The organism is Roseateles sp. P1_C1_2 (genome assembly GCF_056406535.1).
Map to the genome: position 1 here is coordinate 57672 of NZ_JBFUAB010000006.1, position 56287 is coordinate 113958.

Annotated in this window: 49 protein-coding genes and 3 pseudogenes (2 of these 52 only partly in view); 28 read left to right on the forward strand and 24 right to left on the reverse strand. The window is 69.1% G+C overall.

From position 1 onward, the window contains the following. Nucleotides 1-278 carry the 3' portion of a dihydroxy-acid dehydratase gene (ilvD, locus tag AC1D2H_RS07285; RefSeq protein WP_478010463.1) on the forward strand. The gene continues 1402 nt to the left of window position 1, outside the view, so 278 of the gene's 1680 nt are visible here — the last part of the coding sequence; the start codon falls outside the window, past its left edge; its stop codon occupies nucleotides 276-278. A gap of 116 nt (nucleotides 279-394) precedes the next feature. Here the strand turns inward: ilvD and AC1D2H_RS07290 are convergent, their stop codons facing one another. Then, the gene (locus tag AC1D2H_RS07290; RefSeq protein WP_477935041.1) at nucleotides 395-655 is read right to left on the reverse strand and encodes a TIGR04438 family Trp-rich protein; all 261 of its coding nucleotides are present in this window, start codon (nucleotides 653-655) and stop codon (nucleotides 395-397) included. A gap of 59 nt (nucleotides 656-714) precedes the next feature. On the opposite strand from AC1D2H_RS07290, the gene AC1D2H_RS07295 reads away from it, so the two are divergent. From AC1D2H_RS07295 to AC1D2H_RS07305, 3 genes and pseudogenes are all read left to right on the forward strand, one after another. Further along, nucleotides 715-1017, forward strand: coding sequence for a c-type cytochrome (locus tag AC1D2H_RS07295; RefSeq protein ID WP_478010464.1), 303 nt, complete (start codon nucleotides 715-717; stop codon nucleotides 1015-1017). 277 nt (nucleotides 1018-1294) lie between these two features. Beyond that, nucleotides 1295-2380, forward strand: a pseudogene (locus tag AC1D2H_RS07300) (esterase-like activity of phytase family protein); the annotation flags it as partial. Nucleotides 2381-2461: 81 nt separating this feature from the next. Further along, nucleotides 2462-2560, forward strand: a pseudogene (locus AC1D2H_RS07305) (PEPxxWA-CTERM sorting domain-containing protein); the annotation flags it as partial. A 30-nt stretch (nucleotides 2561-2590) separates the two neighbouring features. On the opposite strand, the gene AC1D2H_RS07310 reads toward AC1D2H_RS07305, so the two are convergent. From AC1D2H_RS07310 to AC1D2H_RS07325, 4 genes are all read right to left on the reverse strand, one after another. After that, nucleotides 2591-3439, reverse strand: coding sequence for a PEP-CTERM sorting domain-containing protein (locus AC1D2H_RS07310; protein ID WP_478010465.1), 849 nt, complete (start codon nucleotides 3437-3439; stop codon nucleotides 2591-2593). A gap of 124 nt (nucleotides 3440-3563) precedes the next feature. Further along, entirely contained in the window at nucleotides 3564-5525 is a 1962-nt protein-coding gene (acs, locus tag AC1D2H_RS07315; protein WP_477935051.1) for an acetate--CoA ligase, read from the reverse strand. A gap of 61 nt (nucleotides 5526-5586) precedes the next feature. Further along, nucleotides 5587-6225 (reverse strand): PEP-CTERM sorting domain-containing protein, encoded by a 639-nt coding sequence (locus AC1D2H_RS07320; protein WP_478010466.1) that lies wholly within the window; start codon nucleotides 6223-6225, stop codon nucleotides 5587-5589. 105 nt (nucleotides 6226-6330) lie between these two features. Next, nucleotides 6331-6891, reverse strand: coding sequence for an ECF-type sigma factor (locus tag AC1D2H_RS07325; RefSeq protein ID WP_477935055.1), 561 nt, complete (start codon nucleotides 6889-6891; stop codon nucleotides 6331-6333). Nucleotides 6892-7006: 115 nt separating this feature from the next. Between AC1D2H_RS07325 and AC1D2H_RS07330 the strand changes: the two genes are divergently transcribed. After that, a complete protein-coding gene (locus AC1D2H_RS07330; protein ID WP_478010467.1) occupies nucleotides 7007-9889 on the forward strand; it encodes a protein kinase domain-containing protein in 2883 nt (960 codons plus the stop codon). 52 nt (nucleotides 9890-9941) lie between these two features. Beyond that, nucleotides 9942-10565 (forward strand): TIGR00645 family protein, encoded by a 624-nt coding sequence (locus AC1D2H_RS07335; protein WP_477935059.1) that lies wholly within the window; start codon nucleotides 9942-9944, stop codon nucleotides 10563-10565. A gap of 1 nt (nucleotide 10566) precedes the next feature. On the opposite strand, the gene fumC is transcribed toward AC1D2H_RS07335, so the two are convergent. Next, nucleotides 10567-11952 carry a class II fumarate hydratase gene (gene fumC / locus AC1D2H_RS07340; RefSeq protein WP_478010468.1) on the reverse strand — a complete coding sequence of 462 codons (1386 nt, stop codon included), beginning with the start codon at nucleotides 11950-11952 and terminating at the stop codon, nucleotides 10567-10569. A 112-nt stretch (nucleotides 11953-12064) separates the two neighbouring features. Here fumC and AC1D2H_RS07345 point away from each other — a divergent pair, with 112 nt between their 5' ends. Beyond that, entirely contained in the window at nucleotides 12065-13606 is a 1542-nt protein-coding gene (locus AC1D2H_RS07345) for a fumarate hydratase (protein WP_477935063.1), read from the forward strand. A gap of 3 nt (nucleotides 13607-13609) precedes the next feature. On the opposite strand, the gene AC1D2H_RS07350 is transcribed toward AC1D2H_RS07345, so the two are convergent. Continuing rightward, nucleotides 13610-13891 (reverse strand): hypothetical protein, encoded by a 282-nt coding sequence (locus AC1D2H_RS07350; protein ID WP_478010469.1) that lies wholly within the window; start codon nucleotides 13889-13891, stop codon nucleotides 13610-13612. A gap of 85 nt (nucleotides 13892-13976) precedes the next feature. Here AC1D2H_RS07350 and AC1D2H_RS07355 point away from each other — a divergent pair, with 85 nt between their 5' ends. From AC1D2H_RS07355 to ahr, 4 genes are read left to right on the forward strand one after another with little or no spacing between them, the layout of a single operon-like run. Beyond that, entirely contained in the window at nucleotides 13977-14438 is a 462-nt protein-coding gene (locus AC1D2H_RS07355) for an N-acetyltransferase family protein (protein ID WP_478010470.1), read from the forward strand. Continuing rightward, entirely contained in the window at nucleotides 14425-15126 is a 702-nt protein-coding gene (locus AC1D2H_RS07360) for a putative signal transducing protein (protein ID WP_478010471.1), read from the forward strand. Before AC1D2H_RS07355 ends, AC1D2H_RS07360 begins: the two co-directional genes overlap by 14 nt. A 40-nt stretch (nucleotides 15127-15166) precedes the next feature. Next, nucleotides 15167-16018 (forward strand): CE1 family esterase, encoded by an 852-nt coding sequence (locus AC1D2H_RS07365; protein ID WP_478010472.1) that lies wholly within the window; start codon nucleotides 15167-15169, stop codon nucleotides 16016-16018. Between the two features lie 12 nt (nucleotides 16019-16030). Then, nucleotides 16031-17047 (forward strand): NADPH-dependent aldehyde reductase Ahr, encoded by a 1017-nt coding sequence (gene ahr, locus AC1D2H_RS07370; protein ID WP_477935073.1) that lies wholly within the window; start codon nucleotides 16031-16033, stop codon nucleotides 17045-17047. Here ahr and AC1D2H_RS07375 read toward each other — a convergent pair. The 3 genes from AC1D2H_RS07375 to AC1D2H_RS07385 form a co-directional block, all read right to left on the reverse strand. Further along, nucleotides 17014-18048, reverse strand: a complete 1035-nt coding sequence (locus tag AC1D2H_RS07375) for a PEP-CTERM sorting domain-containing protein (protein WP_478010473.1) — start codon at nucleotides 18046-18048, stop codon at nucleotides 17014-17016. The genes ahr and AC1D2H_RS07375 overlap by 34 nt on opposite strands. Nucleotides 18049-18134: 86 nt before the next feature. After that, nucleotides 18135-19418, reverse strand: a complete 1284-nt coding sequence (locus AC1D2H_RS07380; protein WP_477935077.1) for a mechanosensitive ion channel family protein — start codon at nucleotides 19416-19418, stop codon at nucleotides 18135-18137. Nucleotides 19419-19537: 119 nt separating this feature from the next. Then, nucleotides 19538-20473: a histone deacetylase family protein gene (locus AC1D2H_RS07385; RefSeq protein ID WP_478010474.1), complete on the reverse strand. Its 936-nt coding sequence runs from the start codon at nucleotides 20471-20473 to the stop codon at nucleotides 19538-19540. Between the two features lie 298 nt (nucleotides 20474-20771). Between AC1D2H_RS07385 and AC1D2H_RS07390 the strand changes: the two genes are divergently transcribed. Beyond that, nucleotides 20772-21710 carry an AAA family ATPase gene (locus AC1D2H_RS07390; protein WP_478010475.1) on the forward strand — a complete coding sequence of 313 codons (939 nt, stop codon included), beginning with the start codon at nucleotides 20772-20774 and terminating at the stop codon, nucleotides 21708-21710. An 8-nt stretch (nucleotides 21711-21718) separates the two neighbouring features. Here AC1D2H_RS07390 and AC1D2H_RS07395 read toward each other — a convergent pair whose 3' ends face one another. Continuing rightward, entirely contained in the window at nucleotides 21719-22420 is a 702-nt protein-coding gene (locus tag AC1D2H_RS07395) for a FadR/GntR family transcriptional regulator (RefSeq protein ID WP_478010476.1), read from the reverse strand. Nucleotides 22421-22520: 100 nt separating this feature from the next. On the opposite strand from AC1D2H_RS07395, the gene AC1D2H_RS07400 reads away from it, so the two are divergent. The 7 genes and pseudogenes from AC1D2H_RS07400 to AC1D2H_RS07430 form a co-directional block, all read left to right on the forward strand. Next, on the forward strand, nucleotides 22521-23309 hold the full coding sequence (locus AC1D2H_RS07400; protein WP_478010477.1) for an SDR family oxidoreductase: 789 nt from the start codon (nucleotides 22521-22523) through the stop codon (nucleotides 23307-23309). Then, nucleotides 23309-24835 (forward strand): sugar ABC transporter ATP-binding protein, encoded by a 1527-nt coding sequence (locus AC1D2H_RS07405; RefSeq protein WP_478010478.1) that lies wholly within the window; start codon nucleotides 23309-23311, stop codon nucleotides 24833-24835. The genes AC1D2H_RS07400 and AC1D2H_RS07405 overlap by 1 nt, the downstream gene beginning before the upstream one ends. Then, nucleotides 24832-25803 (forward strand): ABC transporter permease, encoded by a 972-nt coding sequence (locus AC1D2H_RS07410; protein ID WP_478010479.1) that lies wholly within the window; start codon nucleotides 24832-24834, stop codon nucleotides 25801-25803. The genes AC1D2H_RS07405 and AC1D2H_RS07410 overlap by 4 nt, the downstream gene beginning before the upstream one ends. A gap of 13 nt (nucleotides 25804-25816) precedes the next feature. Beyond that, on the forward strand, nucleotides 25817-26743 hold the full coding sequence (locus tag AC1D2H_RS07415; protein ID WP_478010481.1) for a substrate-binding domain-containing protein: 927 nt from the start codon (nucleotides 25817-25819) through the stop codon (nucleotides 26741-26743). A gap of 9 nt (nucleotides 26744-26752) precedes the next feature. After that, nucleotides 26753-27607 carry an ureidoglycolate lyase gene (locus AC1D2H_RS07420; RefSeq protein ID WP_478010482.1) on the forward strand — a complete coding sequence of 285 codons (855 nt, stop codon included), beginning with the start codon at nucleotides 26753-26755 and terminating at the stop codon, nucleotides 27605-27607. 2 nt (nucleotides 27608-27609) lie between these two features. Then, nucleotides 27610-28887 (forward strand): L-fuconate dehydratase, encoded by a 1278-nt coding sequence (locus AC1D2H_RS07425; RefSeq protein ID WP_478010483.1) that lies wholly within the window; start codon nucleotides 27610-27612, stop codon nucleotides 28885-28887. Between the two features lie 86 nt (nucleotides 28888-28973). Continuing rightward, nucleotides 28974-29066 (forward strand): annotated as a pseudogene (locus AC1D2H_RS07430) (SDR family oxidoreductase); the annotation flags it as partial. 2 nt (nucleotides 29067-29068) lie between these two features. On the opposite strand, the gene AC1D2H_RS07435 reads toward AC1D2H_RS07430, so the two are convergent. The 4 genes from AC1D2H_RS07435 to AC1D2H_RS07450 form a co-directional block, all read right to left on the reverse strand. Next, complete coding sequence (locus tag AC1D2H_RS07435; RefSeq protein ID WP_478010484.1) at nucleotides 29069-29758, reverse strand: glutathione S-transferase; 690 nt, start codon at nucleotides 29756-29758, stop codon at nucleotides 29069-29071. Nucleotides 29759-29787: 29 nt separating this feature from the next. Beyond that, nucleotides 29788-30270: a GreA/GreB family elongation factor gene (locus AC1D2H_RS07440; protein WP_478010485.1), complete on the reverse strand. Its 483-nt coding sequence runs from the start codon at nucleotides 30268-30270 to the stop codon at nucleotides 29788-29790. Between the two features lie 62 nt (nucleotides 30271-30332). Next, on the reverse strand, nucleotides 30333-30515 hold the full coding sequence (locus AC1D2H_RS07445; RefSeq protein ID WP_478010486.1) for a hypothetical protein: 183 nt from the start codon (nucleotides 30513-30515) through the stop codon (nucleotides 30333-30335). A gap of 32 nt (nucleotides 30516-30547) precedes the next feature. After that, on the reverse strand, nucleotides 30548-31147 hold the full coding sequence (locus AC1D2H_RS07450; protein ID WP_478010487.1) for a substrate-binding periplasmic protein: 600 nt from the start codon (nucleotides 31145-31147) through the stop codon (nucleotides 30548-30550). Between the two features lie 212 nt (nucleotides 31148-31359). Between AC1D2H_RS07450 and AC1D2H_RS07455 the strand changes: the two genes are divergently transcribed. The 7 genes from AC1D2H_RS07455 (at nucleotide 31360) to AC1D2H_RS07485 (ending at nucleotide 42415) form a co-directional block, all read left to right on the forward strand. Then, complete coding sequence (locus AC1D2H_RS07455; protein WP_478010488.1) at nucleotides 31360-32190, forward strand: ParB N-terminal domain-containing protein; 831 nt, start codon at nucleotides 31360-31362, stop codon at nucleotides 32188-32190. Between the two features lie 187 nt (nucleotides 32191-32377). Beyond that, nucleotides 32378-37192 carry an NAD-glutamate dehydrogenase gene (locus AC1D2H_RS07460; RefSeq protein ID WP_478010489.1) on the forward strand — a complete coding sequence of 1605 codons (4815 nt, stop codon included), beginning with the start codon at nucleotides 32378-32380 and terminating at the stop codon, nucleotides 37190-37192. A 61-nt stretch (nucleotides 37193-37253) separates the two neighbouring features. Beyond that, entirely contained in the window at nucleotides 37254-38237 is a 984-nt protein-coding gene (locus AC1D2H_RS07465) for a DUF58 domain-containing protein (protein WP_478010490.1), read from the forward strand. Next, the gene (locus AC1D2H_RS07470) at nucleotides 38234-40255 is read left to right on the forward strand and encodes a transglutaminase TgpA family protein (RefSeq protein ID WP_478010491.1); all 2022 of its coding nucleotides are present in this window, start codon (nucleotides 38234-38236) and stop codon (nucleotides 40253-40255) included. Before AC1D2H_RS07465 ends, AC1D2H_RS07470 begins: the two co-directional genes overlap by 4 nt. Beyond that, entirely contained in the window at nucleotides 40252-41310 is a 1059-nt protein-coding gene (mltB, locus tag AC1D2H_RS07475; RefSeq protein WP_478010492.1) for a lytic murein transglycosylase B, read from the forward strand. Before AC1D2H_RS07470 ends, mltB begins: the two co-directional genes overlap by 4 nt. Next, nucleotides 41307-41903, forward strand: coding sequence for a TetR/AcrR family transcriptional regulator (locus AC1D2H_RS07480; RefSeq protein ID WP_478010493.1), 597 nt, complete (start codon nucleotides 41307-41309; stop codon nucleotides 41901-41903). The genes mltB and AC1D2H_RS07480 overlap by 4 nt, the downstream gene beginning before the upstream one ends. A 131-nt stretch (nucleotides 41904-42034) precedes the next feature. After that, nucleotides 42035-42415 carry a VOC family protein gene (locus AC1D2H_RS07485; protein WP_478010580.1) on the forward strand — a complete coding sequence of 127 codons (381 nt, stop codon included), beginning with the start codon at nucleotides 42035-42037 and terminating at the stop codon, nucleotides 42413-42415. Here the strand turns inward: AC1D2H_RS07485 and AC1D2H_RS07490 are convergent. Then, nucleotides 42412-43482 (reverse strand): cyanophycinase, encoded by a 1071-nt coding sequence (locus tag AC1D2H_RS07490; RefSeq protein ID WP_478010494.1) that lies wholly within the window; start codon nucleotides 43480-43482, stop codon nucleotides 42412-42414. The genes AC1D2H_RS07485 and AC1D2H_RS07490 overlap by 4 nt on opposite strands. A 45-nt stretch (nucleotides 43483-43527) precedes the next feature. Further along, nucleotides 43528-45891: a DNA internalization-related competence protein ComEC/Rec2 gene (locus AC1D2H_RS07495; RefSeq protein ID WP_478010495.1), complete on the reverse strand. Its 2364-nt coding sequence runs from the start codon at nucleotides 45889-45891 to the stop codon at nucleotides 43528-43530. A 119-nt stretch (nucleotides 45892-46010) separates the two neighbouring features. Between AC1D2H_RS07495 and AC1D2H_RS07500 the strand changes: the two genes are divergently transcribed. After that, nucleotides 46011-46478 (forward strand): RidA family protein, encoded by a 468-nt coding sequence (locus tag AC1D2H_RS07500; RefSeq protein ID WP_310260450.1) that lies wholly within the window; start codon nucleotides 46011-46013, stop codon nucleotides 46476-46478. Further along, complete coding sequence (locus AC1D2H_RS07505; RefSeq protein ID WP_477928063.1) at nucleotides 46478-46972, forward strand: disulfide bond formation protein B; 495 nt, start codon at nucleotides 46478-46480, stop codon at nucleotides 46970-46972. The genes AC1D2H_RS07500 and AC1D2H_RS07505 overlap by 1 nt, the downstream gene beginning before the upstream one ends. Here AC1D2H_RS07505 and paoC read toward each other — a convergent pair. The 7 genes from paoC to AC1D2H_RS07540 form a co-directional block, all read right to left on the reverse strand. Beyond that, entirely contained in the window at nucleotides 46955-49150 is a 2196-nt protein-coding gene (gene paoC, locus AC1D2H_RS07510; protein WP_478010496.1) for an aldehyde oxidoreductase molybdenum-binding subunit PaoC, read from the reverse strand. The two genes, AC1D2H_RS07505 and paoC, sit on opposite strands and share 18 nt — an antisense overlap. Before the next feature lie 2 nt (nucleotides 49151-49152). Beyond that, nucleotides 49153-50103 carry an FAD binding domain-containing protein gene (locus AC1D2H_RS07515; protein ID WP_477928067.1) on the reverse strand — a complete coding sequence of 317 codons (951 nt, stop codon included), beginning with the start codon at nucleotides 50101-50103 and terminating at the stop codon, nucleotides 49153-49155. Beyond that, on the reverse strand, nucleotides 50100-50741 hold the full coding sequence (gene paoA, locus AC1D2H_RS07520) for an aldehyde dehydrogenase iron-sulfur subunit PaoA (RefSeq protein ID WP_478010497.1): 642 nt from the start codon (nucleotides 50739-50741) through the stop codon (nucleotides 50100-50102). Before paoA ends, AC1D2H_RS07515 begins: the two co-directional genes overlap by 4 nt. 81 nt (nucleotides 50742-50822) lie before the next feature. Beyond that, nucleotides 50823-52583 carry a gamma-glutamyltransferase family protein gene (locus AC1D2H_RS07525; RefSeq protein WP_478010498.1) on the reverse strand — a complete coding sequence of 587 codons (1761 nt, stop codon included), beginning with the start codon at nucleotides 52581-52583 and terminating at the stop codon, nucleotides 50823-50825. Nucleotides 52584-52610: 27 nt separating this feature from the next. Further along, a complete protein-coding gene (locus tag AC1D2H_RS07530) occupies nucleotides 52611-53987 on the reverse strand; it encodes a DUF1501 domain-containing protein (protein WP_478010499.1) in 1377 nt (458 codons plus the stop codon). A gap of 10 nt (nucleotides 53988-53997) precedes the next feature. Further along, a complete protein-coding gene (locus AC1D2H_RS07535; RefSeq protein WP_478010500.1) occupies nucleotides 53998-55722 on the reverse strand; it encodes a DUF1800 domain-containing protein in 1725 nt (574 codons plus the stop codon). 104 nt (nucleotides 55723-55826) lie between these two features. After that, nucleotides 55827-56287, reverse strand: partial view of a 3-oxoacid CoA-transferase subunit B gene (locus AC1D2H_RS07540; protein ID WP_477928076.1) — the 3' portion only. It continues 178 nt past the right edge of the window; 461 of the gene's 639 nt are visible here — the last part of the coding sequence; its start codon lies off the right edge, out of view; the stop codon is at nucleotides 55827-55829.

Below are 56287 nucleotides of genomic sequence, written 5' to 3' on the forward strand. Positions count from 1 at the left end.
ACGGCCGCTTCTCGGGCGGCACCTGGGGCATGGTCGTCGGGCACGTGGCGCCGGAGGCCTATGAAGGCGGCGTCATCGCGCTGGTGCAGGAGGGCGACTCCATCACCATCGATGCTCATCAGCTGGTGCTGAACCTGAACGTCGATGACGCCGAGCTGGCCAAGCGCCGCACGACCTGGGTCAAGCCGGCGCCGCGCTACACGCGGGGCGTGCTGGCGAAGTTTGCCAAGAATGCGTCGAGCGCCAGCTCAGGGGCGGTGCTGGACAAATTCGAGTGAGTTCGCTCGCGAACTCACAGCCAGCTTCGGCCACGAAGCTGGCCTGAAGCCGCCTGGCGGCTTCAGATCGAATTTGGGCGCTGGATCGAAGAGACAGCGTCAACTCTTCGAACGGATCAGCGTTTCTTCTTCGTCCCCGGCTTCACCTGCCCCAGCCCTTCCATCAGCTCCTCGCGCCGGGCCGCCTTCTTGGCGTCCAGCGCGTTCATGGCCTTCTTCTGCGTCAGGCCGCTGGAATCCGCCCAGGCCCACCAGACCGCGGCCAGCGCAAAAGGCGACAGCACGATGATCCAGGCCCAGAAGTCGTCCTTGTGGAACTGCACCCAGCCGCCCAGACGCAACACGATCAAGAGCACGCCGATCAACACGAAACCCATGCGGGCTCTCCTTCAGGTATCTTTGCAACCACTGTAGTCCAACGTCCCGAAAGGTTCGCATGAAGAATGTCTTGATTCTCAGCCTCGCCCTCGTCATCGCCCCTGCCGCCTTCGCCAACCAGGAGCTGGCGCAGAAGAAGAACTGCATGGCCTGCCATGCGCTGGACAAGAAGCTGGTCGGCCCGGCCTACAAGGACGTGGCGGCCAAGTACGCCAAGGACAAGGACGCCTACAAGAAGCTGGCCGACAAGATCGTCAAGGGCGGCTCCGGCGTCTGGGGCCCCGTGCCCATGCCGGCCAACACCCAGGTGAGCCCGGCAGAGGCCGAGACGCTGGCGAAGTGGATCCTGACGGTCAAATAAGGCCGTCGCCCCGCCAGAACAGGCCCCGCGGGGCCTGTTTGCCTTTCGAGGCGGTGAATCCCTGGAACGCCAGTGCGGCGCATGGGGCCGGCTTCACGGCCCGGTCATGGCAATTGCCAAGAATCCGCGGCGCGCAGGCCGTCTGCGCGCTCTGCTGGCGCCGCCCATGACCCACCACCGCATCCCCAAACTCGCAGCCATCGCAGCGACCGTCGCCGCCCTGTTCGCCGCGGGCGCCGCCCAGGCCGCCTCGGCCACGCTGGAAGGCTGGGCGCTGATGCCGGCCAACACCTTCGCCGAAGGCCCGACCACCGGCCAGTTCGCCAGCGGCGCGGGTGGCAACGCCCTGCCCCTGCTGGACAAGCAATCCGTGCAGGGCTTCTCCGCCGTGCTGGCCGGCCCGAAGGCAGGCACCTATCTCTTCATGCCGGACAACGGCTTCGGCGCCAAGGAAAACTCGGCCGACGCGCTGCTGCGCATGTATGCCGTCACGCCCGACTTCAAGACGGCCCTCGGCGGCAGCGGCACCATCTCGGCAGCCAACTTCACGAGCGGCGCGGCGATGCCCGGCTTCACGGCCGGCAGCTATATGGGCCTGTCCGACCCGAACAATCTGCTGTCCATCAAGATCCAGGCCGACTACAGCCGCTACTACAACAGCGCGGCCAACCCGCTGGTCGCCGCCAGCATCCGCTCCGGCCACCAACTGACCGGCGCCGACCTCGACATCGAATCGGTGCGCAAGGACAAGAACGGCAACCTGTGGTTCGGCGACGAATTCGGCCCCTATCTGATCAAGACCAATGCCCAGGGCGTGGTGCAGCGCCGCGAGATCGGCATGCTGGGTGTGCTGTCGCCGCAGAACGAGGCCGTCATCAACGGCAGCGCCAGCGCCACGCTGGGCCGCTCCAACGGCTTCGAAGGCATGGCCATCAACCCGAATGGCGACCGCCTCTACACGCTGCTGGAAGGCACGGTCACCGGCGACCCGACGAAGACGCTGCGCATCAACGCCTTCGACGTCAACACCGAGGCCTACACCGGCCAGCAATGGACCTACAAGCTCGACACCGCCGGCACCAACATCGGTGACATGACGGCCATCAACGACCACGAGTTCCTGATCATCGAGCGCAACGGCGCCACGGCCACCGGCGGCGGCACGCCCTTCAAGAAGATCTTCAGGATCGACCTGAGCCAGGTGGATGGCAGCGGCAACGTGCTGAAGACGGAATTGGTCAATCTGATGGACATCGCCGACCCTCACGACCTGAACGGCGACGGCAGCACCGCCTTCACCTTCCCGTTCACGACCATCGAGAGCGTGCTCATCCTGGACGCCCACACCCTGCTGGTGGCCAACGACAACAACTACCCCGGCACCGGCGGCCGCAACCTGGGTTCGGACAACACCGAGTTCCTGAAGATCCACCTGGGCCAGGCGCTGAATGTGTCGGCCGTGCCGGAGCCTGGCAGCTATGCGCTGCTGCTGGGTGGGTTGGGGCTGATCGGGTTCATGATGCGCAACCGCCAGCGCGGCTGAGACGGAGGTATCGAGACTGGCCCGCAGCTCTCAGCGGCGACGCCGGATGAACGCCGTCAGCCCCAGACCGGTCAGCAGCAAGATCGCGCTGGCTGGCTCGGGCACGGGCTGCGTGTAATCGTGGCCGCTGAGCGACTGCAGCGTCACATCGGCCCCATCCGGGCGGGCGTAAAAGTGGGCGGTGTGGAAGTAATCCGACACCAGGAACTTCACCGGGTTGGCACTGCTCAGGCCGAAGATGCTGAGGCCACCCGAGACCGTCAGTGAATACGAGATCGAATAGGTGGCCCCCACGGCGGCCATGAAGCTGCCATGCGTCGTGGCCGTGACGATGCCGTTGCCGGGATCGCTGTAGCTCAACGACAGCTTGCCCGACTGCCCACCGTTGTTGAGCACCTGGGCCACCGCCAGGTCCGCAAAGACGCGTCCATTGCCCTGGACGCCCAGGTCGAAGGTCAGCGGCGTCAGCGTGCCGGTGGGCAACACACTCGACTTGACGGTGAGGTAGTCCTGCCCATTCAGCTTGGCCTCCACATAGATGCCCAGCGCCGGGTCGAAGCGCGGTGGGATGCCGTTGAGCTCGGCGTCCACATAGGCTGACAGCGTGCCGTCGCTGCCGTCCATCTTGGCGTTGGCCATGCGCCCGTAGACGATCTGCGGTGGGCTTTGGGTGTTGTTGAACGTCTGCTGGAAGAACAGCGACTGGGCTGGATCGGTGTCGTCGTGGAAGGCAAAGGCCTTGTCGGGCAGCAGGCCGAGTGTCTGGTAGCTGCTGCCGCTGTTGATATGCAGTCGACCCGTGACCGCCGCCTGGCTGGGGGCCACCGCACTCGCGGTCAGCAGCGCGGCGACAAGAGAAGCCCGAACAAGGGATGTCATGGCACAGCTCCAGCAGTGGCTGGGCCATATGAGCGGAAAGCGGCGAGCTAAGCCATCCCCAGTTCGGAAGCAAAAGGCACCCTAGGGGGCCATGTCGCTTCTTGCGTCGAGAGATTTCGGCCCGTCAATAAGCTTGACCGAGTTGCTCGAGGATCGCCGGGTTCTCCAAGGTCGACGTGTCCTGCGTCACCGACTCCCCCTTGGCTACCGAGCGCAACAACCGCCGCATGATCTTGCCCGAGCGCGTCTTGGGCAGGTTGTCGCCGAAGCGGATGTCCTTGGGCTTGGCGATGGGGCCGATCTCCTTGGCCACGTGGTCGCGCAGCTGCTTGGCAATCGCCTTGGCTTCGTCGCCGCTGGGGCGGGGGCGCTTCAGCACGACGAAGGCGCAGATGGCCTCGCCGGTGGTGTCGTCCGGGCGGCCGACGACGGCGGCCTCGGCCACCAGCTCGGTGCAACTGACCAGGGCCGACTCGATCTCCATCGTGCCCATGCGGTGGCCCGACACGTTCAGCACGTCGTCGATGCGGCCGGTGATGGTGAAGTAGCCCGTCTCGGCGTCACGGATGGCGCCATCCCCGGCCAGGTAGTAGCCCTTGAGCTCGGCCGGGTAGTAGCTCTTCTTGAAGCGCTCGGGGTCGCCGTAGATCGTGCGGATCATGCTCGGCCACGGCTTCTTGATGACGAGGATGCCGCCCTGGCCGTTGGGCACGTCGTTGCCGGTCTCGTCGACGATGGCCGCCGTGATGCCCGGGAAGGGCAGCGTGCAGGAGCCCGGCACCAGCGTCGTCGCGCCCGGCAGCGGCGTGATCACGTGGCCACCGGTCTCGGTCTGCCAGAAGGTGTCGACGATGGGGCAGCGCTTGCCACCCACGTGCTCGTAGTACCACTCCCAAGCCGCGGGGTTGATGGGCTCGCCCACCGAGCCCAGCAGGCGCAGGCTGCTCAGGTCGGAGCGCGCCGGGTGCACGGCGGCGTTGCTCTCGGCCGCCTTGATCAGCGAGCGGATGGCCGTGGGCGCCGTGTAGAAGATCGTGACCTTGTGCTTCTCGATCATCTGCCAGAAGCGGCCGGCGTCCGGGTAGGTGGGCACGCCCTCGAAGACGATCTCGGTGCCACCCAGGGCCAACGGGCCGTAGGTGATGTAGGTGTGGCCCGTGACCCAGCCGATGTCGGCCGTGCACCAGAAGATGTCGTCGTCCTTCAGGTCGAAGGTCCACTTGGTCGTCAGCGCCGCATGCAGCAGATAGCCGCCGGTGCTGTGCTGCACGCCCTTGGGCTTGCCGGTGGAGCCCGAGGTGTAGAGCAGGAAGAGCGGGTGCTCGGCCTCGACCCATTCCGGCGCGCAGCTCGTCGACTCGGCGTCCATCAGGTCATGCAACCAGACGTCGCGGCCGTCGATCCAGTTGATCTTGCCGCCGGTGCGCTTGTAGACGATGACGTCCTTCAGCGTCGGGCACGAGCCGCCGTCCAGCGCCTCGTCGACGATGGCCTTCAGCGGCAGGGCCTTGCCGCCGCGGGCCTGCTCGTCGGCGCAGATGATGGCCACGGCGCCGGCGTCCTGCACACGGTCGCGCAGCGACTGGGCCGAGAAGCCGCCGAACACGACCGAGTGCGTCGCGCCGATGCGCGCGCAGGCCTGCATGGCCACCACGCCTTCGACGGACATGGGCATGTAGATGACGACGCGGTCGCCCTTCTGGATGCCACGGCCCTTCAGCGCGTTGGCGAGCTGGCTGACCTTGGCCAGCAACTCGGCGTAGGTCACCTTGGTGACCGTGCCATCGTCGGCCTCGAAGATCAGCGCGGTCTTGCCGCCCTTGCCAGCCTCGACATGGCGGTCCAGGCAGTTGTAGGAGACATTGAGCTTGCCGTCCTCGAACCACTTGAAGAACGGGGCATCGCTGTCGTTGAGCGTCTTGGTGAAGGGCGTCTGCCAGCTCAGCAGCTCGCGGGCCTGGCGGGCCCAGAAGCCGGCGTAGTCCTTCTCAGCCTCGGCCACCAGCGCGGCGTAGCCTGCTTCACCCTTGACGTGGGCATTGGCGACCCATTCGGGGCTCGGGGCGTAGGTGTTCAGCGTGCTCATCGGTGTGTCTCCTCGTTTGGCTGCTTGGCGCGCACTGTGCGAGGAGTCACTGACGAAGCCCTTACTCTCGGCTCACCGTCCCAGCCATGGCCCGGCGCCGCAGCCAGGCGACCAGGCCCAGGCTGAGCGACACCAGGCCGGCACTGGCCGGCTCCGGCACGTTTGCGATCTGCAGATTGTCTATCGTCAACGCCCCGTCGAAGCTGGCGGTGCGAATCCTCAGTTCGTCGAAGACGATATCGCGGAAACCAAAGATGTTGACCGGGTCCAGCACCGACGACGGCGCGGTGGCCGCCTCGACCAGCACGCCGTGCAGATAGGCCTCGAGGGTCGAGATCCCCTGGTCGGCCGTCACCAGCGCGAACGCCGCGGCCGTGGTGGGCGCCAGGAAGTGGATGGTGAAGTCGTCCTCGTGGCCGATGCCGGCCCGGTAGTTGCCGATGCGGTTACCGCTCATGTTCGGAAACCGCGGGTCCAGGTCGGCGTTGGCAAAGGCGGCCTCGAACCGCAGGCCCAGGCCGAGGAACTGGTCGGTGACGCGCTGGTTGGGGCCCAGCGGGATACCGTCGAAATCGACGCTGCGATGCGGCTCGTTCAGCCCGACACCGTCGTGGATGAAGCCGGCCCGGGCCGCGCCGGTCATCAGGGCCAGGGTAGCGAGGGCGGCCACCGGCAGGCGTCGCAATTGCGCTTGAATCATGTCGAACTCCCAGGGATTGAAGGCGACGGAGCAAAGACCCCGTCCCTCTTCAGGACGCAGGCGGCCGCCCGATCCGGACACGCCCCCCTAGGTTCATGGAAGCGTTCACTGCCCCAGCAACACCCCCAGCAGCAGCCTGGCCTTGTCCCAGTCGCGCCGCACCGTGCGGTCGGTGAGCTGCAGGGCCTCGGCGATCTCGAGGTCGCTGTAGCCACCGAAGTAGCGCATCTCGACGACCTTGGCCAGGCGCGGCTCGGCGGCGGCCAGCGCTTCGAGGGCCTCATGCACCTTCAGCACCTCGTCTTCGCCGGCCGGCGTGCTGTCGGCGATGTGGGTGTCCAGTGTCAGCCGGGCCAGGTCGCCACCGCGGCGTTGGGCCTGGCGCTCGCGCACCGCGTCGATGATGACGGAGCGCATCACCTGCGAGGCATAGGCGAAGAAGGCGCGCCGGCTGTCCGGCCGCAACCGGCCGCTGCCGAGGAAGCGCAGATAGCTCTCGTGCACCAGCACCGTCGTGTCGAGCACGGTGTTGCGGCCGCCGTCGCGCAGGCGTGAGCGGGCCAGCTTGCGCAGTTCGCTATAGGCGGCAGCGAAGAGGCGGTCCTGGGCGCCGGCACTACCGGCATTGACCTGCTCGATCAGGATTTCAATGGTGTCGTCTGGCACGGGCGCATGCTGCCAGCGCCCGGCCGCCACGGCCATCATCCGGACTGGGGATGTCCGCTCTGGCCACGCGCTTGCGTCTGACCTAGCGTGCGAACCCCATGAAAAGAGTAAAGCGATGCTGACCCCGGAGGACATGAGCCGGCTGAGCCGGCTGCTCGACGAAGCGCTGGCGCTCGCCCCGGAGCGCCGCGAAGCGTGGCTCGCCGCCCTGCCACCCGAGGCCGCCCACCTGGCGGCGCCGCTGCGCGACATGCTGTCGCGAGCCCCCGACCCCCTGACCCTGCCGCGCCTGGGCAGCTGGGAGGGCGAGGATGCGGCGGCCGTGCACGCGGGCGACCGCATCGGCCCCTACCGCCTCATCGAGGAGATCGGCCGCGGCGGCATGGGCAGCGTTTGGAGGGCCGAGCGGGCGGATGGCAGCTACCAGCGCGAAGTGGCGCTGAAGCTGCCGCGGCTGACCTGGGGCGACGGGCTGGCCAGGCTGATGGCCCAGGAGCGCGACATCGGCGCCATGCTGGAGCACCCCAACATCGCCCGCCTCTACGACGCCGGCATCGACGCGCGCGGCTGGCCCTATCTGGCGCTGGAACTGGTGGCCGGCCGGCCCATCGACGCCTGGTGCCGCGAGCAGGGTCTCGGCGTTGCGGACAAGCTGGCCCTGCTGCTGCAGATCATGCGCGCCGTCAGCTATGCCCATGGCCGCCTCGTCGTGCACCGCGACATCAAGCCGTCCAACGTGCTCGTCACGCCGAGCGGCGAGGTCCGGCTGCTGGACTTCGGCATCGCCAGGCTGCTCGGCAATGCCGCTGCCGACGTGACCGAGGACGGCATGCGCCGCCTGACGCCGCACTACGCCTCCCCCGAGCAATTGCGCGGCGAGCCCGTGACGGTGGCCACCGACGTCTACAGCCTGGGCGTGCTGGCCTTCGAGCTGCTGACCGGACAGACGCCGTATCGCCTGGCCCGCCCGAGCCGCGCCGCCTGGGAGGAGGCGGTGCTGCAAGGCGAGCCCGAGCGGGCCAGCAGCCGTTGCGAGGACAGCTCGACCGCCCGTGCGCTGCGCGGCGACATCGACGCCATCCTCGCCAAGGCACTGAAGCGCGACCCGGCCGCGCGCTATGCCAGCGTCGACGCCTTCGCCCAGGACCTGGAGCGCCATCTGCGCGGCGAGGCCGTGCTGGCCCAGCCCGACAGCAGCTGGTATCGCCTGGGCCGCACGCTGCGCCGCCATAGGCTGGCATTCGCGACGACGGCCATCGTCGCCATGGCCCTCGCCGTGGGCGGCGGCCTGGCCCTGCGCCAGGCCCAGCGCGCCGAACTGGCCGCCCAACGCCAGCGCGTCGTCACCGGCTTTGCCGCGGCCCTGCTGCGCGCCAGCCAGACGGCCTTCCACGCCCGCGCCGACGCCCGCTACCCCACGCCCGAGCTGGCCTTGGCTGACAGTGCCGCGTTGATCGAGCAGCGCTTTACCGGCGAACCCGAGCTGCAGGCCGAACTGCTGGGCGCCGTCGCCCGGCTCTTCCTGGACATGGGCCGGCCTCAGCTAGCCGCCCAACAGGCCGGCCGGCAGTTCGAGGCCCTGCAGCGCGCGGGCGCCTCACCCGCCGAGCGCGCCAGGCCCCGTCTGCTTGCCGCCCAGGCCTGGTTGAGCGCCAGCCAATGGCCCGAAGCCGAAGCGGCGGCACACGAGGTGTTGATCCTGGCCGGCAGCGACACGGTGCTGCGCGCCGAAGCCCTGGCCTGCCTCGCCCAGGCCATCTGGTGGGGCGGACGCCCCGACGCAGCCGCAGCGCCGCTGAAGACCCTGGAAGAGCTGCTGCCTCGCCTGCCTGCCAGCACCACGGCGGCCGCACGCTGGCATGCGCTGCGTGCCGAGATGGCCGAGCGTGACGGGCACTTCGAGCAGGCCGACGGCCATTTCGCGCGCGCCGTCGAACTGGCCGCAGGACCCGACCCGATGCTGGCCCAACGGTTGCGCCAGCTGGCGGCATACAGCCTCGTGGAACGCGGCCAGTTGGAGGCCGCCCGGCCGTTCGTGCAGGCCACCGCGCAGGGCTTGCGCGAACAGGGCGGCGAGGCGGCCATCGAAGCCCGCGTCGTCGAGGCCGAGTTCGCCGTGGCGGCCTGGCGCCACGGCCAGCTCAACTTCGCCCAGGCTACCGAGGCCGTGGACTCCGCCGAAGCCTTCATCGACGCACAGCGGGCCCGGCCGATGGACCTCTCGACCCGCATCGGCTACGCGCGCGGTGACCTGGCCCTGACCCATGGCGATGTCCAGGCCGGCATACGGGCCGCGAAGGGCTCCGGCGACTGGCAAAGCCCACTGCCACGCGAGGTGCAGGGGCTGCGCAGGGCGCGGTTCTGGAGTGACCTGAGCCTGGCGACGGGCGACCCCTTCGCCCGGGATGTCGGCGCCTGGCTGGCGCGGGGGCGCACGCAATTGGGCATGGTCGGGCATCCGGATACGGCGGCCGACACCGCGCGCGCCGCGCTGGCGCAAGCCTGGCACGGCGACCCTGCAGCCGGGCTGGCCTGGCTGGACCACACGCCGGCGATCGAGGGCATGGGCGCGCAAGCCATCGCCGCCCGCGCGCAACTGGCCTGGGTGCGGGCGCAGATTCTGCTCGACCTGGACCGCCCCGCTGCTGCGGCAAGCGCCGTGCAGGGGCAGCCGCCGGTGCCGGTCAGGGCCGTGCGCGAGGAGCTGTTCAGCACCGCCGCCGTCGCCGCCCAGCTCGCCTGCACGCAAGGCCAGGCCGCGCGGGGTCGGGACGAGCTGGTCGCGCAGGCCGAGGCCCTGCTGCAGGACCGCAACCCCGCCGCACCCCGCCCCGCCTGGCTGCGCGCCCACGCCGGCCTGTGCGCCCTGGCCGCTGGCGACCGCACTGGCGCCCTCGCGCTGGCAGCCCAGGCCCGCCAGGCCTTCAAGGCCCAGCCCGACGTCGCACCCTACTTCAAACGGCCCCTGCTGGAACTGGAAGCGGCGCTGCGTCACTGACACGAGCCCTCCCTAGAATCCGACCGCTCTTCCCCTGCCCCCGAAGGATCCGATGACCGCCCCGCTGCGCCCCCTGCCCCGCCTCATCTTCGCCAGCCGCTGGCTGCAGCTGCCGCTCTACCTCGGGCTGATCCTGGCCCAGGCGGTCTATGTCTACCAGTTCTGGACCGAGCTGGTGCATCTCATCGAGGCGGCCTTCGGTGACCAGCATGCCTTGGAGATCCTGGTCAAGAGCATCGGCTACAAGAGCGCGCCGCTCAAGGATGCCGCCGGCCTGATCGTGGGCTACGAGCCCATCGTCAAGCTCAACGAGACCGTGCTGATGCTGGTCGTCCTCGGGCTGATCGACGTGGTCATGATCTCCAACCTGCTGATCATGGTCATCGTCGGCGGCTACGAGACCTTCGTGTCGCGCATGGACCTCGACGGCCACCCCGACCAGCCCGAGTGGCTGAGCCATGTGAACGCCTCGGTGCTGAAGGTCAAGCTGGCCACGGCCATCATCGGCATCAGCTCCATCCACCTGCTGAAGACCTTCATCAACGCCGACAACTACGCCGAGAAGACGCTGATGTGGCAGACCATCATCCACGTCGCCTTCCTGTTGTCGGCCATGGCCATCGCGATGACGGACCGGCTGCTGCCACAGCCCGCCCACCACGGCGACAAGCACTGAGTCAGCGGCCGACCATCTGACCTGGCACCACCCAGGCGTCGAACTGCTCGGCCGTCACATGGCCGAGCGCCAACGCGGCCTCCCGCAGGCTGCTGCCGTCCTTGTGCGCCTTCTTGGCGATCTGGGCGGCCTTGTCGTAGCCGATGTGGGTGTTGAGCGCCGTCACCAGCATCAGTGAGCGCGCCACCAGCTCGGCGATGCGCGCCTCGTTGGGGGCTATGCCGACGGCGCAATGCCGGTTGAAGCTGGCCATGCCGTCCGCCAGCAGGCGCACGCTCTGCAGGAAGTTGTGGATGACCATGGGACGGAAGACGTTGAGCTCGAAGTTGCCCGACGCGCCGCCAATGTTGATGGCCACGTCATTGCCCATGACCTGGGCGGCCAGCATCGTCACCGCCTCGCTCTGCGTCGGGTTGACCTTGCCCGGCATGATGGACGAACCCGGCTCGTTCTCCGGGATGCTGATCTCGCCGATGCCGCTGCGCGGGCCGCTGGCCAGCCAGCGCACGTCGTTGGCGATCTTGTTCATGCTGGCGGCCAGCGTCTTCAGTGCGCCATGGGCATGGACCAGGGCATCACAAGAAGCCATGGCCTCGAACTTGTTGGGCGCCGTGACGAAGGGATGGCCGGTCAGCCGTGCCAGTTCGGCCGCCACGGCCTCCGCATAGCCCTTGGGCGCATTCAGGCCGGTGCCGACGGCCGTGCCGCCCAGGGCCAGCTCGTGGAGATGCGGCAGCGCCGCCAGCACATGGCGCTCGCCATGGGCCAGTTGCGCCACCCAGCCCGAGATCTCCTGCCCCAGCGTCAGCGGCGTCGCATCCTGCAGATGGGTGCGGCCGATCTTGACGATGCCGTCAAACGCCTCGGCCTTCTGCCGCAGCGTCTCTCGCAAGGCCCGCAGCGGCGGCAGCAGCCGCTCCGTCAGCGCCTGCACGGCGGCCACATGCATGGCGGTCGGGAAGACGTCGTTGCTGCTCTGGCTGCGGTTCACATCGTCGTTGGGGTGCACCAGCCGCCTCTCGCCGCGCTCGCCGCCCAGCAGCTCGCTGGCGCGGTTGGCCAGCACCTCGTTGACGTTCATGTTGGTCTGCGTGCCCGAGCCGGTCTGCCAGACGACGAGGGGGAACTCGTCGACATGCTGACCGCCAATGACCTCATCGGCCGCCGCCACGATGGCCTCGGTCTTCTTCGCGTCCTGCAGGCCCAGCGCCTGGTTCACTACCGCCGACGCCCGCTTCACGCGGGCCAGCGCCCGGATCAGCTCGGGCGCCTGGCGCTCACCCGAGATGTCAAAGTTCTGCAGCGAGCGCTGCGTCTGCGCGCCCCACAGCTTGTCGGCCGGCACCTCGATGGGGCCGAAGGTGTCGCGTTCGAGTCGGGTGGTCATGGGGTTGCCGAAGCGTGAAAACAGAATCACCAGCATAGGCTCGATGAGAACCATTCTCATCAGTAGGGCTTCGATAATGGGAGGGTTTGTCCACCCACCTCCGGACCGCCTCATGAGCACCACGATCCGCCAGCAAGACCTCATCGACAGCGTTGCTGCCGCCCTGCAGTACATCAGCTACTACCACCCGGCCGACTACATCGCCCACCTGGCCCGCGCCTACGAGAGCGAAGCCTCGCCGGCCGCCAAGGACGCGATCGCGCAGATCCTCACCAACAGCCGCATGTGCGCCGAAGGCAAGCGGCCCATCTGCCAGGACACCGGCATCGTCAACGTCTTCCTGAAGATCGGCATGGACGTGCGCTGGGAAGGCTTCAAGGGCAGCATCGAGGACGCCGTCAACGAAGGCGTGCGCCAGGGTTACCTCAACCCCGACAACAAGCTGCGCGCCAGCGTGCTGGACGACCCCATCTTTGCGCGCAAGAACACCAAGGACAACACGCCCGCCGTCGTGCAGATGGAGCTGGTGCCCGGCAACACCGTGGACGTCATCGTCGCGGCCAAGGGCGGCGGCTCGGAGAACAAGAGCAAGGTCTATATGCTCAACCCCAGCGACGACATCGTCGACTGGGTGCTGAAGACCGTTCCAACCATGGGCGCCGGCTGGTGCCCGCCCGGCATGCTGGGCATCGGCGTCGGCGGCACGGCCGAGAAGGCCGCCCTGCTGGCCAAGCAGGCGCTGATGGAAGACATCGACATGTACGAGCTGCTGCAGCGCGGCCCGCAGAACAAGCTCGAGGAAATGCGCATCGAGCTCTACCAGAAGGTCAACGCGCTGGGCATCGGCGCCCAGGGCCTGGGCGGCCTGACGACGGTGCTGGACGTGAAGATCAAGACCTTCCCGACGCATGCGGCCAGCAAGCCCATCGCGATGATCCCGAACTGCGCGGCCACCCGCCATGCGCACTTCGTGCTGGACGGTAGCGGCCCGACCTACCTGGAGCCGCCCAGCCTGGACCTGTGGCCCGACGTGAACTGGGCGCCCGACTACAACAAGAGCAAACGTGTCGACCTGAATGCGCTGACACGCGAAGAGGTGGCCAGCTGGAAGCCGGGCGAGACGCTGCTGCTGAACGGCAAGATGCTGACCGGTCGCGACGCCGCGCACAAGCGCATCCAGGACATGCTGGCCAAGGGTGAGACGCTGCCGGTGGACTTCACCAACCGCGTCATCTACTACGTCGGCCCGGTGGACCCGGTGCGCGACGAGGTCGTCGGCCCGGCGGGCCCGACCACCGCGACGCGCATGGACAAGTTCACCGACATGATGCTGGCCAAGACCGGCCTCATCGCCATGATCGGCAAGGCCGAGCGCGGCCCCGTCGCCATCGAGTCCATCAAGAACCACAAGAGCGCCTACCTGATGGCGGTCGGCGGTTCGGCCTACCTCGTCAGCAAGGCCATCAAGGGCGCCAAGGTGCTGGGCTTCGAGGACATGGGCATGGAAGCCATCTACGAGTTCGACGTGGTGGACATGCCGGTGACCGTGGCGGTGGACGCCAATGGCACCAGCGCCCACATCACCGGCCCGGCCGAGTGGAAGCAGCGCATCGCCTCCGGCAAGGCCGTGGCGATCCCGGTCGCTGCGGGCTGAGGCCTAGCGCTTCGGAGGCGGGCCCGACGCACCCGGCGGCGGGGGCGGCGGCGCATCCTTGGGCCGACAGGCCAGCGGCCGGCCCTCGGGCGCCCAGCAGCTGCCCTTCATCGTGCGGCTCTCGTGCGCGAAGCTGCAGTCCGCGCCGGCCTTGGCCGTCTTGCAGGCGGCCAGCGCCTCAGGCGGCGGGCCGCGGTGTTCGCCACCCGGCGGCGGGCCGCCCTGGGGCTGGGCGCCCGCGGCGGCAGCGACGAAAAGAAGGCTTAAACACAGGCGGGTCTTCATGAGCGTCATTCGTGGGGAGGGGTGAGGTGCATCTTGCCGCCAGATCGTGAATGCAATGTATGCATCGCCTCCACAATGCTTCACGATGCCTATCCAAATCCGCCCCCTCCAACCTTCTGATCGCAGCGACTGGCAACCCCTCTGGGACGGCTACAACGCCTTCTACGGCCGCGCCGGTGAAACCGCCCTGCCCGCCCAGGTCACCGAAACGACCTGGGCACGCTTCTTCGACGCCACCGAGCCGGTGCACGCCTTCGTGGCCGTCGACGAAGACGGCCGCCTGCTCGGCCTCACGCATTACCTCTACCACCGCAGCACGACGCGCATCGAGCTGACCTGCTATCTGCAGGACCTCTTCACCACGCCCGAGGCCCGTGGCCGTGGCGTCGGCCGCGCGCTGATCGAGGCCGTCTACGCGGCGGCCCGCGAGGCCGGCGTGAAGCGCGTCTACTGGCAGACCCACACCACCAACGCCGCCGGCCGCGCGCTGTACGACAAGGTCGCGCAACACCTGGGCTTCATCGTCTACGGCCATGACGTCGCCTGACATCCCGGCGCCGGAGGGCGACTTCCATCCCGTCGCGAGCTGCTCGACGCCGACCGAGGCGCATCTGCTGAAAGGCGTGCTGGAGTCGGCCGGCCTGGACGCCGTCACCACCGACGGCCATTTGCTGCAGGCCTACGACTGGCTGACGCCCRCCGTGGGTGGCGTGCGCGTGCTGGTGCCGGCGGCCCAGGTCGCCGCGGCCAACGAGGCCCTGGCGGCCTACCGCGCGGGCGACTACGAGCTGCCGGGCGAAGACGCGACGCCGCGGTCCGCCACCGAGACGCTCGCCGCGCCCATCTTCAGCCCCGACATCGCCGCGCTGCTGAGCTTCTTCGTCGTGACGCCCGCCTTCGGTGCCGGTGTGCAGCTGCTGAACGCACGCGCCCTGCAAGGCCGCGCAGCCGGCGCCTTGACCTGGGCCTGGTTCGGCCTGCTGGCCGCGGCCACCTTGACGACCATGGTCGCCGTCGCGCGCTGGCCCGACGGGCCCCTCAACCCCGCTGGCGTGGCGCTCGTCACGTCGCTGCTGACGGCGGTCTGGTATCTGACGGCCGGCCAGCCCCAGAGTCGCGCGGTGCTGCAGCGCTACGGTCCAGCCTACCCGCGCCGCAGCCTCGTGCCGCTGGCGCTGGGCGCGGTGGCCGCGCAATTCGTGCTGGGCTTCTTCATCTCCGCCTGGCTGCAGTAGACGGCGGCTTTATGCTGGCCTCCCCTCGGAGGACTCTCACGTGCGCCTGTTCCCATTTGCCGCCGTCCTGGCGCTGCTGTGCACCCTGTCGCCGCTCGCCCAGGCGCAGGCCGTCGCCTGCTCGCTGATGCCGGTCGCCGGTGAGATGCGCGAACTGACGTCGGGCGGCCGCACGCGTACCTACCGGCTGTTCGTCCCTCCCGCCGTCGCGGGCCGCACGCAGGTGCCGCTGGTCTTCGACCTGCATGGCACCGGCGGCAAGACTGCCGGTCGTGCCAGGGAAAGCGGCTTCGAGGCCCTGGCCGCCCGCGAAGGCTTTGCCGTCGCCACGCTGCAGGCCGAGGATTCGCGCTGGAACGTGCCGGTGGCCAGCTTCCGGGCCGACGATGTGCAATACGTGTCCGACGTCATCGACCACGTCGCCGCCCAGGTCTGCATCGACGCCAAGCGGGTCTATTCGACCGGCTTCTCCGGCGGCGGGCGCATGTCCTCGCTGCTGGGCTGCCGGCTCAACCACCGCATCGCGGCCATCGCACCGGTGGGCGGGCTGCGCTGGCTGGGCCCCTGCCCGGGGCGCGCCGTGCCCGTGCTGACCGTGCACGGCCTGGCCGACCTGACCAACCCCTACGAAGGCCACGGCGACCGCGGCCCCGAATGGGTCGAAAGCGTGCCCGAAGCCCTGGCCGGCTGGGCGGCCCACAACCGTTGCCAACCCAAGCTCGTGCAGGATGCCCAGCCCGGGCCGCTGCAGACGGTCCGCTACGCTGGCTGCACCGGCGACGCCGAGGTCAGGTTGCTGCGCATCGACGGCATGGGCCACATCTGGCCCCGTACCGAGGTCGATGCGACCGCCGTGATCTGGCAGTTCTTCAAGGCCCACCCGCTGCAATAAAAGGAGACCCGCATGTCCAACATCCGCGCCTACGCCGCCCTTTCCCCCGGCGGCGCCCTGCAGCCCTTCGACTACGACCCCGGCCCGCTGGGCGACGAGGAGGTCGAGATCACGGTCGAGCACTGCGGCATCTGCCACTCCGACCTCGCCATGATCGACAGCGAGTGGTTCCCGGCCGCCTATCCCGTCGTGCCCGGCCACGAGGTCGTCGGCCGCATCACGGCCCTGGGCGCCCATGCCAAGGGCCGCCAGATCGGCCAGCGCGTCGGCGTGGGTTGGCATGCCAGCAGCTGCACGCACTGCAATTTCTGCCTCGGCGGTGAGCAGCACCTGTGCGGCAAGCGCCAGCCGACGCTGATCGGCCGGCACGGTGGCTTCGCCGACCGGCTGCGTTCGCACTGGAGCTGGGCCGTGCCCCTGCCCGACGCGCTGGACCCCGCCGCGGCCGGCCCGCTGATGTGCGGCGGCGGCACCGTCTTCCTGCCTTTCGTGCTGCACGCCATCAAGCCGACCGACCGCGTCGGCGTCGTCGGCATCGGCGGCCTCGGTCACCTGGCCGTCAAGTTCGCGCGCGCCTGGGGCTGCGAGGTGACGGCCTTCACGTCCAGTGCCTCCAAGCGCGACGAGGCGCTGGCCCTGGGCGCTCACAAGACGCTGTCCAGCGTCGACAAGGCCGAACTGAAGGCCGCCGCCGGCAGCCTGGACTTCCTGCTCATCACCGTCGGCGCCGCGCTGAACTGGGATGCGCTGCTGGCCACGCTGGCACCCAAGGGCCGCATGCACCTGGTGGGCGTCGTCACCGACGCGATGAACCTGAAGAGCGGCGGCCTGCTGAGCTGGCAGAAGAGCCTGTCGGCGTCACCGACGCCGCCGCCTTCGGTCCTCAGGACCATGCTGGAGTTCTCCGCGCGGCACCAGATCCTGCCGCAGGTGGAGCGCTTCGCGATGAGCCGCGTCAACGACGCCCTCGATCACCTGCGCTCCGGCAAGGCGCGCTACCGGGTCGTGCTGGACGCCGACTTCCGCTGAGCGCGGCGCAGGCCGAACAGCGCGCTGAGCGCCAGGCCGGTCAGCGCCAGCGAGGCCGGCTCGGGCACGTTGCCGGCGTTGATGATGATGGGCGCGGCCAGCGCGGCCGCCGCCGTGAAATCGCTGAGGTCGGCAACGAAGGCGCCGGCCGCGTCCTTTTCACCGAGAGTGCTCGTGAAGGTGTGGGTGGCGTCGAGCTCGCCGCCGAAACGCGCCCACAGGCCCAGATAGCTCTCGATGAAATAGTAGCGGCCGGTCTCGACGGTGAAGTCGATGTCGGTCGCCGTGCCCGAGGCCGTGATGCCCAGGTTCTCCACCTGGCCTTCGAGGCGGAAGTCCGCGCGGCCGGACGCCTGGCTCCAGAAGCCGCTGCTCTGCGGATCGAAGCCGAAGCCGGTGTCAGGGTCGAAATCGAAGGTCGAGGCCAGCAGCGAGAACACCGTCACCCGCGTCTTGGCGTAGACGGAGGCGTTGGTGGTGCCGAGGTCGGCATCGCCCGGCAGGTCGAGGATGGGCGTGGGTGCGACATTGGAGCTGAAGTCCAGCACGTTGTGCACGCTGCGCACTTCGCTGCCGGGGCCCGTGTACTGGAAGCTCTGCAGGCCCAGCGAGTGGCCGGACACACGCGCGTACTCGCCGGCGAAGGCACCCTGCTTGAGCAGCAGCACGCCGGCCGCACCGGAGGCGTCGATGGAGGAGCGGGTTGCCTGGCCGCCATGCATGCCGATGGGGTTGGTGGCAGCTGTCGCGGCCGCCGTGCCGCCGATGGCCATCTGCGAGTTCTGCTCGATGATGGGCCGGAAGATGGGGTTGCCGGCACCGTCCAGGGCGGCCTCGCAGCGGTCGGGCGTGACGCTGCCGGCGGCCTGGGCGGCCGGGCTGCGGCAGTCGCGCACATAGGTCGCCGCAAAAGCCCCGTTGGAGATGGCCGTCGGTACCGCGCTGGCGCCGGTCGCGGCGGTGGCGAGGAGAAGGCAGAAAGCGGTGGGGGTGAGACGCATGGACAGTTCTCCCTGGCTGAACTGCAGCGATTGTGCTGAGCCGGCGCGCGGGGTCACCCTCAAGTTGCGCGCCGGGAAAACCCGCGCTAGGGCGCTGTGTCGGGCGCCGACTTCGGTTGCCGCTGCACCTGCTGCGGGTAGGGAATGTCCACACCCAGGCGCTGCAGCGTGTGCAGCACGGCCAGGTTCACGTCCGAGCGCACGCCGCCGCTGCCGTTCTCGGGGTCCATGATCCAGAAGAACACGCTGAGCTCGATGCCGCTGTCGGCAAAGCGGCTCAGCTGCACCGAGGGACCCGGGTCGCTGAGGACCCGCGGCACCTCGACGACGGCGGCGGCCAACGCCTTCATGACGGCATCGACGTCGCAGTCGTAATCGACCTGCACCATCGTCGACAGCAGCACCCGCGGGTCGGCCAGCGACGAGTTCTCGACCCGCTGCGTGATCAGGATCTCGTTGGGCACGATGGCTTCCTTGCCGCCCAGCGACCGGATCACCGTGTAGCGCGTCTTGATGTCCGTCACGCGGCCCTCGAAGCCGTCGACCTTGACCATGTCGCCGATACGCAAGCTGCGCTCGGCCAGGATGACAAAGCCGCTCACATAGTTGGCCGCCAGCTTCTGCAGGCCAAAACCCAGGCCCACGCCCAGCGCGCCGCCGAGCACGCCCAAAGCGGTCAGGTCGATGCCCGCCGCCGACAGCGCGAACAGCAGGCCGATGAAGAGCAGCAGCGAGCGGATCGCGTTGGACGCGATCTTGCGCATGGACAGGTCCAGCGACTCGCGGCGCAGCAGCTGGGCCTCGATGGCCGACGAGATCCACAACGCCAGCACCAGCACCAGCGTCGCCGTCAGCCCGCCTTCGATGAGGTTGCGCAGCGTCAGCTTGACGGTGCCGAACTTCCAGCCGATGTCGTCCAGCTCGTCCATCAACACGGGCCACAGGCCGGTGATCCACAGCACCGCGCCTATCCAGACCAGCCAGGAGCCCAGTTTTTCCAGGGCCTTGAAGGCCGTCGAGTTGGGCCAGGCGGCGCGCAGCACGCGGGCGATGAAGCGGATGGCGGCCAGCGACACCAGCACCGGCAACACCAGCTTGAACAGGGCCGGCGTCAGCCCATACAGCGGCAGCAGGCGGCGCGCGCCAAAGGCCAGGGCCAGGGCCAGCAGCGGGAAGAGCGCACCGTCGATGACGCGGTCGCCGAACAGCACGCTGTTGTCGCGCCTGGCCACCGCCCGTGACAGCGCCCAGCTCAGCAGCCCGGCCAGGGCCAGGCAGCCCAGCAGCAAGGCCCATTCGGCGAGCGCATCGGCGCTGAAGACACGGGTCAGTAAGGCCTGGAGCTCGGCCAGGCTGAGAGGTTGATGCATGGAATTTCTAGTCAGTTGGGGACAGAGCTGCTCGCCTCGCTCGGGCGGTCTGTCCCGCAAGGTTTAGTCAGTTGGGGACAGAGCGGCTCGCTTCGCTCGCTCGGTCTGTCCCGCAAGGTTTACAGATCGGCCAGCACGCGCAGATGGACACCCACACTGCGCGCCAGGGCATGAAGGTTATAGCCACCTTCCAGAACCGACACGATGCGGCCCTGGGCATGGCGCTCGGCGACGGCCTTGATCTTGAGGGTCAGCCATTCGTAGTCGGCCTCGACAAGGCCGAGCTGGCCCAACTCGTCGTCCCGGTGGGCGTCGAAGCCAGCCGAGATGAAGATCATCTGGGGCTTGAAGCGCTCCAGCGCCGGCAGCCACATGGCCTCGACGATCTCGCGCACCTCGCCGCCGCGTGTGTAGGCCGGCAGCGGCACGTTGACCATGTTGGTGCCCTTGGGGACCGCGCCGCTGTACGGGTAGAGCGGGTGCTGGAACAGGCTGACCATCAGCACGCGGTCGTCGCCGGCAATGATGTCCTCGGTGCCGTTGCCGTGGTGGACGTCGAAGTCGACGATGGCGACGCGCTTCAGCCCTTTGACGTCCAGCGCATAGCGGGCCGCGATGGCCACGTTGTTGAAGAAGCAGAAGCCCATGCTCTGGTCACGCGTGGCGTGGTGGCCCGGCGGGCGCACCGAGCAGAAGGCGTTGTCGGCGCGGCCGTCGATGACGAGGTCGGTGGCCTGCACGGCAGCCCCCGCGGCATGCAGGGCGGCGGCCCAGGTGTGGGCATTGGCCGAGGTGTCGGGGTCGACGGCGCAGCGCTCGCCCTTCTCGGCGCAGTCGCGCAGCAGGGTGCCGATCTCGGTCACATAGCCGTGGGTGTGGGCCAGCTCCACGTCCTTCAGGTCGACGGGCTGGGCGTCGAAATACTCCAGCGCCTGGCCCAGACCCGAGGCGATCAGCCAGTCGTCGATGGCGGCCAGCCGCTCCGGGCATTCGGGGTGGCCTTCGCCCATGTCGTGGCGGCGGCACTCAGGCGGGTTGAAATAAGCGGTAGGCATAAGGGCCTGTTAACACTACGGGAAGCGGTGCGAGAGGGTCTGCGCGGGTACAGGGCTAGGCGTCGCGCTGAAGCCCGGGCTGGGTGCCCGGGCAAGGCGCGCAACGACGCCATGCGCCCGCGCAGATCCTCTCCCGAAGGGTTGTCACTCAAAAGCCCGCGCGCAGCGTTGCGAAGCCTCGCTGGGGATGACCCCAGCTTCGATTCGCGCCTTGCTCGCGGGCTTTTGAGTGGCAACGCATCCGATTCCCGTAGTGTTAACAGGCCCTGACTGCTGTCTCTTGCTATGGTCCAGCCTCATGACGCAAGCTCCATCACGTACGCTGGCAGCGCAACTGCTGGCACTGCAAAACCAGATTAGCACGGTCATCAAGGGCAAGCCGGCCCAGATCGCCGATTCCCTGGCCTGCCTGATCGCCGGCGGCCACCTGCTGATCGAGGACCTGCCCGGCGTCGGCAAGACGACGCTGGCCCATGCCCTGGCCATCTCCCTGGGCCTGAAGTTCTCGCGCCTGCAGTTCACCGCCGACCTGCTGCCCAGCGACCTGCTGGGCGTGTCCGTCTACGAACGCGAGAAAAACGGCTTCGCCTTCCACCCCGGCCCGGTGTTCGCCCAGGTGCTGCTGGCCGACGAGATCAACCGCGCCGGCCCCAAGACCCAGAGTGCGCTGCTGGAGGCCATGGAAGAGCACCAGGTCAGCATCGAGGGCATCAGCCACCCGCTGCCCGAGCCCTTCTTCGTCATCGCGACGCAGAACCCCAGCGAGCAGCTCGGCACCTTCCCGCTGCCCGAGTCGCAGTTGGACCGCTTCTTGATGTGCATTTCGCTGGGCTACCCCGACGCCGCCGCCGAGCGCGAGCTGCTGACCGGCCAGGACAGCCGCGAGCAGCTGCGGTCGCTGGGCGCCCTCATGACGCCAGCCGAGCTGCTGCAGGCGCAAGCCGCCGTGAAGGCCATCCACGCCGCGCCGCCACTGCTGGACTATCTGCAGGCGCTGATAGCCGCAACACGCTCGGGCCAGTGGTTCGTCGAAGGCCTGTCGCCACGCGCGGGTCTGGCCGTGCTGCGCGCTTCGCGGGCCCGGGCCTTGCTGCAGGGGCGGGACTATGTGTCGCCCGACGACATCCAGGCCATCCTGCCGCAGACCATTGCGCACCGGCTGCAGCCGCGGGCCGGCGCCGGTCGTGGCGCGCGTGAGCAGGTGCGAGCCATGATTGAGGCCGTCCCCCTGCCCTGAGCCACCGCCTAGCTCGACGCGAGCCGGTTGCCGGCCCAGCGCTCCTGCGCCGCCAGCAAATGTGCACGCATCGCCGTCTGCGCGGCCAGCGGGTCGTGGTTGGCCAGCGCCTGCAGGATGCGCTCGTGCTCGACCAGCGCGTCCTGCCAGTTGTGCTGGGTGTCGGTCAGCGCACTGAGCTGCAGTGACATCGGGCTGTAGCGCCCGTTGAAGAGCTCGCCCACCAATCGCTCCACCACCGAGTTGCCCGCCAGTGCCGCAACGGCCAGATGAAAGCGCCGGTCCGCGTCCAGCGCCGGCCGGCCGGCGGCCATGGCCTCGCGCATTGCGTCCAGCGCCTCCCGCACCGCCGCCAAGCCCTCCTGCGTGGCGCGCGCGCAGGCCTGGGGCATCAGCCCGCCTTCGAGCACCACCCGGGCCTGCATCAGCTCCAGCGGGCTCTCGCCCAGGCCAGCCGTCGCAGCGGAGTCACCGCTGCCGCGCACATAGATGCCGGCGCCCATGCGCACCTCCACGCAGCCGGCGATCTCCAGCGCCACCAGCGCCTCGCGCACCGACGGCCGCGACACGCCAAGCTGCTGAGCCAGCTCGCGCTCCGGCGGCAGCCGGCTGCCGATGCCGAAGCGCCCCTGACGGATCAGCTCGCGAAGTTGATCGGCGATCTGGTGATAGAGGCGACGGCTGTCTGCCGGCTTGAGCTGTTCGAGCATGCGGCGATTTTGGCCTTATTGGCCTTACCAACTCATAGAATTAGGCCTAATCGGGTTAATACGGTAAGGCCAATTCGGGCTTAAACCCTAAACTGACCGGGTGACAACGCTGACATTGCCTCCACCCGCCAGCCTCGCCGGCAAGACCGTCCTCATCACCGCCGCCGCCCAGGGCATTGGTCGGGCCAGTGCGCTGGCCTGCCTGGCGGCGGGTGCCGACGTCATCGCGACCGACATCCAGACCGACAGCCTGCAGACGCTGGTGGCAGAAGCCGGCTCCGGCGCCCGCCTGCGCACCGCGCGGCTGGACGTGTGCGACACGGCCGCCGTCAACGCGCTGGCCGCCGAGTTGCCGCCGCTGCAAGGCCTCTTCAACTGTGCCGGCTTTGTGCACCACGGCAGCGTGCTGGACTGCGACGAGGCCGCATGGGACTTCAGCATGGACCTCAATGTGAAGAGCATGCTGCGCACGCTGCGCGCCTTCCTGCCCGGCATGCTGGCTGAAGCCGCGCGCACCGGCGCCGGGGCCGCGGTGCTGAACATGGCGTCGATGGCATCGTCGATCAAAGGCTTCCCGAACCGCTTTGCCTACTGCACGACCAAGGCCGCCGTCATCGGCCTGACCAAGTCGGTCGCGGCCGACTTCGTCAAGCAGGGCCTGCGCTGTAATGCGCTGTGCCCCGGCACGGTGGACACGCCGTCACTGCGCGGCCGCATCGCCGCCGCGGCCGACCCGGTGCAGGCCGAGAAGGACTTCATCGCCCGCCAGCCCATGGGGCGGCTGGCCACGGTGGACGACATCGCGCCGCTGGTGGTCTTCCTGCTCAGCGATGCCTCGCGCTTCATCACCGGGCAGGCCGTTTCCGTGGATGGCGGTGTGACGATCTGATGCCGGTGGACGCGCACCAGCGAAGCGAGAGCACGCTGCTCCAGGCCTGTGGGCTGTCCAAAGCCTTCGGCGGCGTCACCGTGCTGCAAGACATCTCCTTCGACGTGAAGCCCGGCGAGGTCCACGCGCTGATGGGCGAGAACGGCGCGGGCAAGTCCACACTGATGAAGATCCTGGCCGGCGTGCACAGGGCCGACGCGGGCGAGGTGCTGCTTGACGGCCAGCCCGTGCGCCCGAGCAGCCCGCGCGAGGCGCAGGACCTCGGCATTGCGCTCATTCACCAGGAGCTGCAGCTGATGCCCGACCTCAGCGCGGCCGCCAATGTCTTCATCGGCCGCGAGCGCAAGCACGCCGGCTGGCTGCTGGACCATGCCCGCCAGCTCGCCGACACACAGGTGATCTTCGAGCGCCTGGGCCTCGCGCTGGACCCGCGCCGTGCCGTGGGCACCCTGAGCGTCGCCCAGCAGCAGATGGTCGAGATCGCCAAAGCGCTGTCGCTGAACGCCCGCGTCCTCATCCTGGACGAGCCCACGGCCGCGCTGAACCCGGCCGAGGTGGAGGAGCTGTTCCGCGTCGTGCGCCAACTGCGCGCTGACGGCGTGGGCATCGTCTACACCTCGCACAAGATGGACGAGCTGCGGCGCATCGCCGACCGTGTAACCGTGTTGCGCGATGGCCGGCACATCGCCACACTCAGCATGCACTGCGCGGACATGGACGAGCTCATCCATCTGATGGTGGGACGCGAGCTGCTCCAGACGGCGCACGCTGCCCCAGACCTGAGCGCCGCGCGCATCGTGCTGGAAGCGAAACGCCTCAGCCGTGGCCGCGCCGTGCGTGATGCGTCGTTCACGCTGCGCCGTGGCGAGATCCTGGGTCTCGCCGGCCTGATGGGCGCCGGCCGCACGGAGCTGGCCCGCCTCGTCTTCGGCGCGGACCGCCGTCACGGTGGCGAGCTGTTCGTGCACGGCAAACCGGCCGACATCCGCAGCCCCGCCGACGCGGTGCGGTTCGGCATCGCCTACCTGTCCGAAGACCGCAAGGGCCTGGGCCTGGCGACCGGGCTGGACGTGGAAGCCAACCTGCTGCTGCCCAGCCTGGCCCGCTTCACCGGTAAGCTGGGCCAGATCGACCGCCGCGCCGGCCAGACCGCCGCGCAGGACTTCGTGCAGCGCCTGGGTATCAAGACACCGTCGCTCGACCAGACCGTGGCGCGCCTGTCTGGCGGCAACCAACAGAAGATTGCGCTCGCCAAATGGCTGCTGCGCGACTGCGACATCCTCATCGTCGACGAGCCCACGCGTGGCATCGACGTCGGCGCCAAGGCCGAGATCCACCGCCTGCTGCGCGAACTGGCCGCGGCGGGCAAGAGTCTGATCGTCATCTCCTCCGAGCTGCCCGAGCTGCTGGGTCTGGCCCACCGCATCCTCGTCATGTGCGAGGGCCGCATCAACGGCGAACTGAGCGCGGTCGGCGCCACCCAGGAAGCGCTGATGGCGCTGGCCACGACAAGACAAGCCGCATGACCCGCCTGCCCTTTTCGCCCGCCGCGCTGCAAAGGCTGCTCGCCTTCGCCGGCCTTGTCATGCTGATGCTCGTCTTCAGCATCGCGTCGGACAATTTCCTGCAGACCGACAACCTCGTCAGCATCCTGCAGGCCACGGCCGTCAACGGCGTGCTGGCCATCGCCTGCACCCTGGTCATCGTCAGCGGCGGCATCGACCTGTCGGTGGGCTGCCTGATGACTTTCTGCGCCGTCGTCACCGGCGTCGTGCTGACGAACTGGGGCATGCCGCTGCCGCTGGGCATCCTTGCGGCCATCGCCTGCGGCGCCGCGTGTGGTGGCCTGTCCGGCTGGCTGGTCGCGCAACTGCGCGTGCCGCCCTTCATCGCCACGCTGGGCATGATGATGCTGCTCAAGGGCCTGGCCCTCGTCATCTCGGGCAGCAAGCCCATCTACTTCCTGGATACGCCGGGCTTTGACGCGATCGCACAGGATTCGCTGCTGGGCAGCGTGCTGCCCGCACTGCCGATTCCCAACTCCGTGCTCATCCTCTTCGCCGTCGCCATCGGCGCCAGCTGGCTGCTGGGCCAGACGCTGTTCGGCCGCTATGCCTTTGCCCTCGGCAGCAACGAGGAGGCCGCGCGCCTGTCGGGCCTGCAGGTCAAGCGTTGGAAGGTCGCCGTCTACGCGGCCGGCGGCGCCATCTGCGGCATCGCCGGGCTGCTGATCGCCTCGCGGCTCAACTCGGCGCAGCCGGCGCTGGGCCAGGGTTACGAGCTGGACGCCATCGCCGCCGTCGTCATCGGCGGCACCTCGCTGGTCGGCGGCCGTGGCTCGGTGCTGGGCACGCTGATCGGCGCCTTCATCATGAGCGTGCTGGCCAACGGCCTGCGCATCCTCAATGTGCCCCAGGAATGGCAGACGGCAGTGACGGGCGTGATCATCGTGCTCGCCGTCTATGTCGACATCCTGCGCCGCGGCAAAGACTAGAACGGAGACACACATGAAACGCCGCCTGCTTCTATTGACTGCGCTGCTCGCCGCCACTGCACAGGCACAGACCACCGTCTACATCCCCCTCATCTCCAAAGGCTTCCAGCACCAGTTCTGGCAGGCCGTGAAGGCGGGTGCCGAGCAGGCGGCCAAGGACTACAAGGTGCGCGTCACCTTCGAGGGCCCCGAGAGCGAGGCGATGGTGGACAAGCAGATCGACATGCTGGCCGCGGCGCTGGCCAAGAAGCCGCAGGCCATCGCCATCGCGGCGCTGGACAGCAAGGCCGCCATTCCGTTGCTGCGCAAGGCCCAGGCGGCCAAGATCCCCGTCATCGCCTTCGACTCGGGCGTGGACAGCGACATTCCGCTGACGACGGCGTCGACCGACAACCGCGCGGCTGCGGCCCTGGCCGCCGACAAGCTCGCGGCGCTCATCGGCGACGAGGGCGAAGTGGCCGTCGTGGGCCATGACCAGACCAGTCGCACGGGCATCGAGCGCGTCGAGGGCTTCGTGAACCGACTGAAGGCTGCTCACCCCAAGGTGCGCGTCGTGACCGTGCAATACGGCGGCGGCGACCACCTCAAGTCCACCGAGGTCGCCAAGTCCATCCTCCAGGGCAACCCCAAGCTGAAGGCGCTGTTCGGCACCAACGAGGGCTCGGCCATCGGCGTCGTCAATGCTGTGCGTGAGATGAAGCGCAGCGGCGTCGTGGTCGTCGGCTTCGATTCCGGCAAGCAGCAGAAGGACGCCATCGCCAGCGGCGCCCTGGCCGGCGCCATCACGCAGAACCCCGTCGGCATCGGCTACCGCACTGTCGAGGCCGCCGTGAAGGCACTCAAGGGCGAGGCCCTGCCCAAGACCCTCGATACCGGCTACTACTGGTACGACAAGACCAACCTGCGCGATCCCAAGATCGCCGCCGTCCTCTACGACTAAGGAACGACCATGAAGCTCCTCCGCTACGGCCCCTCGGGCCAAGAACGCCCCGGCCTGCTCGACGCTGACGGCCGCGTGCGCGACCTATCCGCGCTTGTCGACGACATTGCCGGTGACGTGATCACGCCCGCCGGCCTTGAGCGCCTGCGCGGCATCGACATCAACACGCTGCCGCTCGTCGAAGGCACGCCCCAACTAGACCTGCGCGTCGGCCCCTGCGTCGGCCGCGTCGGTAAATTCATCTGCATCGGCCTGAACTACGCCGACCACGCCGCCGAGTCGGGCCTGCCCGTGCCGACCGAGCCGGTCGTCTTCGCCAAATGGACCAGCGCCATCTGCGGCCCCGACGACAACGTGCAGATCCCGCGCGGTTCGGTCAAGACGGACTGGGAGGTGGAGCTGGGCGTCGTCATCGGCGAAGGCGGCCGCTACATCGAGGAGGCCGACGCGATGAAGCATGTGGCCGGCTACTGCGTCGTCAACGACGTGTCCGAGCGTGAATGGCAGCTGGAGCGCGGCACGCAATGGGACAAGGGCAAGGGCTGCGACACCTTCGGCCCCATCGGCCCCTGGCTGGTCACGGCCGACGAGGTGGCCGACCCGCAGCAGCTCGACCTCTGGCTGGAGATCGACGGCCGGCGCTTCCAGAACGGCAACACGCGCACCATGGTGTTCAACGTCGCGCAGATCGTCAGCTACCTCAGCAGGTTCATGAGCCTGCAGCCCGGCGACGTCATCTCCACCGGCACACCGCCCGGCGTGGGCCTGGGTCAGAAGCCGCCGCTCTACCTGAAGCCCGGGCAGACGATGACGCTCGGCATCCAGGGGCTCGGCGTGCAGACCCAGAAGACCGTCGCCGCCTGACCATGACACGCATCACCAGCCTGCGCACGGTGGACGTGCGCTTCCCGACGTCCCAGCACCTCGACGGCTCGGACGCGATGAACCCCGACCCGGACTACTCGGCCGCCTACGTCATCCTCGAGACCGACCAGCCCGGGCTGGAAGGCCACGGCCTGACCTTCACCATCGGCCGCGGCAACGACATCTGCTGCGCCGCCATCGAGGCCATGCGCCATCTCGTCGTCGGCCTGGAGCTGAGCTGGATCGCCGCCGACATGGGCCGCTTCTGGCGCCATGTCACGTCGGACAGCCAGCTGCGCTGGATAGGCCCCGACAAGGGCGCCATCCACCTCGCCACCGGCGCCGTCGTCAACGCCGTGTGGGACCTGTGGGCCAAGGCCGAGGGCAAGCCGGTGTGGCGGCTGGTGGCCGACATGAGCCCGGCGGAACTCGTGCGCTGCATCGACTTCCGCTACATCACCGACTGCATCACGCCCGACGAGGCACTGGCGCTGCTGACCCGCGCCGCCGAGGGCAAGGCCGAACGCCTGGCGACGCTGCAGCGCGAGGGCTACCCCTGCTACACGACGTCTGCCGGCTGGCTGGGCTACCCGGACGACAAGCTGCGGCGGCTCTGCCAGCAGGCCGTGGATGCCGGCTTCAACCACGTCAAGCTCAAGGTGGGCCGCGACCGCGAGGACGACATCCGCCGTCTGCGCATCGCCCGCGAGGTGCTGGGGCCGGACCGCAAGCTGATGATCGACGCCAACCAGGTCTGGGACGTGCCGGTCGCCATCGATTGGTTGAAGGACCTGGCCTTCGCCAAGCCCTGGTTCATCGAGGAGCCGACCAGCCCCGACGATGTCGAAGGCCACCGAGCCATCCGGCAGGCCATTGCGCCCATGCAGGTCGCCACCGGCGAGATGTGCCAGAACCGCATCCTGTTCAAGCAGTTCATGATGCGCGGCGCCATCGACGTGGTGCAGATCGACAGCTGCCGCCTGGGTGGCGTCAACGAGATCCTGGCCGTCATGCTGATGGCCGCCAAGCTCGGCCTGCCCGTGTGCCCGCATGCCGGCGGCGTGGGCCTGTGCGAGTATGTGCAGCACCTGTCCATGATCGACTACCTCTGCATCGCCGGCACCCGCGACGGCCGCGTCATCGAGTACGTGGACCATCTGCACGAGCACTTCGTCGACCCCTGCGTCGTGCGCGGCGCGGCCTATCTGCCGCCTGAGGCGCCCGGCTTCTCGATCACGATGAAGCCAGCGTCGCTGGAGCAGTACCGCTTTCGAGGCTGAACATGGATCTCGGGCTGCAAGGCAAGGTCATCCTCGTCACCGGCGGCGGTGCCGGCCGAGGTCATGACGCCGCTCTATCGCCAATGGTTTTCCTGCTGTCGGACCGGGCCGGTCACACGACGGGGCAATGGGTGTTTGTCGATGGCGGCTACACACACCTGGATAGAGCGCTGGGCTGACGTCAGAGCGGCGGAAAGCGATTCGCCCCTTCCGCGGGCAACTTGACCATGCAGGCAGCAAATAGCGGGTTGACGAGCCAGCCGTTCAGCCAGGACCGTACCGCCGGCAAGTCCAGCGTTGCAAACCATCCCGGATCCACCGAGGCGAACTGGCGGACGAAGGGCATCACTGCCAAGTCAGTGGCGCATGGCGTGGCGCCGCCCAGGTAGGGCGCGCTGTGCAGCCGTGCCTCCAGCGGTCGCAGCAGCACATCCAGCGCGCTGTCGCGGTGTGCGTCTGGCGTGAGGGTCTCACCCGCGTAGCGCTGGGGGTACTTCCAGCGGTCCAGGTGACGCTTGAAGTCGCCATCGTTTCGCAGTACCAGGTCAAGGTTCGCAGGCGACTGCGCCCGCGCCCACCAGCCCTGCGCATCGGGCGCAGCCAGTGCCCAGCGCATGATGTCCCAACTCTCCTCGATCACGCTGCCATCGGGCAACTGCAACACGGGTACCGTCGCCTTGGGAGACAAGGCCAGCAAACTTGCTGGCTTGTCGCGCAAGCTGACCTCCATCGCCTCGAAGACCCGCCCGGCTTGCAGCAGCGCCATCCGTGCGCGCATCGCGTAGGGGCAGCGGCGAAAGGTGTAGAGCCGCGGCAACTGTGGACTTGGGAGGGCGAACGGTGCGTGCGATGTCAGCGTCGATGCGTGCATGGGCAATCCGGCGTGTACTTGGCTGCGGCTCAACGAACCCGCAGCACCTCAAACTGCTGTCGGATGGGAGCGACCTGTATCGACACCTCATCACCCTCGCGCTTACCCAGCATGGCCCTGCTCAACGGGGCTTCGCTGCTGATGACCTGAACGATGTGAGCGCCGCTGACCAACTTCATGCTGCCACCATCCGGGCCGAGAAATAGCTGTTGCTGCCTGTCGTCGGAATCGACCAGGCAGACCAGCGCGCCGAGCTGTATACCTTTGCTGGCGTCGTAGGCGCGTGGGCGGAATTGGCGCCAATTGGCCATCGCCTGGCGGATGGCTTCGGCGCGACGCGCTTGGCCGGTCGCCAGGTAGGCGGCTTCGAGACCCAATGTGTCGTATTTGTTTTCGGCGATGTTTTCTTCGTGAGTCGCCGTTTCATGCGCCGCCCGCGCTGCCTGTTCGGCTTGCAGCAGGTCTTCGGCGAGCCGTTCCAGCACCTGCTGCTGCAGCAAGAATTTATCCATGATGAAAGCCAGGCATCTCGAACAAGCGGGGGCACCTTGATTATCAAGGGCTCCAAAAGCTGCTAGCGCGGCCGTACCGAATCGCTGAGGTTGCTGTCAGGGTGGTAGTGCTGGAAGGCGCGCCAGGCGGCGCCGGACCGGCCGATGCGCTCCAGCATCTCCAGCGCCAGCTTGCGGTCAGCGTCGCTCAGCGACGAACTGCGGCTCACATAGGCGCCGCTCTCGCCCCAGGCCAGTTCATCCACGGGTTCGGCATGCAGGCGGTCGATCCAGGCGCTCAGCTTGCGATTCGCGCGCAGTGCGCCGTGACCGCCGTGGGCGTGATCACCGCAACGTCGGCGATGCCGGCGTCGAGCGCGCGCGCCAATGACAAGGGGTCGGCAGACTCCACCAACCGGCCCTCCGCCGCGAGCTGTTTGACCAGGGACTGGTAGCGCCCGTCATAGTCGTAGCCACGCACCACGGCCACCCGCAGTTCGCGTTGCTCCAGCACCTCAGCCACGCTGTGCGCCGGCAGCTGGCGCGACCGCAGGGACAGCAGCACGGCACGGCTGCGGATCATGGGCACGAAGCTGCCATGCGCGTCGCGGCGCGCCGAGCGCCGGGCCGGCAGCAGCATGTCCGCCTGGCCGGTCTCGAACAGCATCTCCTGGCGTGAGCGTGGCACGACCTGGAATTCAATCGTGCAACCCGTCTTCGCGATCTCGGCGCGCAGCAGATCGGGATAGATGCCACCCACCTCGCCGTCATTGACCGTGACGGCAAGGCCGATGGGCGCCACGGGCACCCGCAAAGCGCGCGAGCATTCAGCCTGGGCCAGCAACGGCATGCAACTCAGCAGCAGCAGCGACGCGAGGGAATGAGCCGGAAGATTCACCATTCAAGTCAAGGCTTGCGCAAGCCAACTCGTCGTTGTGGCCATGGTAGCGCCGCGCGCCTAGGGCCAGCCCGACCGTAACCAAGCATCTACCGCCTTTGCGACATCCGCGGCCGCGGGCGAGGCAGCTTGCCAGCCTGCGCGGGTGCCGGCGATGCGGCACTCTCTAGAATTCGCCCCCTTTCAGCCCGCCCGCTCCGCCCCGCTCCCCCATGGACATCGTCGTCAACGAAGAACTCAAGGCCTACATCGACCCATTGACGGCGGAGGAGCACGAGGCGCTGGAGCGCAGCATCCTGGCCGAAGGCTGCCGTGATGCGCTGGTGCTGTGGGGCGATGTGCTGGTGGACGGGCACAACCGCTACGGCATCTGCAGCAAGCATGGCCTGCCCTTCCAGACGGTGCAGAACACGCGCTTCAAGTCGATGGAGGACGTGCACCTGTGGATGATCGACCAGCACCTGGGCCGACGCAGCATCTCGGACTTCCAGCGCGGCGTGCTGGCGCTGCGCAAGCGCGAGATCGTCGCCGGGCGGCGCGCACGCAGCGCGGCCGTGGCGGCTGCGCTGCCGGTGGCCGAGGCTCCACCTCAGGCGCCGGACGCCACGGCGCTTGAAACGCGCGAGGCCCTGGCCAAGGCGGCACGGCTGAGCAGCAACCAGGTGGTGATGATCGAGAAGATCCAGAAGCAGGCCGCGCCCGAGGTGGTGGCCGCGGTGAAGACCGGCGCGATCTCGATCAATGCGGCCGCGGCCGTCGCCACGCTGCCCGCCGAGGAACAGGCGGCCGCCGCGGCCGCGGGTGCGCAAGAGCTCAGGCAGGCAGCCAAGCGGGTGCGCGAGGCCAAGCGCAGGCCGCCCGCGGCCGAGCCGGCGCCGGATGCGGCCGACACCCCGGCACCGGAGCAGACGATGGAGACGCTGCGCCAGCGTGTCGCCGCGCTGGAGGCCGAGAACGCGGCCTTGCGGCAGGAGCTGGCGGCGCTTCGCTTGCAATCGCAGTCCGCGCCGCCGTCGGCCAGCGATGCGCGCGCGCCGTTCTGAGCGCCCCCTTCTCTCCTGCACGCCCGGCGCAGGCGTAATCTACGGCATGCCCTGCCCGGTCACGGCGCCGTCGACGCGCCACCGTGCCCGATGACTTGATCCCGATGAAGCGGCAGGCACCGCCGACACAGTGACCCGCCGAGGCCACGTGTGGGCGGGTCCAATGACCCGACAGGAGACGACAAGCATGCTGGCGCAAACCCACCCCACCGGCCCGCGGGCCGAGCGCATGGACGAAGTCCTCAAGCTGGTACGGGGCAAGACCAGCCCCGACCAGCGCGAGGTGCTGGCGGACTTCGTGCAGAAGTACTTCGGCCAGGTCGACCCGCAGGAGCTGGCCGAGCGGCAGGTGGCCGACCTGTACGGCGCGGCGGTGTCGCACTGGAGCTTTGCCCGCAAGCGCGAGCCGGGCCGCGCAYGGGTGCGGGTGTTCAACCCGACGATTGCCGAGCACGGCTGGCAATCGACCCACACCGTCATCGAGATCGTCAACGACGACATGCCTTTCCTGGTCGACTCGGTGACGATGGAGGTCAACCGCCACGGCCTGACGCTGCACCTGATCATCCATCCGCTGATGGCGGTGAGCCGCGACGGCGACGGCACGCTGCAGGGGCTGGCCGCCGACGGCGTGCATGAGTCCTTCATCCACGTCGAGGTGGACCGCATTCCCGAGCCGGCCCGGCTCGAGGCGCTGGCGGCCGACGTGGGCCGCGTGCTGGACGACGTGCGCTCGGCGGTGGTCGGCTGGCGCGCCATGCGCCAACGCATGCAGGACATCGTCGACGAGCTGCAAAGCCAGGCGCCGCCGCTCGCCGCCGAGGAGCTGTCCGAGGGGCTGGACTTCCTGCGCTGGCTGGGTGACAACCATTTCACCTTCCTGGGCTACCGCCGCCACGGCCTCGCCAGCGTCGACGGGCAGGACGTGCTGACGGTCGTGCCCGACTCCAGCCTGGGCATCCTGCGCGACGCGGCCTCCCTCGACGCGGTGGCCGCCTTCGCCGCGCTGCCGGCCGAGGTGCGCGCCCAGGTGCGCCGCCCCGAGCTGCTGGTGGTGACCAAATCGACCGCGCGCTCCACGGTGCACCGGCCGGGCTATCTGGACTACGTGGCCGTGAAGCGTTTCGACGCCGCCGGCAAGGTCTGCGGGGAGGAGCGCTTCCTGGGCCTGTTCACCTCCACCGCCTACAGCGCCAACCCGGCCGACATCCCGCTGCTGAGGCGCAAGGTGGCCGATGTGGTGGCGCGCGCCGGCCTGCCGCCGGGAGGCCATGCCGGCAAGGCCTTGATCAACATCCTCGAGACCTATCCGCGCGACGAACTGTTCCAGACCAGCAACGATGAACTGCTGCAGACGTCGGTCGGCATCCTGCACCTGGGCGAGCGCCAGCGCTTTCGCCTGTTCGTGCGGCGCGACCCCTTCCAGCGCTTCATGTCCTGCCTGATCTATGCGCCGCGCGAGCACTACACGACCGAGCTGCGCCAGAAGTGGCAGTCCATCCTGCTGCAGGCCTTCAACGGCAGCGGCTCGGAGTTCAATGTGCACCTGTCGGAATCGGTACTGGCGCGCATCCAGATGACGGTGCGCACCCAGCCGGGCCGCATCCCGGACTTCGACGTGCGCGAACTGGAAGCCCGCCTGGTCTCGGCCGCGCGGCGCTGGGACGACGACCTGAAGGCGGCGCTGATCGACGCGACCGGCGAGGCCCGCGGCATCCAGCTGCTGCGCCAGTTCGGCACGGCCTTCCCGGCGTCCTACCGCGAGGAGTTCGAAGCCCGCGCGGCCGTGCCCGACGTCGAGTTGATGACCCGGCTCAGCGACACCGAGCCCATGGGCATGACCCTCTACCGGCCGCTGGAAGCGCCCCCCGGCCATCTGCGCTTCAAGCTGCTGCGCCGCGGCGAGCCGCTGACGCTGTCGGCCAGCCTGCCGATGCTGGAGCACATGGGCATGAAGGTGCTGGACGAGCACCCCTACCGCATCTCGCCGCAGGACTCGGCGCCGATCTGGATCCATGACTTCGGGCTGATGGGCAGCGCCGACGCCGAGGTCGAGGTGGCCGCCTTGCACCAGGTGTTCGAGAACGCCTTCGCCGCCGTGCTGCGCGGCGACGTCGAGGACGACGACTTCAACCGCCTCGTCGTCGCGGCGCGCCTGACGGCCGAGCAGATCGTCGTGCTGCGCGCCTATGCCAAATACATGCGGCAGATCGGCTTTGCGCTGTCGCAGTCCTTCATCGAGGCGACGCTGGCCGCGCATGCCCCCATCGCCGCCCAGCTCGCCCGGCTCTTCGAGCTGCGCTTCGACCCGGCCGGCGGTGCCGCCAGCGAGGCCCAGGCCGCGGAGCAGGTCAAGGCCATCACGGCGGCGCTGGAGCAGGTCAGCAACCTGTCCGAGGACCGCGTGCTGCGCCAATACCTGGCGCTGATGCTGGCCACGACGCGCACCAACTTCTGGACCCGCGACGCGGCGGGCCAGCGGCGCAGCTTCCTGTCGTTCAAGTTCGACTCGTCCAAGGTGCCGGGCCTGCCGGCTCCGAAGCCGATGTTCGAGATCTTCGTCTACTCGCCCCGCTTCGAAGGCGTGCACCTGCGCGGCGGCCGGGTGGCGCGCGGAGGCTTGCGCTGGTCGGACCGGCCGGAGGACTTCCGCACCGAGGTGCTGGGCCTGGTGAAGGCGCAGATGGTGAAGAACATCGTCATCGTGCCGGTCGGCTCCAAGGGCGGCTTCGTACTGAAGAAGGCGCCGCCGGCCAGCGACCGCGAGGCCTTCATGAAGGAAGGCGTGGCCTGCTACCAGAACTATCTGCGCGGCCTGCTGGACATCACCGACAACCGCGTCGGCGACAAGATCGTGCCCCCGCCCAACGTGCGCCGCTACGACCAGGACGACCCCTACCTCGTCGTCGCCGCCGACAAGGGCACCGCCACCTTCTCGGACTACGCCAACGGCATCAGCAAGGAGTACGGCTTCTGGCTGGGCGACGCCTTCGCGTCCGGCGGCTCGGTGGGCTATGACCACAAGGCCATGGGCATCACCGCGCGCGGCGCCTGGGAATCCGTCAAGCGCCACTTCCGCGAGATGGGCGTGGACACCCAGACGACCGAATTCACGGTGGCGGGCGTCGGCGACATGTCGGGTGACGTGTTCGGCAACGGCATGCTGCTGTCGCGCCACATCCGCCTGCTGGCGGCTTTCGACCACCGCCACATCTTCCTGGACCCGAGCCCGCAAGCCGAGGCGTCCTTCGTCGAGCGCGAGCGCATGTTCAAGCTGCCGCGCTCAAGCTGGGCCGACTACGACACGGCGCTGATCTCGGCCGGCGGCGGCGTGCATGCGCGCAGCGCCAAGTCCATCGCCATCACGCCCGAGGTGAAAGCTGCCTTGGGCATCACCGCCGACGCGATGACGCCGACCGAGCTGGTCAACGCCATCCTGAAGGCACCGGTCGACCTCATCTACAACGGCGGCATCGGCACCTATGTGAAGGCCGCGAGCGAAAGCCACGCCCAGGTGGGCGACCGTGCCAACGATGCGCTGCGCGTCAACGGCGGCGAGCTGCGCTGCAAGGTGTTCGCCGAGGGCGGCAACCTGGGCTGCACCCAGCGCGGCCGCATCGAGTTCGCGCTCGCGGGCGGGCGCATCAACACCGACGCGATCGACAACTCGGCCGGCGTCGACACGTCGGACCATGAAGTCAACATCAAGATCCTGCTCGGCCTGGCCGTCAGCGAGGGCGAGCTGACCGAAAAGCAGCGCAACACGCTGCTGCCGCAGATGACCGACGACGTCGCCGCGCTGGTGCTGCGGGACAACGTCTTCCAGACCCAGGTGCTCTCGGTCACCAGCCACATGGCGCCGCAGCTGATGGACGCGCAGGCGCGCTTCATGCAGTACCTGGAGAAGGCCGACCGGCTCGACCGCGCCATCGAATACCTGCCGTCCAACGAGGAGATTGCCGACCGGCGCGGCATGGGCCAGGGCCTGACCGGCCCCGAGCGCGCCGTGCTGCTGGCCTACAGCAAGATCTGGCTCTACGACGAGCTGCTCGGCTCGACCCTGCCCGACGACCCCTGGGTATCGACCGCGCTGGTGCGCTACTTCCCGGCACTGCTGCAGGACAAGTTCAGCGGCTATATGCAGCGCCACCCGCTCAAGCGCGAGATCATCGCGACGCACGTCACCAACAGCATGATCAACCGCGTGGGCAGCACCTTCGTGCACCGCCTGCTCGAGACCACCGGTGCCCGCGCCTTCGAGATCGTGCGCGCCTACCTGCTGAGCCGCGAGATCTTCGGCATGGTGAGCCTGTGGCAGGGCATCGAGGCCCTGGACAACAAGGTGGCCGACGAGATGCAGTCGCGCATGCTGATCGACACCAGCCGCCAGCTCGAACGCGGCACCAAGTGGTTCCTGCGCTCGAACCGGCTGGTCGACGACATGGGCGCCACGATCGAGCACTTCACGTCCAACGTGACCAAGCTTGCAGCGCGCCTGCCGCAGTTGCTCGACGCCGACGAGCGGGCCCGTGTGGACGCCGCGGCGGCCCTCTACATTGCGGGCGGCGTGCCGCGCGAACTGGCCGAACGGGTCGTCACCTTCGGCACGCTGTACGCGACGCTGGACATCGCCGAAATCGCCGGCGGCGCGCGCTGGCCGGTGGAGCTGGTGGCGGCCATCTATTTCGACCTCGCCAACCGGCTGGGCATGCCCTGGCTGCGCGACAAGATCACCGCCCTGCCCGGCGACCAGCACTGGCAGATGCTCGCCAAGGGCGCCATGCTGGACGACCTCTGGGGCCTGCAGCGCTCCATCACCGGCGCGGTGCTGGCCAACGGTGGCGACCATGACTCGCCAACGGCCCTGGTCGAGGCCTGGCAGGCCAGCAACGGCCGCACCATCGAACGCGCGGAGCAACTGCTCGGCGAACTGCGCGCGGTGCCGGCGCCGGACGCGGCCATGCTGTCGGTGGCGCTGCGGGAGCTGCGTGGGCTGACCTAGCAGAAGCGGGCGGTCTGGAGCGAGCCTCGCGGGCCGCCCCAGGCCACGTATTCTTCTGCCCATGGCCGCTCTCCAAGCCCTTAGAAACCGCTGGCAACTCTGGTGGCAGGCCCGCCAGGCCCCGGCCGACACGCACCAGACGACCCAGCGCAATGTCTACATCGTGCCCACCTGGGCCGGCGTGGCTTTCTGCGGCACGCTGGGCGTGCTGCTGCTGGCCAGCATCAATGAGCAGCTCAGCCTGGGCTATGCGCTGACCTTCGCGCTGACCGGCGCGGGTCTGGCGTCCATGCACACGACGCACGCCAACCTGCGCGGCCTGCAGATGGACCTGAAGGCCCCCGAGGGCGCGCATGCCGGTGACGAATACCCACTGGAGCTGCGCCTGCACAACCCGGGCAGCGCCCGCTTCGGCATTGCCGTCAGCGCCCAGCTCGACAGCGGCGCCACCGAGCCTGCCTGGATCGACGTGCCGGCCCTGGGCCATGCGGTGCTGAAGCTGCGCCTGCCGGCCGACAAACGCGGCCTGCGCGAGCTGCCCCGCCTCGTCGTCACGACGCGCTTTCCCCTCGGCTTCTTCCGCGCCTGGAGCTACTGGCGGCCGGCCAGCAGGGTCTGGGTCTACCCGCGCCCCGAGGAGGTGCTGGCGCCCTTCCCCACCCAGGCCGAGGCCGGCGCCGGCGAGGCCGCGTCGACCCGCCAGTCCTCCAGCGGCACCGACTTTTCCGGCGTGCGCAGCTACCGCCGCGGTGACTCCATGAAGCAGATCCTGTGGCGCAAGTCGGCGCTGGCCCTGGACCAGGGCCTGCCGCTGTGGGTGCGCGAGACCGAGGCGCCGCTGGCCCAGGACCTGTGGCTGGACTGGCGCGACACCCAGGGCCGCGACACCGAGGCCCGGCTGTCGCGCCTGGCGGCCTGGGTGCTGGCCGCCGAGCGCCTGGGGCAGCCGTATGGCCTGCGCCTGGCTGGCAAGGAGGTCGCGCCGTCGTTGGGCGCGGCCCACCGCCAGGACTGCCTGGAAGCACTCGCGGGGTTCGGCGCATGAATGGTCTGACGGCTTGGTGGAACCGCCTGCCGCGCGACACGCGCGACAGCTTCTTCCTGCTCGGCGTCATCGCGGCCGTCATCGCGCCGCATGCCGATCACCTGCCCTGGTGGAGCAGCGCGCTGACGGCCATCGTGCTGTGCTGGCGCGCCCAACTGTCCTGGCGCCAGCGGCCTTTGCCCGGGCGCTGGTGGCTGGCCGCCGTCATCGCCCTCTACACGGGCCTGACCTGGCTGACCTTTCGCACGCTGATCGGCCGCGAGGCCGGCATCACGCTGCTGGTCATGCTGATGGCGCTGAAGACCATGGAGCTGCGCGCCCGCCGCGACGCCTTCGTCGTCTTCTTCCTCGGCTTCTTCCTGGTGCTGACGCAGTTCCTTTACTCGCAGTCGCTGCTGATGGCGGTGTGGTCGCTGGTCTCGCTGTGGGGGCTGCTGGCGGCCGTCGTGCTGGCCCAGATGCCCACGGGCGTGCCCAGCATCGCCATCGCCGCCCGCCGCGCCGCCGGCACGACGGCCCTGGGCCTGCCCGTCATGGTGCTGCTCTTCGTGCTGTTCCCGCGCATCGCGCCGCTGTGGGGCGTACCGACCGAGGCCATCGGCAAGACCGGCCTGTCCAACCAGCTCGAGTTCGGCGCGATGAATGAGATCGCCAACGACGAGAGCATCGCGATGCGGCTGAAGTTCGAAGGCCCGCTGCCGCCGCCCGACCAGCGCTATTTCCGCGGCCCCGTGCTGACCCGCTTCGACGGCAAGACCTGGCGCGTGCCGGACACCCGCTCCAGCCAGACCTGGCTGCGTGGCCGCGACGACCTGACCACGAGCGGCCCGGCGCTGCGCTACGAGATGACGCTGGAGCCCCTGCGCATCTCGGTGCTGCCGCTGCTGGAGATGAGCCCCGGCGCCGCGGGCAGCGAACTGGCGCTGACCGACCTGGTCGTCACGCGCGGGCCCGAGCTGCAATGGGTGTCGCCGCGCCCCATCACCGAGAGGCTGAGGCTGTCGACCAGCGCCCATGCGGCCTGGCGGGCCGGTGAACGCCGCAACCGCATCCACCAGTCCACCGACCTCGATCTTCCCAACGGCCTGAACCCGCGCACGCGCACCTGGGCCGAGCTGCTGGCGGGCGATCCGCGCTTCGCCGGCCTGGCGCCGGGCCCGCGCGCCGAGGCCCTGGCCGCGGCCCTGCTGGAGCACATCCGCACCCAGGACTTCACCTACACGCTGACACCCGGCCGCTATGGCGAGACCTCGCCCGACCTCATCGACGAATTCTGGCTCGACCGGCGCCTGGGTTTCTGTGAACACTTCGCGTCCGCCTTCGTCGTCGTCATGCGCGCCATGGGCGTGCCGGCCCGCATCGTGACGGGCTTCCAGGGCTGGGACAGCGAACCCCAGGATGGTTACTACGTCGTGCGCAACGCCAACGCGCATGCCTGGGCCGAATTCTGGGTCGAGGGCCGCGGCTGGGTGCGCAGCGACCCGACCGCCGCCGTGGCGCCCAACCGCGTCATCCAGGGCCTGGCCCTGCGCCCTGAGCCCGGCGTGCTCGGCCAGTTCAACCCGACGCTGTGGCGGGCGCTGCGCAGTGGCTGGGAGACCGTCAACAACCGCTGGCAGCAACTGGTGCTGAACTACTCGCGGGACAACCAGTTCGACCTGCTCAAGCGCATGGGCTTCGAGCGCACCGACTGGACCGGCCTGGGCCAGGCCCTGGCCGGCGTCATCCTGATGCTGGCCGTGGCCGGCGCCGCCTGGATACGCTGGAGCAGCCGCCCGCACGACGCCTGGAGCCGCCAGCGCGGCCGCATCGCCAGCCTGCTGGCCCGCAGCGGCGTCACCATCCCCGCCCACGAAAGCCCGGCCGCCTGGGCCCGCGCGCTGCGCCGTCAGCATGGCCAGAAGGCCGAGCCAGCGGCGCTGTGGCTGGAGAAGCTGGAGCGCTCGCGCTACGCACCCGACGCGCCGGCGCCGGCCTGGGGCGAGTTCCGCACGGCGGCCCGTATGCTGCGGGCGTGAAACTCCGATATCTGCCCCTGCTGGCCGGCCTACTGATGGCTTTTTCCGTCCAGGCCAAACCCCATCACGCCAAGCCGACGCCGCCGCCCCAGCCTTTGGGTGAGCGCCCTGCCCTCGTCGCCTTCGCCGACGAACTCGCCACCGCCCAGGGCTGGGATGCCGCCGCGCTGCGCGAGCAGCTCAGCCAGGCCCTGGACCTGCCGCGCGTGCGCCAGCTCATCCTGCCGGCCGCCGTCGGCACCGCCAAGAACTGGACGGCCTACCGGGACCGCTTCATCGAGCCCCGGCGGCTGGAGGCCGGCGTGGCCTTCTGGGCCGAGCACGAGGCCGCGCTGGCCCGCGCGGAAAGCACCTATGGCGTGCCGGCCGAGGTCATCGTCGGCATCGTCGGCGTTGAGACCTTCTATGGCCGCATCACCGGTGGCTTCAAGGTGCTGGACGCCCTCGCCACGCTGGCCTTCGACTTCCCCACCGAACACCCGCGCGCGGCCGACCGCCAGGCCTTCTTCCGCAACGAGCTGGCCGAGTTCCTCAAGCTCTGCCGCGAGAACGGCCTGGACGCCGCCGACGTGCGCGGCAGCTACGCCGGCGCCCTGGGCTGGCCGCAGTTCATGCCCGGCAGCTGGCGCCAGCACGCGGTGGACTTCGACGGCGACGGCCGCGTCGACCTGATCGCCAGCCCGGTGGACGCCATCGGCAGCGTGGCCCACTATCTGTCCGAATACGGCTGGAAGCCCGGCGAGGCCACGCACTACAGCGTCAAGCTGCCGACGGACCGTCGCGAACGCGCGCGCCTGCTGGCGCCGGACATCAAGCCCACGTTCACCGCCGCCGACCTCGCCAGCGCGGGTGCCCTGCCCTCGGAAGCCGCGCGCGACCACGAAGGAACCATGGCCGTCATCGAATTGCAGAACGGCCCGAAGAAGCCCACCACCGTGCTGCTGGGCACGCAGAACTTCTGGGTCGTCACGCGCTACAACTGGTCGGCCTATTACGCGCTGGCCGTCATCGAACTCGGCCAGGCCGTGAAAGCGCGCAGGCTGCAGGCACGGTGAGCGGGCTAAAGCCGCGCAAGCATCCGACGCAGCCACGCGCCGTCGAGACGGTGGCCTGCATCCTCGAAGCGGCGGCCCAGATCCTCGAAGTCCAGGGCTTCGAGGCCTTCAACACCAACGCGGTGGCCGAGCGTGCCGGCGTCAGCATCGGCTCGCTCTACCAGTACTTTCCGGGCAAGAAGGCCCTGCTGATCGCGCTGATGCAGCGCGAGAAGGAGCGCTTTCGCGACGACGCATTCGCCGCCTTGGCCGAAACCACGGGCCGAGCAGCGATGCAGCACCTCATCCAGGCCGCTGTGCGCCAGCAGCTCGGCCGCGCGGAGCTGGCCCGCCTGCTGGACCTGGAGGAGGAAAAACCCGAGACCCGCCAGGCGCTGGAAGGCAAGAGCGGCTTCAACGAACTCATCCGGCGCGTGCTGGACATGCCGGGCCTGCCGCCTCAAGGCGACACCGCGCACGCGGCCGACGATGTCGGCCAGCTCATCCGCGCGCTGACCGACGCCGCCGGCCTGCGTGGCGACCACGACGCCGTGGCACTGGAAAAACGCATCGTCGCGGCCGTCTTCGGCTATCTGGGCGCCGCGCAAATGTGAGCAAGCGTGCCGACCGGGCCGCCATACCCGGGAGGCTGCCCATGCGAGTAGCCCAAAGGCGCTCCAAAACCGACGATGGAGGCTCAGCAAATCCTCTGAAGCCTTCCATGACCACGACAACACTCGCCCCCATGAAGCTCAACCACCTGAGCTTCCCCTCCCTCGACCCCGCCCAGACCTCGGCCTTCTTCGTCAAATACCTGGGCTTCACGCGCTCGCCGGCCGGGGCCTTCTGGATCCTCAAACGCCCCGGCTTCGATGTCGTCATCGAGAACGGCAGCGGCGCGCCGCCGGACTGGCCCCAGACCTTCCACGTCGGCTTCGAATTGCCGACGCGCGCCGACGTCGAGACGCTCTACGCCACGATGGCAGCCGACGGCGTGGCCATGGAGACTGAGGTCATCTCCCACGAACGCGGCTCGCGCTTCTTCTGCCGCGCGCCGGGCGGCGTGATGTTCGAACTGAACACGCGGGCCGACGCGGCTGAGGCTTACCGAAGCACGTTTGACTAATACGGACCGGGCATCAACACGCCTGCCTCGACCGAGATGAAGTAAGGCGCCACGGTGGGCCAGGTGGCCAGGTTGTATTGCCCGCCGGCCGTGCGTTTTTCGACCTGCAGGCTGCGAAAGGTCAGCGGCTTCTTGGCCTGCACCGTCGTCGGCGCCAGCGTCGGCTTGAGGAAATACGCCCGGCCGGTGCGGCCGCCCAGGCCATCGTCATTGCCCATGACGGTGGCGACGTCGCCATCGACGACGACGGCCGTCTGCTCGTCCACGCCGATGCCGCGCAGCGCCTGCCAGCCGGCCCAGCCATCGGCCGACAACCGGGCCAGGAAGGTGACGAGGCGGCCCATGCGGTCGCGGGCGACGAGGTGGGCGTCGGTGATGACGTTCGCCATCAGCGGCAGCGCATTCAGGAAGCTGCGGTCCAGCGTGACGCCGCGGTCAAAGGGGTTGGCCATGGCGGTGGCCGACGACACCGACTGGTTGGCACCCGAGTAGTCGAACTGCCCGAGCACCGCCAGACCGGCGCTGGTGCCGCCAAAGGGCACCTTGCGAGCGACGGCGGCCTTCATCGCGGTCTCCAGCGGCGTGCCGGCCCATTGGGCGATATAGGTGGACTGGTCGCCGCCGGCGATGAACAGCACGTCCGCCCGCGCCACCAGGTCCAGCACCTCGGGTGCGCTGGCGCCGGCCCGCGTCTTCAGCACGATGGACTCGACCGAGTCGACGCCGTCCATGGCCATCAGATAGGCGTTGTAGCCGTCGGCGCCCGAGGTGCGCAGCACGACGACATCGACCTTGGCCGCCGTGCCGCCGCGGGCCTTGGCGATCATGGCGCGGAAGGCGTCGTCAACGTCGATGCCGCCGCCCATCAGTACCAGCTGGTTGCTTGCCGGCGGCGGCGGCAGCGCATCGGCCGCGTTGCCGCTGCGGTAGACGTCGTAGTCCTTGTTGCCGGCCGTGGCCTTGGCGCCGCTGCCGGCACTGCCGCCACCCGCGGCAGCGGCCAGGCTCACGCAGAGCAGGCCCAACGAGACGGCGCGACGGGTCCAGACTTCCAGACGCTTCTTCATGTGATCTCCCCGGGTATTGGCCGGGCGAGTGTGGCAGCCCCGGCCTCAGAAGGCCAGTTCGACCTCGGCAGTGGACGCCTCCTCCACGGGCGGGCCTTGCGGCCCCGAGCTGACCGGGCTGCGATCCAGCCAGTAGCGCTGGCGCAGCTCGCGCTCGCAGTTCGACTCGCCCGTGCCGCTCTGCCAGCGCCAGGCCCCGCAGGCCGGGCTGGCGACGATCGCGATACCCGCGGCCTGGTAGCGCGCCAGCACCGGTGGCGCCGGGTGGCCGAAGCGGCTGCGGTAGCCGGCCTGCACCAGACCGACGCCCGGCGTCACGGCGGCCAGCAGCTCGGCACTCGACGAGGTCTTGCTGCCATGGTGAGGCACCAGCAGCACGTCGGCATGCAGATCCGCCTCGCGCTTCACGAGCTGCCGTTCCTGCTCGGCCTCCAGATCGCCCGCCAGCAGCACGCGCCGACCCGAGGCCGACGTGATGCGCAGCACGCAGGACAGGTCGTTGGACTTGAGCCCGGCGTCGTAGTTCGCTGGCGTCGGGTGCAACAAATCGAAACGCACCCCATCCCAGTTCCAGCCCTGGCCAGCCTCGCAGCGCCGAGCCACCGGCCCGGTGCGCAGCAGCGGATGGCCGGGCTCCAATGAACTGCGCAGTTCGGCCACCGGCAGGGCCTGCATCAGCGTCGCGGCGCCGCCGACATGGTCGCTGTCGCGGTGGCTGAGCATCAGCATGTCCAGCCTCTGCACGCCCAGGCGCCGCAGCAAGGGCAGCAGCACGCGCTCGCCGGCATCCGCGCCGGGTGCGTAGACGGGGCCGGAGTCGAAGAGCAAGGCATGCCCGCGGGTGCGGATCAGCACCGCGTTGCCCTGGCCGATGTCGGGCGCCAGCAACTCGAACTCACCGGGCGGTGGCTGCGGCACGGCCGGCCACAACAGCGGCAGCGTCATCAGCAGGCCGGCGGCACGCAGCCGCCACGGCAGCCTCAGCGCGATCAGCACGGCGCCGGCCAAGGCCAGACCCTGCGACCACAGCGGCGCCGCCGGCAGCCACCACACCGCCGCCGGCCAGGCGATCAACAGCTTGAGCCAGGCCATCAAGCCCTGCATCAGCAGCGCGGCCAACGCCCACAGGGGTGGAAACAGGCCGCCAGCCAGGGCCAGCGGCGTGATGATGAAGCTGATCAGCGGGATGGCGACGAGGTTGGCCAGCAGGCCGACGAGTGACAACTGGGCAAAACAGATCAGGCTCAGCGGCGCGAGGCCGACGGTGGCGATGAGCTGGGTGCGCAGCGCCGCCTTGAAGCGCGCCCACCAGCCCACGGCATGCTCGCCGCCGGCGGCCGTCAGCAGGCCCACGGCCCCGAAGGACAGCCAGAAGCCCGGCTGCATCAGCGCCCAGGGGTCCACCACCGTAACGGCGACGGCCGCGCCCAGCAGCACCAGCGGCCAGGGCCAGCGCAGACCGAGGCTGCGCAGCGCCGCAACGGCCGCCAGCATGACGACAGTGCGTTGCGCCGGCACGCCCCAGCCAGAGAACAGCGCATAGGCGAAGGCCACCGCCACACCCACCCAGCGCGCCGCCGTGGGTGCCGGCATGCGCAGGCAGAGCCAGCGGCTGCGGCGCCACAGCGGCGCCACGAGGGCGGAGGCCAGCCATGCAAGCAGCACGACGTGACTTCCGGACACGGACAGGAGATGGCTGACGCCGGTGTCCCGGAACAGATTCCAGTCGCTGTGGGCGATGGCGTTCTGGTCGCCCAGGCTCAGCGCCGCCAGCACGCCGGCCATGCCGGGGTCGGCCACGCGCTCACGGATGGCCGTGCGCAGGCGCTGGCGGGCGGCATCCAGCGACCACCACGGCGCCGCCTGCAAGCGCTCGGCCGCTCGCACGACGCCGCTGGCGCGCAGGCCCTGCTCGAACAGCCACAACTCGGCGTCGAAGCCGCCGGGGTTGGCCAGGCCATGGGCACGCTTGAGGCGGGCCGTGAAGCGCCAGCGCTCACCGGCCGTGATCGGCGCTGAGTCATAGGCCAGCAGCATCAGCCGCCGCGGCACTTCGGGTGGCAGGGCCGTGCCGGTGGGGCCGACGGCTTCTACGGCGAACTCGAAGCGCCAGCCCGGCACGCCGCCCTGACCGGTGACGGCAAGGGGGAGCGAGTCGACGCGGCCGCTCAGCACCAGATCGCGCCCCTCCCAGGCCGGGTGCAACTCGGGCTTCATGCGCAGCTCCGCGCGCAGCGCGGCCTGCGTGAATGCGAGTACTGCGATGCAAGCGGCCAGGGCCAGCCCATGGCGCCGCCGCAGCAGCAGCAACATCACAAAGGCCAGGGCCAGCAGCGCGTATTCGGCTGCCGTTGGCAATTGCTCGCAGCGATGCAGCAGCGCCAGGCCCGTCAACCAGGCCAGACCCATCGCCACCAGCTCCCGAGCGCCCCAAGGCTGCCGCGCCAATGCCCCTCCCTGTCCCGGCTCATTGGGACCCGGGGTGTAGCATGCCGCGGTTTTTCGCACGCGCTACCGCGCTTATACGCATGAGCTCTTCCGCCATCCAAGCCAAGCTCGCCGAACTCGGCATCACCCTGCCGCCCCTGGCCATTCCGGCGGCCGCCTACCTGCCGTTCACGCGCACCGGCAACCTGCTGTTCCTGTCCGGCCATATCGCCAAGAAGGACGGCAAGCCCTGGGTCGGCCAGCTCGGCAAGGACGTCGACACCGCCACCGGCCAGGCCGCGGCGCGCGCTGTTGCCATCGACCTGCTCGGCACGCTGCAGGCCGCCACCGGCGACCTCGGCAAGATCGTTCGCATCGTCAAGGTCATGAGCCTGGTCAACAGCACGCCCGACTTCACCGAGCAGCATCTCGTCACCAACGGCTGCTCCGAGCTGTTCGCCGCCGTGCTCGGCGACGCCGGCAAGCATGCCCGCAGCGCCTTCGGCGTGGCCCAGATCCCGCTCGGCGCCTGCGTCGAGATCGAACTCATCGCCGAGATCGCCGACTGATGTTCACCGCTCCCTCCAAGCTGCCGGCCCGCGTGCTGGCGGGCATGGCCGTGGCGAGCTTCGGCGCCGTCGGCATCGCCCTGATTGCCCAGCACCAGTTCGGCGTCAAGCCCTGCCCCTGGTGCGTGCTGCAGCGCGCCATCTTCCTGGTGATCGGCGCGGTCGCCCTGCTGGGCTGGCTGGTGAATGCCAAGCGCGCCCTGCGCCAGGCCGCCCTGGTCGTCGTGCTGATGCTGTGCGCCGCCGGCCTGACGGCCGCGGTCTTCCAGCACGAGGTGGCCTCGCAAAGCGCCACCTGCGCGATGGGCCTGGCGGACAACCTCGTCACGGCACTCGGTCTCGAGGAGCTGTGGCCGTCGGTCTTCATGATCACGGCCAACTGTGCCGAAGCGGCCGCCTACCGCCTCATCGGCCTGCCGTACGAAGTCTGGAGCGGCCTGCTGTTCGCCGCGCTGGCCGCCCTTGGCCTGCTCGCGCTAAACCAGCGCCGGTAGGCCAGACAGCAGCTTGTCCAGCGTGAGCGGGTAGTCGCGCACCCGCACGCCCGTCGCGTTGTAGACCGCGTTGGCGACGGCGGCCGCCGCGCCGCAGATGCCCAGCTCGCCCACGCCCTTGGCCTTCATCGGCGAGGAGATCGGGTCGGTCTCGTCCAGGAAGACGACGTCCTGGTGCGGGATGTCGGCATGCACCGGCACCTCGTAGCCGGCTAGGTCGTGGTTGACGAAGAAGCCGCGGCGGTGGTCAACCTTCAGGTCTTCCATCAAGGCAGCGCCGACGCCCATGGTCATGGCGCCGATGACCTGGCTGCGCGCCGAGGTCGGGTTCAGGATGCGCCCCGCCGCGCAGACGGCCAGCATGCGGCGCACACGCACCTCGCCGCTGATGGCATCCACGCCCACCTCCACGAAATGCGCGCCGAACGTGGACTGCTGGTAGCGCTTGTCGAGGTCGCCGTATTCGATGCCGTCCTCGGCCACCAGGCCGGCGAAGGAAGCCAGCGGCTGCGACTTGCCGCCGCCGCGCACCTGGCCGTCGACAAACTCGGCATCGGCGATGCCCGCCTTCTGCGCCACCATGCCACGCAGTTTCATGCAGGCCGCATAGACGCCGGCCGTCGAGTTGTTGCCGCCCCATTGCCCGCCCGAACCGCAGGACACCGGGAAGCTCGAGTCGCCCAGTCGCACGACCACCTTGTCCAGCGTCACGCCCAGGGTTTCGGCCGCCGTCTGCGCAATGATGGTGTAGCTGCCGGTGCCGATGTCGGTCATGTCGGTCTCGACGATGACGCGGCCCTCGGCTTGCAGGCGCACGCGGGCCTTGGACTTCATCAGCAGGTTGTTGCGGAAGGCCGCCGCCATGCCCATGCCGACCAGCCAGCCGCCTTCACGCAGCTGCGCCGGCTTGGATGAGCGGCGGCTCCAGCCGAAGCGCTCGGCGCCCTGCTTCATGCAGTCCACCAGGCGGCGTTGCGAAAAGGGGCGCTGCGGCTTCTCGGGGTCGACCTGGGTGTCGTTGCGCGCGCGGAACTCGATGGGGTCCAGGCCGAGCTTCTCGGCCATCTCGTCCATCGCGATCTCCAGCGCCATCAGGCCCGGCGCCTCGCCCGGCGCGCGCATCGCATTGCCCTCGGGCAGGTCCAGCACGGCCAGGTGCAGGGCGGTGTGGCGGTGCTCGCCGGCATAGAGCAGCCGCGTCTGGGCCGTGGCGGTCTCGGGGCCGCCGCCGGGCAGGTTGCCCGACCAGCTCTCGTGCGAGATGGCCTGGATGCGGCCTTCCTTGTCCGCACCGATGCGCACGCGCTGGATGGTGGCCGGGCGGTGCGTGGTGTTGTTGAACATCAGCGGCCGCTGCAACGCGATCTTGACGGGCCGGCCGGTGGCCTTGGCGCCCAGGGCGGCCAGCACGACGTCGGCACGCAGAAAGAGCTTGCCGCCGAAACCACCGCCGACAAACGGCGAACGCACGCGCACGTTCTGCTTTGGGATCCCCAGCGTCTTGGCCAGGTCGTCGACGGCCCAGTCGATCATCTGGTTGGATGTCCACACCGACAGCTTGCCGCCCTCCCACCACGCGATGGTGGCATGCGGCTCCATCATGGCGTGGGCCTGATCGGGCGTCGTGTAGCTCGCGTCCAGCTGCACCGGTGCCTTGGCAAAGCCGGCCTCGAAGTCGCCGTGATTCGTCTCGGCCTGGCCACCGAAGCCATCGCTCTTGGCCACCGGGGTATGGGGCTTCTCGGCGGCCAGGTCGTAGCGGCCCTGGGCGGCTTCGTAGCGGATGTCGATCAATGCCGCGGCGGCACGCGCCTGCTCGAAGCTCTCGGCGACAACCACGGCCAGCGCCTGGTGGTAATGCTCGATCTGCGGGCCGCCGAGCAGCTTGGCGGTGTTCTTGCTGCCCTTGCCGAGCTTGCCGGCGTTCTGCGCCGTCACGATGGCCAGCACGCCAGGGGCCGCCCGCGCCGCTTTCAGGTCCATGGCCGCCACGCGGCCCTTGGCGATGCCGGCGCCGATGACGACGCCGACGGCGGGCGCCTGCTTCAGGTCTTGGTGCTCATGGGCATAGGGCGCCGTGCCAGTCGTCTTCAGCGGGCCGTCGATGCGCGGCGTGGGGCGGCCGACGATGCGGCCTTGATCGATGGGATTGGTGGTGGCGGGTTGGTCGAATCTCATGGTCATGCCTTCGCGGGGTGCAGGACGTCGACCAGCAGGCGTTCGGCCAGCTTGAGCTTGAAGGCGTTGTCCTGCTGAGGTGCCGCGCCCTTGAAGGCCTGGCCGAAGAAGGTGTGGGCGCCACGCGAGATTTGCGACTCGGCGCCTTCAACGCGCCAGGGCTTGGGTGCCACGCCACCGAAGGCCAGGCGGGCGCCGCCGTCACGCTGCACGATGGCGGCCAGCGACACAAGCGCAAAGGCATACGACGCCCGATCACGCACCTTGCGGTAGACCTGGGTGCCACCCACCGGGGGCGGCAGCAGCACCGAGGTGATCAGCTCGCCATGGGTCAGCGCGTGATCGATGTGGGGCGTGTCGCCGGGCAGCCTGTGGAAGTCGGCGATGGGAATGCGGCGCATCTGGCCGTCGGGTTTGACGGTCTCGACCTGGGCGTCCAGCACGCGCATCGCGACGGCCATGTCGCTGGGGTGGCTGGCGATGCACGCATTGCTCGTGCCGATGATGGCCAGCGAGCGCGCCACGCCGCCGATGGCCGAACAACCGCTGCCGGGCTGGCGCTTGTTGCAGGGCTGGGCGGTGTCGTAGAAATAGGGGCAGCGGGTGCGCTGCAGCAGGTTGCCGGCCGTCGTCGCGCGGTTGCGCAGCTGGCCCGAGGCGCCCGCCAGCAGTGCGCGGGACAGCACCCCATAGTCCTTGCGGACACGGGTGTCGCTGGCGAGGTCGGCATTGCGCACCAGAGCCCCGATGCGCAGGCCGCCACCCTCGGCGACCTCGATGCGGTCCAGGCTCAGCGCGTTGACGTCGACCAGATGGCCGGGCGCCTCGATCTGCAGCTTCATCAGGTCCAGCAGATTGGTACCACCGGCGATGAACTTGGCATCGGGCCGGCGCGCGACGGCGGCGGCGGCTTCCGCCGGTGTGGCGGCGCGCTCGAAGCTGAAGGCTTTCATGCGGCCTCCTTGGCGACCTGGGTGATCGCGTCGGCGATGTTGGAGTAGGCGCCACAGCGGCAGATATTGCCGCTCATGCGCTCGCGCAGCTCCTCCACGGACAGCAGCGGCCTGGCGGTCAGGTCGGGGGTCACATGGCTGGGCACGCCGCGCCTGAGCTCGTCCAGCATGCCCGCGGCCGAACAGATCTGGCCCGGCGTGCAGTAGCCGCACTGGTAGCCGTCATGGGCGACGAAGGCGGCCTGCAGCGGGTGCAGCTTCTGCGGCGTGCCCAGGCCCTCGATGGTCGTCACCTTGGCGCCCGGCGCCATGACGACCAGCATCAGGCAGCTGTTGATGCGCCGGCCGTCCATCAGCACCGTGCAAGCGCCGCACTGGCCGTGGTCGCAGCCCTTCTTGGTGCCGGTGAGCTGCAACCGCTCGCGCAGCAGGTCCAGCAGCGTCGTGCGGGTGTCGACCTCCACGCTGTGGGACTGGCCGTTGACCTCCAGCGTCACACGGCCCATCGTCGGCGGCAGGCTGGATTGAGACAAGGCTGGCTCCCTTTCTGCGGCTTCAACCGCTGTGACAGCCGCCGTGCCTGCGCCGGCGATCAGTACATCACGGCGTGACAGACAACATCCCTGCAACTCGTCCATCGCTGGCCCCTGGGGTTCACAACCCGGCCAGCCTAGGGCGCTGCGCCCACTGGCGTGTGTCAGACAAGATGCCGTTGACCGCTATTCCCCTAACACGATGCCTTCACGGCGCGGGTCGGCGCCCCCCACCCAGCCCGCTTTCACCCGCATCAGCACCTGCAGGCCGCTGGTCAGGTCGGTCTCGTTGACCTGCTGGCCGCGGGCGCGCAGGTCGGCCAGTTGCTCGGCCGTCAGCGCGCCGCGCTCGACGATGAGGGGGCCGGAGTTGAAGTGGCCGAAGTTGGGCAGGTCCACCGCCTGCTGCACCGGCAGGCCCCAGGCCAGGGCGCCCGTGATGACCTTGGCGACGTAATGGATGATGACCGGCCCGCCTGGCGAACCGGCCACCAGCACCAGCTTGCCGTCGCGGTCGAAAACGAGGGTTGGCGCCATGCTGGAGCGCGGCCTTTTGCCCGCCTCGACGCGGTTGGCCACCGGCTTGCCATCGGCGCCGACGGGGTTCAGCGAGAAGTCCGTCAACGTGTTGTTCAGCATGAAGCCGCCGGCCAGGCCCRTGCCTCCGTCGCTCATGACGCGGCTGCCGAAGGCGGATTCGACGCTGGTGGTCATCGCCACCGCATGGCCCTCGGCGTCGACGACGCTGACCTGGCTGGTGCCAGATTCCAGTTGCTCGGCCTGGGGTGCCAGCGCCTGCTTGATGGTCGCCGGCTGACCCGCGGTCGCCACGCCCATGGCCCTGGCGCCAATCAGCGCGCCACGCTCTTTCAAATAGGCCGGTGCGATCAGGTTCTGCCAGTCGCCGCCCGGCGCCGTGACGAAGGCCGGGTCGCCGATGTACTGGGCGCGGTCGGCGAAGGCGAGCTTGGCGGATTCGGCATAGGCGTACATCCAGTCGGCGCTGAGGCCCTTGGCCGCGACCGCGGCGGGCTGGGTGTCGAGGATGCCGAGGATCTGCATCAGCGTCAGATGGCCCGAGGTCGGCGGGCCGAAGCCGCAGACGCGATAGCCGCGCCAGTCATTGCACAGCGGCGGGCGGGCCAGGGCCTTGTAGCCGGCCAGGTCGGACRCCGCCAGCAGGCCCGGGCGGGCATGTCCCTTCACGCGGCGCACGATGTCCTCGGCCACGGCGCCCTCATAGAAGGCCTTGGGGCCTTGCCTGGCGATGCCGCGCAGCACGGCGGCATAGGCCGGGTTCTTCAGCACGATGCCGACGGCCTTGGGGGCGCCGCCCGCATCGAAGAAATACGCCCCGGCCTGGGGGTCGCTGCGCAGCGCCGCCTCGGCCGAGGCCAGCTCGAACAGCCGCGGGCTGACGGCGAAGCCCTGATCGGCCAGGCGGATGGCCGGCTCGAAGAGTCGGGCCCAGGGCAGCCTGCCATGCTGGCGATGCGCCTCGGCCAGCATCGCCAGCACGCCCGGCACGCCGGTGGACAGGCCGCTCATGATGGCCTCGCGCATGGGCAGGGGCTTGCCGTCGGCCTTCAGGAAGAGCTCGGGCGTGGCGGCGGCCGGCGCGGACTCGCGGCCGTCCAGGGTCTGCACCTGGCGGCCGTCCCAGTGCATCAGGAAGGCGCCGCCGGCGATGCCGCTGGACTGCGGCTCCACCAGCCCGAGCACGGCCTGCACGGCGATGGTGGCGTCCACCGCCGAGCCGCCGGCCTTCAGGATCTCGAGGCCGGCCTCCGCCGCCAGCGGGTTGGCCGCCGTCACCGCGAAGCGCTGGGCCGGTGCGGTGAGGCTGCCCTGCTTGGCGCTGCGGGTGGTGGCGGCCTCGGGCTGGTCGAGGGCATGGGCCGGCGCCAACAGGCTGGCCAGCAGAAGAGGCGTCAGGAGGCGGAGCATCCGGCCATCTTAGGCAAGCGCCAACGTTCAGAAGTAGCCCATGTTTTTTTGGCTGTAGTTGCCTATCTGCGGCAGCACGCGTGGCAGGTCGGCGGCGCTGATGCCCATCCAGGTGGCCAGCGTGGCGCCGAGCTGGTCAACGCCCGTCGTCGGCAGCAGCCGGCCCTGGCCGACGTCGTCCGGGCCGTTGATGCTGACCGAGGGCAGCGTGCCCCAGTATTTGCCGCCCTGCACCGCCCCGCCGAGCACGAAATGGTGGCTGCCCCAGCCATGGTCGGAGCCGTCGCCATTGCTGGTCAGCGAGCGACCGAAATCACTGGCCGTGAAGGTGGTGACCTGGCTGGCCACGCCGAGCTCGACCGTGGCGGCGTAGAAGCTGGCCAGCGCGTCATTGACCGCCGTCAGCAGGCCGGGGTGCTCGTCGAGCAGGAAGTCGTGGGTGTCGAAACCGCCCAGCGACACGAAGAAGACCTGGCGCGTCGCGCCCAAAGCCTGGCGAGCGCCGATGAGCCTGGCCACCATCAGCAGTTGGTTGGACAGGCTGCTGGCCGCATCGAACGGCGTCTGCAGCGCCGGCACGCCGGCCAGGCCGGCAGTGACGACGCCCTGGGCGCTGACGGAACGCGCGACGACCTTGTTCAGTTCGGCCTCCATCCAGTGCGTGCGGTCGGCGGTGATGAGGCCACGCAGCGCGTCGGCACAGGCCTGGGAGCCATAAAGCGGCTTGAGGATGCCGTTGATGGGCACGGCGCCGCTGGTGGACACCTGGTATTGCACGGCCTGCTTGCCGGCCATGAAGACGGCGTTGCCCGCGGCATTGATGCAGGTGAAGGTGGCTGTGCCGTTGCCGCCGAGGAAGAGATCGCCCATGCGGCCGCCCCAGCCCGAGGTGGCGCCCTCGGGTGAGCTGCTCTGCCAGACGGACTGCTGGTCGTTGTGCGAGAACAGCTTGGGCGGCAGCGGCACGTTCCTGGCGTTGTACTGGGCCAGCGTGGTCGGCTGGATCAGCGTGCCGACATTGAGCTGGATGCCCATCCGCCCGCTGTCCCACAGCCCCTTGAGCTTGCCGAGCTGGGGAGCCAGGGCCATCTGCCGACCACCGACGTTCAACGCAAGCGCCGTCGACGCAAGCTGGTCGCGCGGCGTGGCCAGGGTCTGGCGGATGGTGGCGTAGGCGTTGTAGCTGGCCTGGTCATAGGGCACCAGCGTGTTGCCATGGTCGTTGCCGCCGTAGAGGAAGACACAGACCAGGGCCTTGTAGTCGTTGGGCCCGCTGGCGGCGGCGGCCTCGCCGAGGGCGGCGAGGTTGAGCGCCCAGGGTGCCGCGGTACCGGCGAGACCGAGAGCACCGGCGCGGCGCAGGAATTCGCGGCGCTGCAGTTCGGGGAGTCGATTCAGCTTCATGGTCGTCCCCTCACTTCTGGATTTGATATTCGGGGCAGGCCATCAGCATCAGGATGGCCGCCTGCAGGCGGTTGGCCTTGCCGGTGTCGCTGGCGGCGGAGATGGTCGCGATGGCCGTGCTGACCGTCGCTTGAGTGGCAGCCGAAATACCACCACCGCCCAGGCGCAGCGCGAGACTGGCGACCAGGCCCGGCGCATCGCCCGCCAGCGCGAGCTCGGCGGTGTAGCTCGGCTTCACGTCGTTGATGCCGTCGGCGATGGCCTTCTGCATGTAGTTGATGTAGCCGGCCACCGTGCTCTCGTTGCAGAGCTGGAACTCGGGCGCCGTGATGTCATTCGTGCCCAACTGGGAGTTGGGCGGCACATAGCCGGGCCGGAAGAAGTTGAAGACCGAGGGGCTGCGCAGCGGACTCTGGCCCAGGCGGGTGCCCGAGTCGCTGGTATTGCCGATGTTCCACAGGCCGTTGGGCGACGTGACGCCAAAGCTGCGCCCCCACTGGATGAAGCGCTGCAGCGGCTCGCGCAGCTTGCCGGCGCCGGGCGCCGTGGGCGGGGTGCGCGCCTCGGCGTCGAGCAGGATGGCGCGGATGACGGCCTTGAGGTCACCGCGAGCGCCAGAACCGTTGTCGGCCCAGACAGCGGCGATGCGTCCGACATAGGCCGGGCTGGGATCGGAGGCGACCAGACGCTGGATGAGCTGGCGGCCGATGAACGGCCCGACATTGGCATGGGCGGCCAGCGTGTCGAGCGCGATCTTCAGCGCCGCCGGGCCGTCGGCCGAGGCGGGGATGTCGACTTCCAGCACCTTCTTGGCGCCGGTCGAGAAGCGCGAGGCGATATTGACCATGGGCTTCTTCATGAAAGCCGGGTCGCTGCCGCTGTAGCTGTCGAAATCCCAGCCGGTGAAAACGCGCGCCAGGTCGGTGATGTTGGTCTGGGTGTAGGTCTCGATGGGCTTGCCATTGCCATCGAGCTTCAGGCTGCCATCGGCATTGAGCTGGTAGAGGCCGATGCTGAACAACTGCATGACCTCGCGGGCGTAGTTCTCGTCAGGCACGCGGCCGGTGTTGGCGTCTTCCTTGAGGTTGCCGCGGGTGGCGAGGTAGACGCCCATGCCGTTGGACAGCGTCACCGCGTTCAGCAGCTCGCGGTAGCTGCCAAAGCAGCGCTGCTCCAGCATGTCCACATAGCAGGCGATGGCAAAGCCGCGCCAGGGCATGGGCAGGCCGCTCATGGAGATGACGAAGATCTCGCTCAGGGCCAGCACGACGCGCTGGCGCAGCGAGTCGGGCGCCGACAGCAGCTTGCGCCACAGGGTGTTGTCGGCGCCGCCGAAGTCGTTGCGGTGGTCGACGATGGCATAGCCATTGGCCACCATCCAGTCGAAATGGCCGTCGCTGACGGGCAGCGAGAACTGGGCGTCCAGCCAGGCGGCGTAGCCGTTGGCCTTGACGGTGGCGATATCGGCGCTGCTGGCTGCAAAGCCCGCCTGGGCGAGGAAGCGCGCGGCTTCGGCATCGGTGATGGCGGGAGGGGGAGGCGGCGGGGGTGGAGGGGGTGGCGGGGGCGGTGGTGAGGGCGATGGGGTTGGCACATCGCCTCCCCCGCCTCCACCGCAGGCGGCCAGCATGGCCGCTGCTGCGGCGGCGACCGCGATGCCGCCGGGGTTCAGGTCTGCACTTGTCTCGAGTGCTGGGGCGATGGTCTCGACTTCAGGCGTCGGGGGTGCGCGCATGGTGGCCTCGCTGTTGTTCGAAGAATGCTCCGCCCAACGGAAACGGGCCAGCTTGCGCCGACCCGTCCAGGCCCATGAACTGGGGATGCGAGGCTTGATTTACCTCAGAGCAACGGAACCCCTGTCTTGCTTTGCGCTTGTTCACGCGTGACGCCTTCGGCCAGCTCGACGAGCTTGATGCCACCGGGCACGACGTCGAAGACACCCAGGTCCGTGATGATGCGGTCGACGACACCCTTGCCCGTCAACGGCAGCGTGCAGCTGGGGATGATCTTGAGGTCCTCGCTGCCGTCCTTCTTCTTGGCGACGTGCTCCATCAGCACGATGACGCGCTTGACGCCGGCGACCAGGTCCATGGCGCCGCCCATGCCCTTGACCATCTTGCCCGGGATCATCCAGTTGGCCAGGTCGCCGCTGCCGCTGACCTGCATGGCGCCAAGAATGCTCAGGTTGATCTTGCCGGCGCGGATCATCGAGAAGCTGTCGTGGCTGCCGAAGATGCTGCTGCCGGGCAGCGTGGTGACCGTCTGCTTGCCGGCGTTGATGAGGTCGGCATCGACCTCGT

What these genes read in the sequence shown, in the direction of transcription:
- AC1D2H_RS07535 (WP_478010500.1), bottom strand. Translation starts at nt 55,722, where the DNA reads ATGCGCGCACCCCCGACGCCTGAAGTCGAGACCATCGCCCCAGCACTC.
- fumC (WP_478010468.1), bottom strand. Translation starts at nt 11,952, where the DNA reads ATGACCACCCGACTCGAACGCGACACCTTCGGCCCCATCGAGGTGCCG.
- paoC (WP_478010496.1), bottom strand. Translation starts at nt 49,150, where the DNA reads ATGAGATTCGACCAACCCGCCACCACCAATCCCATCGATCAAGGCCGC.
- AC1D2H_RS07410 (WP_478010479.1), top strand. Translation starts at nt 24,832, where the DNA reads ATGACCCGCCTGCCCTTTTCGCCCGCCGCGCTGCAAAGGCTGCTCGCC.
- AC1D2H_RS07320 (WP_478010466.1), bottom strand. Translation starts at nt 6,225, where the DNA reads ATGATTCAAGCGCAATTGCGACGCCTGCCGGTGGCCGCCCTCGCTACC.
- AC1D2H_RS07455 (WP_478010488.1), top strand. Translation starts at nt 31,360, where the DNA reads ATGGACATCGTCGTCAACGAAGAACTCAAGGCCTACATCGACCCATTG.
- AC1D2H_RS07440 (WP_478010485.1), bottom strand. Translation starts at nt 30,270, where the DNA reads ATGGATAAATTCTTGCTGCAGCAGCAGGTGCTGGAACGGCTCGCCGAA.
- ahr (WP_477935073.1), top strand. Translation starts at nt 16,031, where the DNA reads ATGTCCAACATCCGCGCCTACGCCGCCCTTTCCCCCGGCGGCGCCCTG.
- AC1D2H_RS07465 (WP_478010490.1), top strand. Translation starts at nt 37,254, where the DNA reads ATGGCCGCTCTCCAAGCCCTTAGAAACCGCTGGCAACTCTGGTGGCAG.
- AC1D2H_RS07490 (WP_478010494.1), bottom strand. Translation starts at nt 43,482, where the DNA reads ATGAAGAAGCGTCTGGAAGTCTGGACCCGTCGCGCCGTCTCGTTGGGC.
- AC1D2H_RS07350 (WP_478010469.1), bottom strand. Translation starts at nt 13,891, where the DNA reads ATGAAGACCCGCCTGTGTTTAAGCCTTCTTTTCGTCGCTGCCGCCGCG.
- AC1D2H_RS07385 (WP_478010474.1), bottom strand. Translation starts at nt 20,473, where the DNA reads ATGCCTACCGCTTATTTCAACCCGCCTGAGTGCCGCCGCCACGACATG.
- AC1D2H_RS07470 (WP_478010491.1), top strand. Translation starts at nt 38,234, where the DNA reads ATGAATGGTCTGACGGCTTGGTGGAACCGCCTGCCGCGCGACACGCGC.
- AC1D2H_RS07390 (WP_478010475.1), top strand. Translation starts at nt 20,772, where the DNA reads ATGACGCAAGCTCCATCACGTACGCTGGCAGCGCAACTGCTGGCACTG.
- AC1D2H_RS07515 (WP_477928067.1), bottom strand. Translation starts at nt 50,103, where the DNA reads ATGAAAGCCTTCAGCTTCGAGCGCGCCGCCACACCGGCGGAAGCCGCC.
- AC1D2H_RS07310 (WP_478010465.1), bottom strand. Translation starts at nt 3,439, where the DNA reads ATGACATCCCTTGTTCGGGCTTCTCTTGTCGCCGCGCTGCTGACCGCG.
- AC1D2H_RS07335 (WP_477935059.1), top strand. Translation starts at nt 9,942, where the DNA reads ATGACCGCCCCGCTGCGCCCCCTGCCCCGCCTCATCTTCGCCAGCCGC.
- AC1D2H_RS07375 (WP_478010473.1), bottom strand. Translation starts at nt 18,048, where the DNA reads ATGCGTCTCACCCCCACCGCTTTCTGCCTTCTCCTCGCCACCGCCGCG.
- acs (WP_477935051.1), bottom strand. Translation starts at nt 5,525, where the DNA reads ATGAGCACGCTGAACACCTACGCCCCGAGCCCCGAATGGGTCGCCAAT.
- AC1D2H_RS07435 (WP_478010484.1), bottom strand. Translation starts at nt 29,758, where the DNA reads ATGCACGCATCGACGCTGACATCGCACGCACCGTTCGCCCTCCCAAGT.
- AC1D2H_RS07485 (WP_478010580.1), top strand. Translation starts at nt 42,035, where the DNA reads ATGAAGCTCAACCACCTGAGCTTCCCCTCCCTCGACCCCGCCCAGACC.
- AC1D2H_RS07505 (WP_477928063.1), top strand. Translation starts at nt 46,478, where the DNA reads ATGTTCACCGCTCCCTCCAAGCTGCCGGCCCGCGTGCTGGCGGGCATG.
- AC1D2H_RS07415 (WP_478010481.1), top strand. Translation starts at nt 25,817, where the DNA reads ATGAAACGCCGCCTGCTTCTATTGACTGCGCTGCTCGCCGCCACTGCA.
- paoA (WP_478010497.1), bottom strand. Translation starts at nt 50,741, where the DNA reads ATGGACGAGTTGCAGGGATGTTGTCTGTCACGCCGTGATGTACTGATC.
- AC1D2H_RS07405 (WP_478010478.1), top strand. Translation starts at nt 23,309, where the DNA reads ATGCCGGTGGACGCGCACCAGCGAAGCGAGAGCACGCTGCTCCAGGCC.
- AC1D2H_RS07500 (WP_310260450.1), top strand. Translation starts at nt 46,011, where the DNA reads ATGAGCTCTTCCGCCATCCAAGCCAAGCTCGCCGAACTCGGCATCACC.
- AC1D2H_RS07330 (WP_478010467.1), top strand. Translation starts at nt 7,007, where the DNA reads ATGCTGACCCCGGAGGACATGAGCCGGCTGAGCCGGCTGCTCGACGAA.
- AC1D2H_RS07380 (WP_477935077.1), bottom strand. Translation starts at nt 19,418, where the DNA reads ATGCATCAACCTCTCAGCCTGGCCGAGCTCCAGGCCTTACTGACCCGT.
- AC1D2H_RS07290 (WP_477935041.1), bottom strand. Translation starts at nt 655, where the DNA reads ATGGGTTTCGTGTTGATCGGCGTGCTCTTGATCGTGTTGCGTCTGGGC.
- AC1D2H_RS07495 (WP_478010495.1), bottom strand. Translation starts at nt 45,891, where the DNA reads ATGGGTCTGGCCTGGTTGACGGGCCTGGCGCTGCTGCATCGCTGCGAG.
- AC1D2H_RS07395 (WP_478010476.1), bottom strand. Translation starts at nt 22,420, where the DNA reads ATGCTCGAACAGCTCAAGCCGGCAGACAGCCGTCGCCTCTATCACCAG.
- AC1D2H_RS07425 (WP_478010483.1), top strand. Translation starts at nt 27,610, where the DNA reads ATGACACGCATCACCAGCCTGCGCACGGTGGACGTGCGCTTCCCGACG.
- AC1D2H_RS07295 (WP_478010464.1), top strand. Translation starts at nt 715, where the DNA reads ATGAAGAATGTCTTGATTCTCAGCCTCGCCCTCGTCATCGCCCCTGCC.
- AC1D2H_RS07355 (WP_478010470.1), top strand. Translation starts at nt 13,977, where the DNA reads ATGCCTATCCAAATCCGCCCCCTCCAACCTTCTGATCGCAGCGACTGG.
- AC1D2H_RS07530 (WP_478010499.1), bottom strand. Translation starts at nt 53,987, where the DNA reads ATGAAGCTGAATCGACTCCCCGAACTGCAGCGCCGCGAATTCCTGCGC.
- AC1D2H_RS07420 (WP_478010482.1), top strand. Translation starts at nt 26,753, where the DNA reads ATGAAGCTCCTCCGCTACGGCCCCTCGGGCCAAGAACGCCCCGGCCTG.
- AC1D2H_RS07345 (WP_477935063.1), top strand. Translation starts at nt 12,065, where the DNA reads ATGAGCACCACGATCCGCCAGCAAGACCTCATCGACAGCGTTGCTGCC.